The organism is Kitasatospora sp. NPDC127067 (assembly GCF_042724755.1).
GTDB classification, from domain to species: domain Bacteria; phylum Actinomycetota; class Actinomycetes; order Streptomycetales; family Streptomycetaceae; genus Kitasatospora; species Kitasatospora lactacystinica.
This window is the reverse complement of sequence record NZ_JBHXEM010000004.1, coordinates 66,012-116,040: the sequence shown is the minus strand read 5'-3', so window position 1 is coordinate 116,040 and position 50,029 is coordinate 66,012. Positions and strand designations below refer to the sequence as shown.

42 protein-coding genes and 4 tRNA genes are annotated in these 50,029 nt (G+C 71.5%); 39 read left to right on the top strand and 7 right to left on the bottom strand.

What is annotated here, in order from left to right; genetic code table 11:
• Positions 1–135: 135 nt before the first annotated feature.
• A complete protein-coding gene (locus ACFWJ4_RS03190) occupies positions 136–1,404 on the bottom strand; it encodes a hydrolase (protein WP_359897554.1) in 1,269 nt (422 codons plus the stop codon).
• A gap of 278 nt (positions 1,405–1,682) precedes the next feature.
• On the opposite strand from ACFWJ4_RS03190, the gene ACFWJ4_RS03185 reads away from it, so the two are divergent.
• From ACFWJ4_RS03185 to ACFWJ4_RS03150, 8 genes are all read left to right on the top strand, one after another.
• A tRNA-Thr gene (locus tag ACFWJ4_RS03185) sits at positions 1,683–1,755 on the top strand.
• Positions 1,756–1,797: 42 nt separating this feature from the next.
• Positions 1,798–1,870: transfer RNA gene (locus tag ACFWJ4_RS03180), tRNA-Met, on the top strand.
• Positions 1,871–1,953: 83 nt separating this feature from the next.
• The gene (rpmG, locus tag ACFWJ4_RS03175) at positions 1,954–2,118 is read left to right on the top strand and encodes a 50S ribosomal protein L33 (protein WP_006604855.1); all 165 of its coding nucleotides are present in this window, start codon (positions 1,954–1,956) and stop codon (positions 2,116–2,118) included.
• A 116-nt stretch (positions 2,119–2,234) separates the two neighbouring features.
• Entirely contained in the window at positions 2,235–2,693 is a 459-nt protein-coding gene (locus ACFWJ4_RS03170) for a MaoC family dehydratase N-terminal domain-containing protein (RefSeq protein ID WP_380538586.1), read from the top strand.
• A 5-nt stretch (positions 2,694–2,698) separates the two neighbouring features.
• Positions 2,699–3,121: a MaoC family dehydratase gene (locus tag ACFWJ4_RS03165; protein ID WP_359897552.1), complete on the top strand. Its 423-nt coding sequence runs from the start codon at positions 2,699–2,701 to the stop codon at positions 3,119–3,121.
• A 107-nt stretch (positions 3,122–3,228) separates the two neighbouring features.
• Complete coding sequence (locus tag ACFWJ4_RS03160) at positions 3,229–3,801, top strand: TetR/AcrR family transcriptional regulator (RefSeq protein WP_380538584.1); 573 nt, start codon at positions 3,229–3,231, stop codon at positions 3,799–3,801.
• 87 nt (positions 3,802–3,888) lie between these two features.
• On the top strand, positions 3,889–5,337 hold the full coding sequence (locus ACFWJ4_RS03155) for an MFS transporter (protein WP_380538582.1): 1,449 nt from the start codon (positions 3,889–3,891) through the stop codon (positions 5,335–5,337).
• A 168-nt stretch (positions 5,338–5,505) separates the two neighbouring features.
• Positions 5,506–6,555, top strand: a complete 1,050-nt coding sequence (locus ACFWJ4_RS03150) for a UDP-N-acetylmuramate dehydrogenase (RefSeq protein WP_380538635.1) — start codon at positions 5,506–5,508, stop codon at positions 6,553–6,555.
• A gap of 12 nt (positions 6,556–6,567) precedes the next feature.
• Here ACFWJ4_RS03150 and ACFWJ4_RS03145 read toward each other — a convergent pair whose 3' ends face one another.
• Complete coding sequence (locus tag ACFWJ4_RS03145; RefSeq protein WP_380538580.1) at positions 6,568–7,632, bottom strand: adenosine deaminase; 1,065 nt, start codon at positions 7,630–7,632, stop codon at positions 6,568–6,570.
• A 126-nt stretch (positions 7,633–7,758) separates the two neighbouring features.
• Positions 7,759–9,006 (bottom strand): pyridoxal phosphate-dependent aminotransferase, encoded by a 1,248-nt coding sequence (locus tag ACFWJ4_RS03140; RefSeq protein ID WP_359897548.1) that lies wholly within the window; start codon positions 9,004–9,006, stop codon positions 7,759–7,761.
• Positions 9,007–9,290: 284 nt separating this feature from the next.
• On the opposite strand from ACFWJ4_RS03140, the gene ACFWJ4_RS03135 reads away from it, so the two are divergent.
• The 22 genes from ACFWJ4_RS03135 (at position 9,291) to ACFWJ4_RS03030 (ending at position 34,205) form a co-directional block, all read left to right on the top strand.
• Positions 9,291–9,363 (top strand) — tRNA-Trp (locus ACFWJ4_RS03135).
• 147 nt (positions 9,364–9,510) lie between these two features.
• On the top strand, positions 9,511–9,834 hold the full coding sequence (secE, locus tag ACFWJ4_RS03130; RefSeq protein WP_359897547.1) for a preprotein translocase subunit SecE: 324 nt from the start codon (positions 9,511–9,513) through the stop codon (positions 9,832–9,834).
• A gap of 209 nt (positions 9,835–10,043) precedes the next feature.
• Complete coding sequence (gene nusG / locus ACFWJ4_RS03125; RefSeq protein WP_380357517.1) at positions 10,044–10,925, top strand: transcription termination/antitermination protein NusG; 882 nt, start codon at positions 10,044–10,046, stop codon at positions 10,923–10,925.
• A 165-nt stretch (positions 10,926–11,090) separates the two neighbouring features.
• A complete protein-coding gene (gene rplK / locus ACFWJ4_RS03120) occupies positions 11,091–11,525 on the top strand; it encodes a 50S ribosomal protein L11 (RefSeq protein WP_359897545.1) in 435 nt (144 codons plus the stop codon).
• A gap of 103 nt (positions 11,526–11,628) precedes the next feature.
• Positions 11,629–12,351, top strand: a complete 723-nt coding sequence (gene rplA, locus ACFWJ4_RS03115) for a 50S ribosomal protein L1 (protein WP_196951777.1) — start codon at positions 11,629–11,631, stop codon at positions 12,349–12,351.
• Positions 12,352–12,447: 96 nt separating this feature from the next.
• Positions 12,448–13,227, top strand: coding sequence for a hypothetical protein (locus ACFWJ4_RS03110; RefSeq protein ID WP_380538578.1), 780 nt, complete (start codon positions 12,448–12,450; stop codon positions 13,225–13,227).
• Between the two features lie 123 nt (positions 13,228–13,350).
• The gene (locus tag ACFWJ4_RS03105; protein ID WP_380538576.1) at positions 13,351–14,229 is read left to right on the top strand and encodes a hypothetical protein; all 879 of its coding nucleotides are present in this window, start codon (positions 13,351–13,353) and stop codon (positions 14,227–14,229) included.
• 89 nt (positions 14,230–14,318) lie between these two features.
• Positions 14,319–15,233 carry a hypothetical protein gene (locus ACFWJ4_RS03100; protein WP_380538574.1) on the top strand — a complete coding sequence of 305 codons (915 nt, stop codon included), beginning with the start codon at positions 14,319–14,321 and terminating at the stop codon, positions 15,231–15,233.
• 185 nt (positions 15,234–15,418) lie between these two features.
• Entirely contained in the window at positions 15,419–16,297 is an 879-nt protein-coding gene (locus ACFWJ4_RS03095; protein WP_380538573.1) for a hypothetical protein, read from the top strand.
• Between the two features lie 371 nt (positions 16,298–16,668).
• Positions 16,669–17,232 carry a 50S ribosomal protein L10 gene (gene rplJ, locus ACFWJ4_RS03090; RefSeq protein ID WP_045693068.1) on the top strand — a complete coding sequence of 188 codons (564 nt, stop codon included), beginning with the start codon at positions 16,669–16,671 and terminating at the stop codon, positions 17,230–17,232.
• A 91-nt stretch (positions 17,233–17,323) separates the two neighbouring features.
• A complete protein-coding gene (gene rplL / locus ACFWJ4_RS03085) occupies positions 17,324–17,707 on the top strand; it encodes a 50S ribosomal protein L7/L12 (RefSeq protein ID WP_359823749.1) in 384 nt (127 codons plus the stop codon).
• Positions 17,708–18,417: 710 nt separating this feature from the next.
• On the top strand, positions 18,418–21,894 hold the full coding sequence (gene rpoB / locus ACFWJ4_RS03080) for a DNA-directed RNA polymerase subunit beta (protein WP_359897540.1): 3,477 nt from the start codon (positions 18,418–18,420) through the stop codon (positions 21,892–21,894).
• Between the two features lie 98 nt (positions 21,895–21,992).
• Complete coding sequence (locus ACFWJ4_RS03075) at positions 21,993–25,886, top strand: DNA-directed RNA polymerase subunit beta' (RefSeq protein WP_380538571.1); 3,894 nt, start codon at positions 21,993–21,995, stop codon at positions 25,884–25,886.
• Between the two features lie 167 nt (positions 25,887–26,053).
• Positions 26,054–26,127 (top strand) — tRNA-Met (locus tag ACFWJ4_RS03070).
• A 171-nt stretch (positions 26,128–26,298) separates the two neighbouring features.
• Positions 26,299–26,973, top strand: a complete 675-nt coding sequence (locus ACFWJ4_RS03065; protein ID WP_380538569.1) for a DUF4097 family beta strand repeat-containing protein — start codon at positions 26,299–26,301, stop codon at positions 26,971–26,973.
• 82 nt (positions 26,974–27,055) lie between these two features.
• A complete protein-coding gene (locus tag ACFWJ4_RS03060) occupies positions 27,056–28,243 on the top strand; it encodes a sensor histidine kinase (RefSeq protein WP_380538567.1) in 1,188 nt (395 codons plus the stop codon).
• Entirely contained in the window at positions 28,240–28,920 is a 681-nt protein-coding gene (locus tag ACFWJ4_RS03055; RefSeq protein WP_380351773.1) for a response regulator, read from the top strand. Before ACFWJ4_RS03060 ends, ACFWJ4_RS03055 begins: the two co-directional genes overlap by 4 nt.
• A 116-nt stretch (positions 28,921–29,036) precedes the next feature.
• The gene (locus ACFWJ4_RS03050; RefSeq protein WP_380538565.1) at positions 29,037–29,672 is read left to right on the top strand and encodes a hypothetical protein; all 636 of its coding nucleotides are present in this window, start codon (positions 29,037–29,039) and stop codon (positions 29,670–29,672) included.
• Positions 29,673–29,763: 91 nt separating this feature from the next.
• Positions 29,764–30,504, top strand: a complete 741-nt coding sequence (locus ACFWJ4_RS03045; protein WP_380538563.1) for an NAD-dependent deacetylase — start codon at positions 29,764–29,766, stop codon at positions 30,502–30,504.
• A gap of 91 nt (positions 30,505–30,595) precedes the next feature.
• Complete coding sequence (locus tag ACFWJ4_RS03040; protein WP_380538561.1) at positions 30,596–31,810, top strand: cytochrome P450; 1,215 nt, start codon at positions 30,596–30,598, stop codon at positions 31,808–31,810.
• Positions 31,811–31,831: 21 nt separating this feature from the next.
• Positions 31,832–32,830: an ADP-ribosylglycohydrolase family protein gene (locus ACFWJ4_RS03035; protein WP_380538559.1), complete on the top strand. Its 999-nt coding sequence runs from the start codon at positions 31,832–31,834 to the stop codon at positions 32,828–32,830.
• A 55-nt stretch (positions 32,831–32,885) separates the two neighbouring features.
• Positions 32,886–34,205, top strand: a complete 1,320-nt coding sequence (locus ACFWJ4_RS03030; protein WP_380538557.1) for a serpin family protein — start codon at positions 32,886–32,888, stop codon at positions 34,203–34,205.
• A 16-nt stretch (positions 34,206–34,221) separates the two neighbouring features.
• Here ACFWJ4_RS03030 and ACFWJ4_RS03025 read toward each other — a convergent pair whose 3' ends face one another.
• The 4 genes from ACFWJ4_RS03025 to ACFWJ4_RS03010 all read right to left on the bottom strand — a co-directional run bounded on the left by ACFWJ4_RS03025 (position 34,222) and on the right by ACFWJ4_RS03010 (position 39,227).
• Complete coding sequence (locus ACFWJ4_RS03025; protein ID WP_380538555.1) at positions 34,222–35,334, bottom strand: ADP-ribosylglycohydrolase family protein; 1,113 nt, start codon at positions 35,332–35,334, stop codon at positions 34,222–34,224.
• A 71-nt stretch (positions 35,335–35,405) separates the two neighbouring features.
• Positions 35,406–36,677 (bottom strand): DUF2786 domain-containing protein, encoded by a 1,272-nt coding sequence (locus ACFWJ4_RS03020; RefSeq protein ID WP_380538554.1) that lies wholly within the window; start codon positions 36,675–36,677, stop codon positions 35,406–35,408.
• Between the two features lie 97 nt (positions 36,678–36,774).
• Complete coding sequence (locus tag ACFWJ4_RS03015) at positions 36,775–38,409, bottom strand: transporter (RefSeq protein ID WP_380538552.1); 1,635 nt, start codon at positions 38,407–38,409, stop codon at positions 36,775–36,777.
• The gene (locus ACFWJ4_RS03010; protein WP_380538550.1) at positions 38,406–39,227 is read right to left on the bottom strand and encodes an ABC transporter ATP-binding protein; all 822 of its coding nucleotides are present in this window, start codon (positions 39,225–39,227) and stop codon (positions 38,406–38,408) included. Before ACFWJ4_RS03010 ends, ACFWJ4_RS03015 begins: the two co-directional genes overlap by 4 nt.
• A 266-nt stretch (positions 39,228–39,493) precedes the next feature.
• On the opposite strand from ACFWJ4_RS03010, the gene ACFWJ4_RS03005 reads away from it, so the two are divergent.
• From ACFWJ4_RS03005 to ACFWJ4_RS02965, 9 genes are all read left to right on the top strand, one after another.
• Positions 39,494–40,048: a DUF1707 and DUF4190 domain-containing protein gene (locus ACFWJ4_RS03005; protein ID WP_380538548.1), complete on the top strand. Its 555-nt coding sequence runs from the start codon at positions 39,494–39,496 to the stop codon at positions 40,046–40,048.
• Between the two features lie 266 nt (positions 40,049–40,314).
• Positions 40,315–41,895 carry a hypothetical protein gene (locus tag ACFWJ4_RS03000; protein ID WP_380538546.1) on the top strand — a complete coding sequence of 527 codons (1,581 nt, stop codon included), beginning with the start codon at positions 40,315–40,317 and terminating at the stop codon, positions 41,893–41,895.
• Between the two features lie 47 nt (positions 41,896–41,942).
• A complete protein-coding gene (locus tag ACFWJ4_RS02995; RefSeq protein WP_380538544.1) occupies positions 41,943–43,544 on the top strand; it encodes a DUF2142 domain-containing protein in 1,602 nt (533 codons plus the stop codon).
• Positions 43,545–43,920: 376 nt separating this feature from the next.
• Positions 43,921–44,292, top strand: a complete 372-nt coding sequence (rpsL, locus tag ACFWJ4_RS02990) for a 30S ribosomal protein S12 (protein ID WP_014144289.1) — start codon at positions 43,921–43,923, stop codon at positions 44,290–44,292.
• Positions 44,293–44,294: 2 nt separating this feature from the next.
• A complete protein-coding gene (gene rpsG / locus ACFWJ4_RS02985; protein ID WP_030055803.1) occupies positions 44,295–44,765 on the top strand; it encodes a 30S ribosomal protein S7 in 471 nt (156 codons plus the stop codon).
• A 39-nt stretch (positions 44,766–44,804) separates the two neighbouring features.
• A complete protein-coding gene (gene fusA / locus ACFWJ4_RS02980; protein ID WP_359897523.1) occupies positions 44,805–46,910 on the top strand; it encodes an elongation factor G in 2,106 nt (701 codons plus the stop codon).
• A gap of 200 nt (positions 46,911–47,110) precedes the next feature.
• Entirely contained in the window at positions 47,111–48,304 is a 1,194-nt protein-coding gene (tuf, locus tag ACFWJ4_RS02975; protein ID WP_359897522.1) for an elongation factor Tu, read from the top strand.
• Between the two features lie 190 nt (positions 48,305–48,494).
• The gene (locus tag ACFWJ4_RS02970; protein WP_380538542.1) at positions 48,495–49,457 is read left to right on the top strand and encodes a glycosyltransferase family 2 protein; all 963 of its coding nucleotides are present in this window, start codon (positions 48,495–48,497) and stop codon (positions 49,455–49,457) included.
• Positions 49,454–49,903, top strand: coding sequence for a GtrA family protein (locus tag ACFWJ4_RS02965; RefSeq protein WP_359897520.1), 450 nt, complete (start codon positions 49,454–49,456; stop codon positions 49,901–49,903). Before ACFWJ4_RS02970 ends, ACFWJ4_RS02965 begins: the two co-directional genes overlap by 4 nt.
• Positions 49,904–50,029: the final 126 nt, after the last annotated feature.

Sequence of the window (50,029 nt, the reverse complement as noted above, 5' to 3'; positions counted from 1 at the left end):
GGCGGCCCGGGACGGGGGGGGGCCGCCCCGGGCCCGGACGGCCTCCCGCCCCGCCAGGGCCCGCTGGGGCGCGCGGGGCGCCCCACACCCCACGCCCGCCCCCATCTGTCGTCAGGGCCGGGTCCGTCCCCCGGATCAGCCGTCCGCGGCCCCGGACTGCCGGGGCAGCGCCAGCGCCACCGTGTCCGCGAACTCCCGGACCGCGCTGGTCCGGCTGACCACCCGGCCGCTGTGCACCACCAGCCGGCTGTGCCCGCCCGCGAGCGCCCCGGCCAGGCTGTCCCCGCGCACCGCCAACAGCTCCGCCGGGAACCCGGCGTCCACCCGGACCGGGGCCAGCCCGAGCGCCGCCCGGGCCTGGTTCGCCACCGCGTCGTACGCCGCCGCCGGGTCCAGCTCCCCACCGGCCGACAGCAGGTACGCCGACTCCAGCGGATCCGCCCGGCCGACCGGGTTGGACGGGTCGCGCAGCGCCCCGCTGCCCGCCGCCAGCGGCACCCGGGCGGCGGCCAACTCCCGCACCAGGCCCGGCCGCAGGCCCGTCGTCCGGCCCTCCAGCCCGGTGCAGCCGCCGTTCTGCGGCAGGCAGACGACCCGGATCCCGCTGGTCGCCAGCACCGTCGACCCGCCCCGGGCCAGCGCCCCGCACGGGCCGAGCGTCACCCGCGGCCGCAGCGGCGCCAACGCGCCCGCCATCCGGGCGAGTTGGGCGGCGTCGGCGGCACCGGTGTGCAGGTCCACCGGACAGTCCGCCTCCCGGGCGGCCTCCAGCAGCAGCTGCACGTACCCGGCCGGGTCCGGATCCAGGTCCGGGCAGCCGCCGGCCGCGGTGGCGCCCAGCTTGAGCGCCTCGCGCAGCTGCGCCCGGCCGTCCGCGCCGGCCCGCCCGGTGAGCAGCCGGGGCATCGCCACCGCCTGGAGCTCGGCCAGCCCGCGCAGCGCCTGCCGGGCGGTGAGCACCGCCTCCAGCCGGCGCAGTCCGTGCACGTCGCCGATCCGGACGTGGGTGCGCTGGGCGGTGGCGCCGTAGCCGAGCGAGGTCAGCGCGGCCTCGGTGACCCGGCGGGTGAGGTCGGCCGGGGTGTCCGGCGGCGGGGCGGCCAGCGCGGCGGAGAACGCGGTGTCGTAGTGGGCGTGCGCCTCGGCGGGGGCCGGGAGCAGCAGGTAGCCGCGCAGGTCGATCCGGGCGCCGGTGGTGACGGTGGGCGCGCCGGGCAGGGCGGGCAGTGGGCCGAGGCTGCCGACGGTGCCGACCGCCTGGATCCGGTCGCCGCTGATCCGGACGTCCACCACCCGCCCGTCGGCCAGCCGGGCGCCGGTGAGGAGCAGGACCGGTCCGTGCCCGAGCGGGTTGGCCGCCGGGCCGGGTCCGGAGTGCGGCCCGTCGGCGGCTGCGCTGTCCATCGCCGGCTCCTTCTCGCGTCGGCCCGTGCGGTCGGCCCCGGGCCGCCGGCCCGTACCGCCGGGCGGTCCTCCCGATCAATGAGCGTCGAGCCTATGGGCCCGGGGGGCGGGGCGCCGGGAGGCGGGCAATAGTCGTATCGGGTCGGGCCGCGGCGCTCGCGGCCCGATCGAACGCCCGGCCTTGGATCGTCCGCCCGTACCCCTCACCCACCTGCGGTCTTCGCCGCGGGATACGGATTTCACCTCCGGGCGCGAAACGTGTAATCTCTTCCTCGTTCGCCCCTATAGCTCAGTCGGTAGAGCGTCTCCATGGTAAGGAGAAGGTCTGCGGTTCGATTCCGCATGGGGGCTCGGTGAGAAGCAGTCAGCCTCGGCTGTGCTGTGGATCACTGTGGCGGTGTAGCTCAGTTGGTAGAGCAAGCGGCTCATAATCGCTGTGTCACCGGTTCAAGTCCGGTCACCGCTACCCCGCGTAGTCGGTCGGGAGATCGCACTCCCGGTCGGCTACTCTTGTTGTGTTCTTATTCGTTGTCCAAGGAAGGCACTCCCGTGGCTGCCACCGACGTCCGCCCGAAGATCACGCTGGCCTGCGTGGAGTGCAAGGAGCGGAACTACATCACCAAGAAGAACCGGCGTAATGACCCGGACCGTCTTGAGATGAAGAAGCACTGCCCCCGCTGCAACTCGCACACCGCGCACCGCGAGACCCGCTGACCCTGAAGTAGGGCGACGGGCCTGTGTGAATTCAGGTCTTCTACTCCGGGCCGCATCCCTCACAGGGGGTGCGGCCCGGAGTTTTTTCGTATCCACCCGCGTTCCGAGGAGCTGCCATGGCGCTCGACCCCTCCTTCATCGGGCGTAGTTACCCGCCCACCGAGCCGTACGAGGTCGGCCGGGAGAAGATCCGCGAGTTCGCGACCGCGGTCGGCGACGCCAACCCGGCGTACACCGACCCGGAGGCGGCGAAGGAGCTGGGCCACCCCGACGTGATCGCCCCGCCGACCTTCCCGTTCGTGATCACCTACCGTGCGGCCGGCCAGGTGGTCGAGGATCCGGAGCTGGGCCTGGACTTCAGCCGGGTGGTGCACGGCGACCAGAAGTTCGCCTACACCCGCCCGGTGCGGGCCGGTGACCGGCTGTCGGTCACGGTGACCATCGACAACATCAAGTCGCTGGCGGGCAACGACGTGCTCACCGTGCGCGGCGAGGTGACGGACGCGACCGGCGAGCACGTTGTGACGTCGGTCATGACCCTGGTGGCCCGGGCCGCCGACGAGGCGGGGGAGTGAGCACGATGGCGATCAGCTACGACGAGGTCGAGGTCGGCACCGAGCTGCCGGCGCAGTCCTTCCCGGTGACCCGCGACACACTGGTGCGGTACGCGGGCGCCTCGGGCGATTTCAACCCGATCCACTGGAACGAGAGGTTCGCCCTGGAGGTCGGCCTGCCGGACGTCATCGCGCACGGCATGTTCACCATGGCCGAGGCGATCCGGGTGGTCACCGACTGGGTCGGCGACCCGGCCGCGGTGGTCGAGTACGGCGTGCGCTTCACCCGCCCGGTGCCGGTGCCGAACGACGGGGTCGGCGCGGTGGTCGAGGTCTCGGCCAAGGTCGCCAAGAAGCTGGACGACCGCAGGGTGCAGGTCGACCTGCTGGCCACCGCGGGCGGTCAGAAGGTGCTCGGGATGTCCCGGGCCGTGGTCCGGCTCGGCTGAGCCGCCCCCTCGCGACGGCGGCCGCGGCCGGAGCCCCGTACTCACGGGATCTCCGGCCGCGGCCGCGGGCCTTGCCTTGATAGTGATTGGCCACTAACTTGGAACTCATGGCGAAGTCGAGCATCCGGATGAGCGCGGAGGAGCGGCGCGAGAGCGTCGTCCGGGCCGCCCTGATCGAGTTCGCCCGGGGTGGGTACCACGGCACCTCCACCGAGGCGATCGCCCGCCGGGTGGGCGTCTCGCAGCCGTACCTGTTCCGGCTGTTCCCGGGCAAGCAGGCGATCTTCGCCGCGGCTGCCGAGCGCTGCGTCGAGGAGACCTGGCGGGTGTTCGACGAGGCCTCGGCCGGGCTGTCCGGCGAGGAGGCCGCCGACGCGATGTCCGCCGCGTACATGAGCCTGGTCGAGGACCGCGACCAGCTCATGATGCAGATGCAGCTCTACGTCTCGGTCTTCGCGGCCCGGGCGGCCGGCGAGGAGGAGGTCGGCGAGACCGCCCGACGGCTGTGGGAGAACCTGTTCGACCGGGTCAGGATCCGGATCGGCGGCGACATGAAGGGCGCCACGCAGTTCTTCGCGTACGGGATGCTGATCAACACGATGGTGGCGCTGGGCTATCCGCCGGACCACCGGATGTGGAGCGGCTTCGACGGGTGCGAGGAGCCCGAGGAGCCCGAGTAGCCGGGCCGCACGGCGGTGTCCGTGCGGCCTTTTTTCGGCCCACGAAAGTTATTGAGCAATAACTACCTAGAGGAAACTGGGGGAGTCATGACGGAGAAACCGACCATGGGCAGAACCGCGATCTGGACGCTGGTGATCGTCAGCGCGGCCAGCTTCATGGCCGCCCTGGACAACCTGGTGGTCACCACCGCACTGCCGTCGATCCGCGAGGAACTCGGCGGCGGGCTGTCCGACCTCGAATGGACGGTCAGCGCCTACACCCTGAGCTTCGCCGTGCTGCTGATGTTCGGCGCCGCGCTCGGCGACCGCTTCGGCCGCCGACGGATCTTCCTGGTCGGCCTGACGGTCTTCACCGCAGGCTCCGCCGCGGCGGCGATGTCCCCGGGCATCGGCGACCTGATCGCCGCCCGGGCCGTCCAGGGCGTCGGGGCCGCGGCGATGATGCCGCTCACCCTGACCCTGCTCACCACCGCCGTGCCCGCGGCCAGGCGGGGGATGGCCTTCGGCATCTGGTCGGGCGTCAGCGGCCTCGCCGTCGCCGCCGGGCCGCTGATCGGCGGCTCGCTGACCGAGCACTTCTCCTGGCAGTGGATCTTCTGGGTGAACGTCCCGGTCGGCCTCGTCCTGCTGCCGCTGGCCTACCTGCGGCTCGGCGAGAGCCGGGGCGCGGGCCGGGCCCTGGACGTGCCCGGGACCCTGCTGGTCAGCCTGGGGATGTTCGGGGTCGTCCTCGGCCTGATCCGCGGCAACCCGGACGGCTGGACCAGCCCGCTGGTCCTCGGCGCCCTGGTCGCCGGCGTCCTGCTGCTGACCGCCTTCGTCTGGTACGAGCAGCGGGTGGCCGCCCATCCGATGCTGCCGATGCGGCTGTTCCGCAGCCGGGCCTTCTCCGCCGTCAACGCGGCCAGCCTGCTGATGTACCTGGGGATGTTCGGCTCGATCTTCCTGATCAGCCAGTACCTCCAGGGCGTCGGCGGCTTCAGCCCGCAGGAGTCGGGCATCCGGATGCTGCCGTGGACGGCGATGCCGCTTCTGGTCTCCCCGGTCGCGGGCATCGTCTCCGACCGGATCGGCGGCCGCCCGATCGTGGTCGCCGGGCTGGCCCTGCAGGCCGTGGGCCTGGTGCTGTTCGGCCTGGTCGCGGACGGGAGCACCGGCCTCGACTACCCCGCCCAGATCCCGGCCATCGTGATCTGCGGGATCGGCATGTCGCTGTACTTCGGCCCGACCGCCCAGCTGGTGATGGCCAGCGTCCGGCCGCAGGAGCAGGGGATCGCCTCCGGCGCCAACAACGCGCTGCGCGAGGTCGGCGGGGCGCTCGGGGTCGCCGTGCTCGCCGCGGTGTTCTCGGCGCGGGGCGGCTACCAGTCGACGCAGGCCTTCACGGACGGGCTGGTGCCCGCGCTGTACGTCGGCGGGGCCGCCGTCGGGCTCGGCGCGCTCGCCGCGGTGTTCATCCCCCGGCGGCGCGCGGCGGCGGCCGCGGGGTCGCGGGAGGAGCGGGCCGGGAAGCCGGCCGTGCCCGCGGGGGTCTGAGGCGCCGGCCCCGGGCGAGCGGCGTACGGGCGAGCGGGAGTACGGACGGCGGCGGGAGTACGGGCGAGCGGCGTACGGGCGGCGGCGGGAGTACGGGCGAGCGGCGTACGGGCGGCGGGAGTACGGGTGGCGGGCGTGCCGGGGGGCACCCCCGCCACCCGTACGCTGGTGGGCGTGCTGGTAGAAAACGACGCCCCCCTCGCCCCGCTGACCACGCTCCGGCTCGGTGGCCCGGCCCGCCGCCTGGTGACCGCCCACACCGATGACGAGGTGATCGCCGCCGTCCGCGAGGCCGACGCGGCCGGCGAGCCGCTGCTGGTCCTCGGCGGCGGCTCCAACCTGGTGATCGGCGACGCCGGCTTCCCCGGCACCGTGCTGCGGATCGCCACCGAGGGCTTCGCCCTGGACGGCACCGCGCTGGAGGTCGCGGCCGGCGAGACCTGGTCCGAGGTGGTCCGCCGGACCGTCGTGGACCACGAGCTGGCGGGCATCGAGTTCCTGGCCGGCATCCCCGGTTCGGCGGGTGCCACCCCGGTGCAGAACGTGGGCGCCTACGGCCAGGAGGTCGCGCAGTCGGTCACCGAGGTGGTCGCGTACGACCGCGCCGCCGACGAGGTGGTCGTGCTCTCGAACGCCGAGTGCGCGTTCTCCTACCGGCACAGCCGCTTCAAGGCCGAGCCGGAGCGCTACGTGGTGCTGCGGGTGCGGTTCCGCCTGGAGGACAACGGCGGCCTCTCCACCCCCGTCCGCTACGCCGAGACCGCCCGGCACCTGGGCGTCGAGCAGGGCGAGCGGGTGGCGGTCGGCACCGCCTGGAACGCGGTGCTGCTGCTGCGCGCCGGCAAGGGCATGGTGCTGGACCCGGCGGACCACGACACCTGGTCGGCCGGCTCCTTCTTCACCAACCCGGTACTCACGGCCGCGCAGTACGACTCCTTCCGCACCCGCCCGGGCGCCGAGGACGCCCCCGCCTACCCGGCCCCGGAGGGCCGCACCAAGACCTCGGCAGCCTGGCTGATCGACCGGTCCGGCTTCGGCAAGGGCTACGGCAGCGGCCCGGCGACGCTCTCCACCAAGCACACCCTGGCGCTCACCAACCGCGGCTCGGCCACCGCCGAGGACCTGCTGGCGCTGGCCCGGGAGATCCGGGACGGGGTCCGCGAGGCCTTCGGGGTGGAACTGGTGAACGAGCCGGTGATGGTGGGCGTCGAGCTCTGAGGTGGCGCCTCGTCAGGCGGGTACGGCGGCCGGCTCCGCGGGGGCGCGGCCGCCCGCCAGCCAGGCGTCGATGTCCGCCAGCAGCTCCTTGCGGACGGCCTCCGGCGCGACCGAACCGCGCACCGACTGCCGCGCCAGCTCGGCGAGTTCGGCGTCGGAGAAGCCCAGCACGTCCCGGACCAGCTCGTACTGGGCGGCCAGTCGGCTGCCGAACAGCAGCGGGTCGTCCGCGCCCAGCGCGAGCGGCACCCCGGCGTCGAAGAGCCGGCGCAGCGGGACCTCCTCGGGGTGCTCGTAGACGCCGAGCGAGACGTTGGAGGACGGGCAGACCTCGCAGGTGACCTGTCGGTCCGCCAGCCGCTCCATCAGCCTCGGGTCCTCGGCGGCGCGCACGCCGTGGCCGATCCGGCCGGCGCCCAGGTCGTCCAGGCAGTCCCGGACGGACTCCGGGCCGGAGAGCTCGCCGCCGTGCGGGGCCGCCAGCAGCCCGCCGTTGCGGGCGATCGCGAAGGCCCGGTCGAAGTCCCGGGCCAGGCCCCGGCGCTCGTCGTTGGAGAGGCCGAAGCCGACCACCCCGTGGTCGGCGTAGCGGACGGCCAGCCGGGCCAGCGTCCGGGCGTCCATCGGGGACTTCATCCGGTTGGCCGCGACCAGGACCCGGATGCCCACGCCGGTCGTCGCGGCGGCGTGCTCCACCGCGTCCAGGATCAGCTCCAGCGCGGGGATCAGCCCGCCCAGCCGGGGCGCGTACGAGGTCGGGTCGACCTGGATCTCCAGCCAGCGGGAGCCGTCCCGCCGCTCGTCCTCGGCGGTCTCCAGGACCAGCCGGCGGATGTCCTCCTCGTCCCGCAGCACCGAGCGGGCGGTGTCGTACAGCCGCTGGAAGCGGAACCAGCCCCGCTCGTCGGTGGCCCGCAGCCGGGGCGGCTCGCCGGAGCTGAGTGCCTCCGGCAGCCGGACGCCGTGCTTGTCGGCCAGCTCCAGGAGGGTGGCGGGCCGCATCGAGCCGGTGAAGTGCAGGTGCAGGTGGGCCTTCGGGAGGCCCCTGACGTCTCGCGGGTTCAACAGGCGTTCCATTCACCGATACTGCCGTATGCGGCCCCCGAACGGGAACCGCCTCCTTTCCATCCCCCGAAGGGGTGAAAGGAGGCGGCGTGCCGGGTGAATCCCGTATGTCGGATTGACGTCAGTGCTCGAAGCGCGTCAGTCGCGGGCCTCGCCGAGCAGCTTCTGCACCCGGCTGACGCCCTCGACCAGGTCGGCGTCGCCGAGCGCGTAGGAGAGCCGCAGGTAGCCGGGGGTGCCGAAGGCCTCGCCCGGGACGACCGCGACCTCGGCCTCGTCCAGGATCAGGGTGGCCAGCTCGCCGGAGGTCTGCGGGCGCTTGCCGCGGATCTCCTTGCCCAGCAGGCCCTTCACCGACGGGTAGGCGTAGAAGGCGCCCTCGGGCTCGGGGCAGAACACGCCGTCGATCTCGTTGAGCATCCGCACGATGGTCTTGCGGCGGCGGTCGAAGGCCTCGCGCATCTCGGAGACCGCGTCCAGGTCGCCGGCCACGGCGGCCAGGGCGGCGCGCTGGGCGACGTTGGAGACGTTCGAGGTGGCGTGCGACTGGAGGTTGGTCGCGGCCTTGATGACGTCCTTGGGGCCGATCACCCAGCCCACCCGCCAGCCGGTCATCGCGTAGGTCTTGGCGACACCGTTGACCACGACGCACTTGTCGGCCAGCTCGGGCAGCAGGGCCGGCAGCGAGGTGAAGGTGGCGTCGCCGTACACCAGGTGCTCGTAGATCTCGTCGGTGAGCACCCACAGGCCGTGCTCCAGCGCCCAGCGGCCGATCGCCTCGGCCTCGGCCTCGGTGTACACCGCGCCGGTCGGGTTGGACGGCGAGACGAACAGCACGACCTTGGTGTTCTCGGTGCGCGCGGCCTCCAGCTGCTCGACCGAGACCTTGTAGCCGGTGGTCTCGTCGGAGACGACCTCCACCGGGACACCGCCGGCCAGCTGCACCGACTCCGGGTAGGTGGTCCAGTACGGGGCCGGGATGATGACCTCGTCGCCCGGGTCCAGGATCGCCGCGAAGGCCTCGTAGATCGCCTGCTTGCCACCGTTGGTGACCAGCACCTGGGAGGCGTCCACCTGGTAGCCGGAGTCGCGCAGCGTCTTGGCGGCGATCGCGGTCTTCAGCTCGGGCAGGCCACCCGCCGGGGTGTACCGGTGGTTCTTCGGGTCGCGGCAGGCCTCGACGGCCGCCTCGACGATGTAGTCCGGGGTGGGGAAGTCGGGCTCACCGGCGCCGAAGCCGATGACCGGGCGGCCGGCGGCCTTGAGGGCCTTGGCCTTGGCGTCCACGGCGAGGGTCGCGGACTCGGCGATCGCACCGATCCGGGCGGAGACCCGGCGGTCGGCGGGGCGGATGGACTGGTCGGGCTGAGGGGTGGAAGCGCTCATGCCTGCATCGTCGCAGAACCCGGACCTACCGGGCATCGGGGTATCGGCATCCGTACGTTCCCGTCCGAATCGCGGCCCCGGCGATCCGTCGGCGGGCGCCCCGCCGGACCGGACGTCCGCCGGGTGACCGGCCGGTCCGGAAGAAGAGGTTCGACCAAACACCCCTCGACCACGTACACTCGCTGCTCGACGGCCCGCCGAGAAAAACCGGAGCTTTCACCGCCTGTACAGACAGCGGGGGGAGATGCGGTAGGTTGGTCGCCACCGGAGCCGCGAGGCACCGTAGGGCAATAGCTCAATTGGTAGAGCACCGGTCTCCAAAACCGGCGGTTGGGGGTTCGAGTCCCTCTTGCCCTGCTGCTAGATCCGTTTTCAGCCCGTTCGCTCCACAGGAGTGAGCGGGCTTGATGCGGAGATGGCACCGATCAGCACCGCTAGCCGACTGGCCGTGCCCCACCGGGAGCGCGGCGAAGCTCGGCAGGACCCGGATTCAGGTGAGGACGAGTGACGGAGACCACGGGCTCCACCGCAACGCCTGAGAGCGGCAACCCCGAGGGTGCCGATGGCGTTGCCGAGAACACGGCCGAGGGCGAGAACAAGTCCGGCAAGCAGAAGAAGTCCGGCAAGCGGGCCAAGAAGGGCCTGTTCGCCAGGATGGGCCTGTTCTACCGCCAGATCATCGCCGAGCTGCGCAAGGTCGTCTGGCCCACCCGCGGCGAGCTCACCAGCTACACCGCCGTCGTGGTCACCTTCGTCGTCGTCGTGATGGCCTTCGTGGCCGGCCTGGACTACGGCTTCTCCAAGCTGAGCCTCCTGGTCTTCGGCTGACCGGCCGCCTCACCTTTCGAACAGCTTCCCGACCCGGGCCGAATCCTCGGCCCGGGTCGAGCTGTCGGTGCCGGACGTACGCGCGGTTACCGTGGACTCGGTACTGTTGAAGTCTCCGAGACCTCGCCTGGCGCCCGCGCGAGCGGCCGTACGCCGGACCGGTCGAGGAGCGCGCCACCTTCACCATCTCCAGGAAAGAAGCCGCCACCGTGTCTGAGTCCCCCCTGTACGACGCCGACGAGACCGTCCGCGAGGCGGATGCGGATGTCGCCGCCGCGCCGGACGCGACCGAGCTGGCTGACGACGTCGAGTCCGCCGAGCAGATCGTGGACGCCGCGGACAGCGACGAGGACGAGGTCGAGGCGTACGACGAGGCCGAGGCCGGCGAGCCCGCCGAGGAGGCCGCGCTGCACGTGGAGGGCGAGGCCGAACTCGACGCCGAGCTCGCCGCCGAGGAGACCGTCGAGGAGGAGCCGGCCGACGAGGTCGACCCGGTCGCCAAGTTCCGCGAGGACCTGCGCTTCATGCCGGGCGAGTGGTACGTGATCCACACCTACGCCGGCTACGAGAACCGGGTGAAGCAGAACCTGGAGCAGCGCGCCGTCTCGCTGAACGTCGAGGAGTACATCTTCCAGGCCGAGGTGCCGCAGGAGGAGGTCGTCCAGATCAAGAACGGCGACCGCAAGACCATCCGCCAGAACAAGCTCCCCGGCTACGTCCTGGTGCGCATGGACCTCACCCCGGAGTCCTGGGGCGTCGTGCGCAACACCCCGGGTGTCACCGGCTTCGTCGGCAACGCCTACGACCCGTACCCGCTGACCCTGGACGAGGTCGTCAAGATGCTCGCCCCCGACGTCGAGCGCCAGGCCGCCAAGGAGGCGGGCAAGCCGTCGCCGATCAAGCCGAGCGAGATCCAGGTGCTGGACTTCGAGGTCGGCGACTCGGTCACCGTCACCGACGGTCCGTTCGCGACCCTCCAGGCGACCATCAACGAGATCAACCCGGACTCGAAGAAGGTCAAGGGCCTGGTCGAGATCTTCGGCCGGGAGACCCCGGTCGAGCTCTCCTTCGACCAGATCCAGAAGAACTAGTCCCACGGTCTTCGGATTCGGGGCGGGGCCGAGGGCCCTGCCCCGAATCCGTTTTGGTCCAGCGGCGCCGACGCGTTAGCCTGGTCCGATGTGTGTGCTGGCGGCCGGGTGTCGCCCCGGTTCCGCACGCACCAGCAATCACCTCTCGGAAGGACCCGGAGAGACATGCCTCCCAAGAAGAAGAAGATCACGGGGCTTATCAAGCTCCAGATCAACGCCGGTGCGGCCAACCCGGCGCCGCCGGTCGGCCCCGCGCTGGGTCAGCACGGCGTCAACATCATGGAGTTCTGCAAGGCCTACAACGCTGCGACCGAGTCGCAGCGCGGCATGATCGTGCCGGTGGAGATCACGGTCTACGAGGACCGTTCCTTCACCTTCATCACGAAGACGCCGCCGGCCGCGCGCCTCATCCTGAAGGCCGCCGGTGTGGACAAGGGCTCCAGCGAGCCGCACAAGACCAAGGTCGCCAAGCTCACCAGCGCCCAGGTCCGTGAGATCGCCACCACCAAGATGCCCGACCTGAACGCCAACGACCTGGACGCCGCGGAGAAGATCATCGCCGGCACCGCCCGGTCGATGGGCATCACCGTCGAGGGCTGAGAATCTCCCTTCCCGCCAGGGGAAAGTTGATTCAGCCGGTTCTTGTGGTAGGGCCCGCGCAGGCCCGTGACACCACACCTCCATTCACCATTCAGGAGCAGCTATGAAGCGCAGCAAGGCCCTGAAGGCCGCGGACGCCCAGGTCGACCGCGAGCGCCTTTACGCCCCCCTCGAGGCCGTCCGCCTCGCCAAGGCGACCAGCACCACCAAGTTCGACGGCACCGTCGAGGTCGCCATGCGTCTGGGTGTCGACCCGCGCAAGGCCGACCAGATGGTCCGCAGCACCGTGATCCTCCCGCACGGCACCGGTAAGACCGCTCGGGTCCTGGTCTTCGCGACCGGCGAGCGTGCCGAGGCCGCGCGTGCTGCGGGTGCCGACATCGTCGGTTCCGACGAGCTCATCGACGAGGTCGCCAAGGGCCGCCTCGACTTCGACGCCGTCGTCGCCACCCCGGACCTCATGGGCAAGGTCGGCCGCCTCGGCCGCGTGCTCGGTCCCCGTGGCCTGATGCCGAACCCGAAGACCGGCACCGTGACTCCGGACGTCGCCAAGGCGGTCAACGAGATCAAGGGCGGCAAGATCGAGTTCCGCGTCGACAAGCACTCGAACCTGCACTTCATCATCGGTAAGGCCTCCTTCACCGACGAGCAGCTGGTCGAGAACTACGCCGCCGCGCTGGACGAGGTGCTCCGCGCCAAGCCGTCCGCCGCCAAGGGCCGCTACATCAAGAAGACCGCGATCTCGACCACCATGGGCCCCGGCATCCAGGTGGACCCGAACCGCACCCGCAACCTCCTCGTCGAGGAGGACCCGGCCGCGGTCTGAGCCTCAGCGCTCTAGAGCAGTCCGTACGGCGGGCCGAACCGTCGTACGCTCTGCCGGTCAGACCACATGGAGCACCTGTGACCGCCGGAGTGTGCCGTGCCGCCCGCCCCTCGCCCCACCGTTCTCGCAGCGGCCCTGCTGCTCGCCACCACCACCGGGTGCAGCCTGCTGGCCGCTCCGACCACCGGCACCCCCGGGGGCCCCGCGCCGGTGCCGCCCAAGCAGGTGGTGCTCACCGCCGCGCAGGCGCTGGACGACGCCGGCAGTGCCCGGATCGACGTGGTGCGGGAGGGCCCGGGCGGCCGGCGCACCGCGAGCGGCTCCCTGGTCTGGGGCGCCTCGGACGAGGCCGGACTGACCGTCACCGACGAACGCGGCAGCGGCCGGCTGACCGTGAAGGACGGCGCCCTCGACCTCGTCTACCAGGACGGCGCGGCCAGGCACGCGGAGCGGAGCACCGCCGAGTCGGTCGACCCCGGGGCGGGCCCCGACCCGGAGGGCTTCGCGGGCGGCTGGACGACGGCGCTGATCTCCAGCCCGGGCGGCCGGGCGTACGAGGTCGCCCAGGGCGTCAAGCTCACCTCGCTCGGCGGCGAGCAGCTGGCCGGGGTGACCGTGGCGCACTACCAGGGCTCCGCGCCGGTGGCTGAACTGTTCGGCAAGGACGACGAGTTGAGCCCGCGACGGCGCGCCGCCACGCTGGACTGGTACCGGCAGCACGGGGTGACGGCGATCGGCTACGACATCTGGGTCGGGCCCGGCATGCAGCTGCTGCGGCTGCGCGAGACGGTCCGGGGGGACGCGGGAACCACGGTGACGACGACCGATGTCTCGGCTCCCGGGGCGGCGGACGCGACGCCCGCCGCGGGCGGGTGACGGGGAGGCGGATATCCGGTGCGTGGGGACATCGACGATCCGTTAGAGTCCGCATGAAAAGAACATGAGAAGAGCTGACGATCGGTTCTTCCATGGGGATCTGGATCTCACGGGGGTACCTCCATGCGCGCTCTGCGCCTCGCCTCGGCCGTCGCGACGGCGGCCGTCCTGCTCGGTGCCGCGACCGCCTGCGGCAGTGACGCCAAGAGCGGCGACGCCAAGGGCGGCACCAAGACCGGTGAGGCCAAGCCCGGTGACGCCAAGAGCGCCGACGCCAAGGGCGCCGACCCGCTCGCGGCGGCCCTGGCCGCGGACCCGAAGGCCGCGCTGGCCGCGTCCGCCGTGGTGATGCAGAAGGCCGGCAACGGCAAGGTCACCATGATCCCGGCCGATCCCACCGACCCCGCCGGCACCGGCGACGCGGACTGGAAGGACCCGGCCAAGGCGGCCGTGGACCTGGCCAGCGACATCGAGGGCAAGAAGCTCCGGATCCGGGTGCTCGGAACGGACGCCTACCTCGGCGGCGGCGACGACGTCGCACCGGCCCTCGGCGGCAAGCACTGGGTCAAGATGCCCGCCGACGCGACGGGCGACAGCTTCCGGGCGGTCGGCCAGATGACGAACCCGGTCGTCCTGCTCACCGTCGCGGCCCAGAGCGGCAAGCTCTCCAAGGTCGGCCAGGAGGCCGTGGACGGCGTCCAGACCACCCACCTGCGGGCGGAGCAGGACACCGCCGCGCTGGTGGCCGGGATGACGGCGCTCTCGGCGGGCCAGCGCACGGCCGTCCAGAAGACGCTGGAGGAGGACGGCAAGACCCTCACCATCGACTTCTGGCTGAACGGCAACCAGGAGCTCGTCCAGTACAAGGAGTACGGCGACACCAACGGCGAGAAGCAGGCCGTCACGATCAAGTACTCCAACCTCGGCAAGGCCGCCGCGATCGCGGCGCCGGCCGCCGGCGACCTCGGCAACGAGGCCGACCTGCTCAAGCTGCTCGGCTGATCCGGCCGGACCGGACACCGGGCCCACCCGCAACAACCGGCTACCACCCCGGGCGCACCACGCGTCCGGGGGTCCTCAAGGGGGGAATCATGGCTGGAACCCGCAAGACCGCAGTCGCCGTCGTCCTCGCCGCCCTGGCGCTGACCGCGACCGCGTGCAACAACAACGACGACAAGAGTGCCGCCCCGGCCGCGCCGACCACGGCGGCCACCTCGGCCGCCCCGTCGGCCGCCGCCCCGACCACCGCCGCGAAGCCGGAGAAGGTCAGCCCGGCGGTCTTCCTGGAGCAGGTCACCCAGAAGACCGGCGCGGCCAAGTCGGCGAAGGTCGACGAGGTGATCCAGGTCGGCGAGGTCGTCATGAAGGGCCAGGGGGCGGTGTCCTGGGCCGACGGCCTGGAGGCCGACCTCACGATGGACCTGTCGGGCTCCCCGATGGCCAAGCTCCTGGAGCCGCTGACCGGCGGGCCGAAGGTGCACTACCTGTACGCCAAGGACGCCATGTACATGGGCCTGGGCGGGCAACTGGTGGAGAGCGGCAGCCCGAAGTGGGTGCGCTACAGCAAGGCCGACATGGCCAAGGCGTCCGGCGGCACGACCGACCAGCTGCAGAGCGCGGACCCGGTGCAGGGCGTCCGGACGCTGATCGCCAGCGGCAAGGTCACCGAGGTCGGCCAGGAGACGGTGAACGGCAAGGCCACCACCCACTACTCCGGTGTGCTCAGCGCGGCCGACGTGGTCAAGGCCACCGGCCAGGGCATGACCCAGGCGCAGGTCGACAAGATCAAGCAGAACCTGGACACGGCCGGCATCACCACCGACCAGATCGACGTCTGGGTCGACGCCGACAAGCTCGTGGTCAAGCGGAGCGAGGTGGCCGAGACCAAGGCCGGCGCGCTGAACGTCACCGTCAGCTACTCGGACTACGGCACCCCGGTGATCGCCTCCACCCCGGCGGACTTCATCGACCTCGCCGACCTCCAGAAGGCCGCGGCCGGCAGCTGATCCGCGCGGCCGGGGAGGCGGGGCACCGGCAGCCGGTCCCCGCCTCCCCGGCCCCGGGCCCGGCTGGGCCGACCCGGTGGATCCGCCCGGCGGAGGGGGCCGCCACCGGGCGGACCGGGGACGGGTGGCAAGGTGGCCGGGACGGGGCCGCCGCGGGACGGGGCCGGGCGAGAGGGGAACGGGCGATGGCGGCACGGCAGCGGTTGGCGGCAGTGGCCGCCGTCGCCCTGCTGGCGAGCGGGCTGAGCGGGTGCGGCGGGGACGGCGGCGCGCCCGCCACGCCGTCCGGCAGCCCGAGCCCGGTCGGCGCCCCGCTCTCCACCGCCTCCCCGAGCGCGCAGGCCAAGCCCACCGACCGCTCGCCGCACGGGGTGCTGCTCTCCGCCCAGCTGGCCATGCAGACCGCCCGCCGGGCCAAGGTCAGCTACCGGCTCGGTTCGGACGCCGGGTCCGGCCCGCTGTTCTGGCAGCCCAAGACCGCGCTCCAGATCAAGCGCTCCACCCCGGCCGAGGCCGAGCAGCTGATCGTCGTGGACACCGTCGCCTACCAGGGCGGGGACGCGGCCACCGCGGCCCGGCAGGGCGGCCGGCACTGGGAGCGCTTCACCGTCCCGCCGGACGCGGACGGCCACAAGGAGATCCCGTACGCCGGGCTGATCGACCTGCTGAACCCGGTCGAGGCGCTGACCGCGGCCAACGCCGAGGGGACGGACCCGGTCTTCGTCGGCGAGGAGAAGTTCGAGGACTCCACCGTCGAGCACTACCGGGTCACCACCACCGCCGAGAAGTACGCAGCCGCCCAGACCCAGCTGACCCAGTCCCGCCGGGACGGCCTGCGGGCCGCGCTCGCGCCCGGCGGCTCGATCTCCCTCACCCTGGACCTCTGGCTCAACGACAAGGACCAGCTGGTCCGGCTCCAGCGCACCGGCAGCGGGGACAGCGGGCGGGCGGACGACTCGGTGCTCTACACCGACCTCGCCGGCGCGCTGCTCTCGGCGCAGGCGCCGGCCGAGACGGACACCGCGGACACCGGCGTCCGGACGGTCTCCCCGCTGGCCCGCTGAGCGGGCGCCCGGGATGCTCCGGGAGGGCCCGGGCCCTCACCGCCCGAGGGCGATTTGCACCTCGCGGAGGGCTCCGGCTACGCTGGCCGAAGCCAAAGACCGCTGGTTGTCGCCGCGCCCGTCAGGGAGCAGGTGACCGAAGGATCTGCGCTTCGTCGCAGGCAGCCCGCGCAGGTGCGTCTGGAGCTTCGACTTCCGGGTCCCGCGTTCGCGTGGAGGTCCGTCGAGGTCGTTCCGAGCCCCGTGCCCCTGCGCACCGGGGCTCATTGCATTTCTGCAAGGGCTTTCCTTCCGTCCGGTCGGTCCACGGCGACCTAGGTCGACTTTCGCGGTCGGCCCGAATTCGACATCACGGAAGGAGGCGTAAGCCTATGGCCAGGCCCGACAAGGCTGCCGCCGTCGCCGAGATCACGGACAAGTTCCGTGGCTCCTCTGCGGCGCTGCTGACCGAGTACCGCGGTCTCTCGGTGAAGCAGGTCAAGACCCTGCGTCGCTCGCTCGGCGACAACGCCGAGTACGCCGTGGTGAAGAACACGCTGACCAAGATCGCGGCCAATGAGGTCGGGATCACGGAGCTCGACGACCTGTTCAACGGTCCGACGGCTGTCGCCTTCGTCACCGGTGACCCGGTGGAGTCGGCGAAGGCTCTGCGTGACTTCGCCAAGGAGAACCCCGCTCTCATCATCAAGGGCGGTGTCCTTGACGGTAAGGCGCTGTCCGCCGATGAGATCAAGAAGCTCGCGGACCTCGAGTCCCGCGAGGTGCTGCTCGCCAAGCTGGCGGGTGCCCTGAAGGCCAAGCAGTCCCAGGCTGCCGCGCTCTTCCAGGCCCTGCCGTCGAAGCTCGTCCGCACTGTGGACGCGCTGCGCGACAAGGTCGAGCAGGGCGGTGCCGGTACGCCGGCTCCCGCCGCCGAGGACGCCGCCGCCGAGTAATTCGGCAGGCTCACGCCTCGCTGCGGGCCCGTACGCCCGCCCCACCCGTACATCCGGCACCAACCTGCCGATTTAGTGGAAGGACGCCATCATGGCGAAGCTGTCCCAGGACGAGCTGCTCGCGCAGTTCGAGGAGCTCACCCTCATCGAGCTGGCCGCCTTCGTGAAGGCCTTCGAGGAGAAGTTCGACGTCACCGCCGCCGCGCCGGTCGCCGTTGCCGCCGCCGGCGTTGCCGGCCCGGCCGCCGAGGCCGCTGAGGAGCAGGACGAGTTCGACGTCATCCTCGAGGCCGCTGGCGACAAGAAGATCCAGGTCATCAAGGAGGTGCGCACCCTGACCTCCCTCGGCCTGAAGGAGGCCAAGGACCTCGTTGACACCGCTGGTGCCAAGGTCCTGGAGAAGGTTGCCAAGGACGTTGCCGAGAAGGCCAAGGCTGCCCTCGAGGGCGCCGGCGCCAAGGTCACCGTCAAGTGATCTCGCGCCCCCTCTGAGGGGGCGTAGGGCCGGGCCGATCACCCTTGCGGGTGGTCGGCCCGGCTTTTTCGCGTTTCCGGGCCGGGCCCGGGCCCCGCCGGGGCCGCCCCCGGTCCCGTTCCCCCGACCGGCCGGTACGGCCCGCCGGCGTGGCCGACGGCCCACTCGGCACCGTCGGTGCCGGGGGGTATGGTGATCAACGTCGTCGAGGGCGGCGCCACCACGGCTTCTGTAACGCCGGGGGGCTCCGGATCGATAGACAGGTCGAGGCCCGCGCCGCCGGCGGGCCCTTGACGAACCTGGCGCGGCGCGCGATTCTCAAGGCGCGAGTCCGCCGGGTTGGTTCGCCACTGGATGCATAACCAGTGGCTCCGGCGGGAAATGACTCCACGTGAGTTAGAGCAGTACCCGGTGGGCGCCCGCGCCCGCCGGCTACCGGGAGGAGTCTCCGATTCGGTCTCCGAATCAGAGCTGGACAGCAGTGTCGCCATTGGCTACACTGTCCCTTTGCGCTGCCTGTTAGCTTCTCCGTGACTCGTCGCCCGGAGTTTGCGTTGCCCTGATGGGGTCTGGCACCGCCTCCGCAAAGCGGCTCTGACCTGGGGTTTCGACCCCGGCGGAGGCCAGTGGCGAGGGAGGCGGCACCAAGCCCAAGCAGGCCCGGCTGGTACGCGCGTAGTGAGCTCCGAGCCCTCGGAAGGACCCCCCTCTTGGCCGCGCCGCGCAACGCCTCGAACAATTCCGCCGCATCCACCGCCCCGCTCCGCGTCTCGTTCGCGAAGATCAAGGAGCCCCTCGAGGTCCCGAACCTCCTGGCCCTGCAGACCGAGAGCTTTGACTGGCTGCTCGGCAACGCGGCCTGGAAGTCCCGGGTCGAGGCGGCCCTGGAGAGTGGTCAGGACGTCCCCACGAAGTCCGGTCTGGAGGAGATCTTCGAGGAGATCTCCCCGATCGAGGACTTCAGCGGGTCGATGTCGCTGACCTTCCGCGACCACCGTTTCGAGCCGCCGAAGAACTCCATTGACGAGTGCAAGGACCGCGACTTCACGTTCGCGGCCCCGCTCTTCGTCACGGCCGAGTTCACCAACAACGAGACCGGTGAGATCAAGTCTCAGACGGTCTTCATGGGCGACTTCCCGCTCATGACCCACAAGGGCACGTTCGTGATCAACGGCACCGAGCGTGTCGTCGTGTCGCAGCTCGTCCGCTCCCCGGGTGTGTACTTCGACTCCACCCTGGACAAGGTGTCCGACAAGGACATCTACTCCTGCAAGGTCATCCCCTCGCGTGGTGCCTGGCTGGAGATGGAGATCGACAAGCGCGACATGGTCGGCGTCCGCATCGACCGCAAGCGCAAGCAGTCCGTCACCGTGCTGCTCAAGGCGCTCGGCTGGACCAACGAGATGATTCTCGAGGAGTTCGGCGAGTACGAGTCGATGCGCGCCACCCTGGAGAAGGACCACACCCAGGGCCAGGACGACGCGCTGCTGGACATCTACCGCAAGCTGCGTCCGGGCGAGCCGCCCACGCGCGAGGCCGCGCAGACGCTTCTGGAGAACCTGTACTTCAACCCGAAGCGCTACGACCTCGCGAAGGTCGGCCGTTACAAGGTCAACCGCAAGCTGGGCAACGCCGAGTCGCTGGACTCCGGCGTGCTCACCGAGCCCGACATCATCGGTGCGATCAAGTACCTGGTGAAGCTGCACGCGGGCGAGACCGAGTGGCGTGACGACGAAGGCCGCGACATCGTGGTCGAGGTCGACGACATCGACCACTTCGGCAACCGTCGCCTGCGCAACGTCGGCGAGCTCATCCAGAACCAGGTCCGTACGGGTCTCGCCCGTATGGAGCGCGTCGTGCGCGAGCGCATGACCACCCAGGACGTCGAGGCGATCACGCCGCAGACCCTGATCAACATCCGGCCGGTCGTCGCCTCCATCAAGGAGTTCTTCGGCACCAGCCAGCTGTCGCAGTTCATGGACCAGACGAACCCGCTGTCGGGCCTGACCCACAAGCGTCGTCTGTCCGCGCTGGGCCCCGGTGGTCTGTCCCGTGAGCGGGCCGGCTTCGAGGTCCGTGACGTGCACCCCTCGCACTACGGCCGCATGTGTCCGATCGAGACCCCCGAAGGCCCGAACATCGGTCTGATCGGCTCGCTCGCCTCGTACGGCCGGGTCAACGCGTTCGGCTTCATCGAGACCCCGTACCGCAAGGTCATCGAGGGTGTCGTCACGGAGCAGGTCGACTACCTGACCGCCGACGAGGAGGACCGCTACGTCATCGCCCAGGCGAACGCGCCGCTGACCGCGGACCTGCACTTCGCCGAGCCGCGTGTCCTGGTCCGCCGCCGTGGCGGCGAGATCGACTACATCCCGGGCACCGAGATCGACTACATGGACGTCTCGCCGCGCCAGATGGTGTCGGTCGCGACCGCCATGATCCCGTTCCTCGAGCACGACGACGCCAACCGCGCGCTCATGGGCTCGAACATGATGCGCCAGGCGGTGCCGCTGCTGAAGAGCGAGGCTCCGCTGGTCGGTACCGGCATGGAGTACCGCTGCGCCGTCGACGCCGCGGACGTCATCACCGCCGAGAAGGCCGGTGTCGTCCAGGAGGTCTCGGCCGACTACGTCACCGTGGCCAACGACGACGGCACGTACACCACGTACCGCGCCGCCAAGTTCACCCGCTCGAACCAGGGCACCGCCTTCAACCAGAAGGTGCTCGTGGACGAGGGCGCCCGGGTCGAGGTCAACCAGGTGCTGGCCGACGGCCCGTGCACCGACGAGGGCGAGATGGCCCTCGGCAAGAACCTGCTCGTGGCGTTCATGTCGTGGGAGGGTCACAACTACGAGGACGCGATCATCCTGTCGCAGCGCCTCGTGCAGGACGACGTCCTCTCCTCGATCCACATCGAGGAGCACGAGGTCGACGCCCGTGACACCAAGCTCGGCCCCGAGGAGATCACCCGGGACATCCCGAACGTCTCCGAGGAGGTCCTCGCGGACCTCGACGAGCGCGGCATCATCCGCATCGGCGCCGACGTCGTCACCGGCGACATCCTGGTCGGCAAGGTCACGCCCAAGGGCGAGACCGAGCTGACCCCGGAGGAGCGCCTGCTCCGCGCGATCTTCGGTGAGAAGGCCCGTGAGGTCCGCGACACCTCGCTGAAGGTCCCGCACGGTGAGTCCGGCAAGGTCATCGGCGTCCGCGTCTTCGACCGCGAAGAGGGCGACGAGCTGCCCCCGGGCGTCAACCAGCTGGTCCGCGTCTACGTGGCCCAGAAGCGCAAGATCACCAACGGTGACAAGCTCGCCGGCCGTCACGGCAACAAGGGCGTCATCTCGAAGATCCTGCCGGTCGAGGACATGCCGTTCCTGGAGGACGGCACCCCGGTCGACATCATCCTCAACCCGCTGGGTGTCCCGTCCCGAATGAACCCGGGACAGGTTCTGGAGATCCACCTCGGGTGGCTCGCCAAGCAGGGCTGGGACGTCTCCGGGCTGGCCGACGAGTGGGCCCAGCGCCTGCAGGCGATCGGCGCCGACACCGTCGAGGGCGGCACCAACCTCGCCACCCCGGTCTTCGACGGCGCCCGCGAGGACGAGATCACCGGCCTGCTGGACAACACCACCCTCACCCGTGACGGTGAGCGCCTGGTGAACTCCACCGGCAAGGCCCGACTGTTCGACGGCCGCTCCGGCGAGCCGTTCCCGATGCCGGTCTCGGTCGGCTACATGTACATCCTCAAGCTGCACCACCTGGTCGACGACAAGCTGCACGCCCGTTCGACCGGTCCGTACTCGATGATCACCCAGCAGCCGCTCGGTGGTAAGGCGCAGTTCGGTGGTCAGCGCTTCGGTGAGATGGAGGTGTGGGCCCTCGAGGCGTACGGCGCGGCCTACGCGCTCCAGGAGCTCCTCACCATCAAGTCCGACGACGTCCTCGGCCGAGTCAAGGTCTACGAGGCCATCGTCAAGGGCGAGAACATCCCCGAGCCCGGCATTCCCGAGTCCTTCAAGGTTCTCATCAAGGAAATGCAGTCGCTCTGCCTCAACGTGGAGGTGCTGTCCTCGGACGGCCAGTCCATCGAGATGCGGGACTCCGACGAGGACGTGTTCCGCGCCGCCGAGGAGCTCGGCATCGACCTGTCCCGGCGCGAGCCGAGCAGCGTCGAAGAGGTCTGACGGAGGCCGGGCCGGCCGCAGCAGCGGCCGGCCCGCCCCCAGGCCCCCCTCAGACCACATGAACGACTCTCGACTTACGAAAGAGGGCTTGACGACCAGTGCTTGACGTCAACTTCTTCGACGAGCTCCGCATCGGCCTGGCCACCGCCGACGACATCCGCCAGTGGTCGCACGGCGAGGTCAAGAAGCCGGAGACCATCAACTACCGCACCCTGAAGCCGGAAAAGGACGGGCTCTTCTGCGAGAAGATCTTCGGCCCCACCCGGGACTGGGAGTGCTACTGCGGTAAGTACAAGCGCGTCCGCTTCAAGGGCATCATCTGCGAGCGCTGCGGCGTCGAGGTGACCCGCGCCAAGGTGCGCCGCGAGCGGATGGGCCACATCGAGCTGGCCGCCCCGGTCACCCACATCTGGTACTTCAAGGGCGTGCCTTCCCGCCTGGGCTACCTGCTCGACCTGGCGCCGAAGGACCTCGAGAAGGTCATCTACTTCGCCGCCTACATGATCACCTGGGTGGACGACGAGCGCCGTCAGCGCGACCTGCCGTCCCTGGAGGCGCACGTCTCGGTCGAGCGCCAGCAGATCGAGAACCGCCGCGACTCGGACCTCGAGGCCCGCGCCAAGAAGGCCGAGACCGACCTGGCCGAGCTGGAGGCCGAGGGCGCCAAGGCCGACGTGCGCCGCAAGGTGCGCGAGGGCGCCGAGCGCGAGATGAAGCAGCTGCGCGACCGCGCGCAGCGCGAGCTCGACCGCCTCGACGAGGTGTGGGCCCGCTTCAAGAACCTCAAGGTCCAGGACCTCGAGGGCGACGAGCTGCTCTACCGCGAGCTGCGCGACCGCTTCGGCACCTACTTCTCCGGCTCGATGGGCGCGGCGGCCCTCAAGGACCGCCTGGAGACCTTCGACCTGGCGGAGGAGTCCGAGCGCCTGCGCGAGATCATCCGCACCGGCAAGGGCCAGAAGAAGACCCGCGCGCTCAAGCGCCTCAAGGTCGTCTCCGCGTTCCTGCAGACCACCAACAAGCCCAACGGCATGGTGCTGGACTGCGTCCCGGTCATCCCGCCGGACCTGCGTCCGATGGTGCAGCTGGACGGTGGCCGCTTCGCGACCTCCGACCTGAACGACCTGTACCGCCGCGTGATCAACCGCAACAACCGCCTGAAGCGCCTTCTCGACCTCGGTGCCCCCGAGATCATCGTGAACAACGAGAAGCGCATGCTCCAGGAGGCCGTCGACGCGCTGTTCGACAACGGCCGTCGTGGTCGCCCGGTCACGGGCCCCGGCAACCGCCCGCTGAAGTCCCTCAGCGACATGCTGAAGGGCAAGCAGGGTCGATTCCGTCAGAACCTGCTCGGCAAGCGAGTCGACTACTCGGCCCGTTCGGTCATCGTCGTCGGCCCGCAGCTCAAGCTGCACCAGTGCGGTCTGCCGAAGGCCATGGCGCTGGAGCTCTTCAAGCCGTTCGTGATGAAGCGCCTGGTCGACCTGAACCACGCGCAGAACATCAAGTCGGCCAAGCGCATGGTCGAGCGCGCCCGTCCGGTCGTGTGGGACGTGCTCGAAGAGGTCATCGCCGAGCACCCGGTCCTGCTGAACCGTGCGCCCACCCTGCACCGCCTCGGCATCCAGGCCTTCGAGCCGCAGCTGGTCGAGGGCAAGGCCATCCAGATCCACCCGCTCGTCTGCACCGCGTTCAACGCGGACTTCGACGGTGACCAGATGGCCGTCCACCTGCCGCTCTCCGCGGAGGCGCAGGCCGAGGCCCGCATCCTGATGCTGTCCTCGAACAACATCCTGAAGCCGGCCGACGGTCGCCCCGTCACCATGCCGACCCAGGACATGGTGCTCGGTCTGTTCTTCCTGACCTCGGACCGCGACAACGTGAAGGGCGCCGGCCGCACCTTCTCGTCGACCGCCGAGGCGATCATGGCCTTCGACGCCCGCGACCTGGACGTCCAGGCCCCGATCGAGCTGCGCCTGCCGGCCGGCACCGTCCCGCCGCGCGGCTGGACCGCCCCGGTGGACGAGGACGGCCAGTCGAGCTGGTTCGACGGCGAGCCCTTCCGCCTGACCACCACCCTGGGCCGCGCGCTCTTCAACGAGCTGCTGCCCGAGGACTACCCGTTCGTCGACTACGAGGTGGGCAAGAAGCAGCTCTCCGCGATCGTCAACGACCTGGCGGAGCGCTACCCCAAGGTCGTCGTCGCGGCGACCCTGGACAACCTGAAGGCGTCCGGCTTCCACTGGTCGACCCGCTCGGGTGTCACCGTCTCGATCTCCGACGTCGTCGTCCCGCCGAACAAGCCCCAGATCCTCGAGGGCTACGAGGCGAAGGCGGAGAAGGTCCAGCGTCAGTACGAGCGCGGCCTGATCACCAACGACGAGCGCAAGCAGGAGCTCATCGGCATCTGGACCCAGGCGACCAACGAGGTCGCCGAGGCCATGAACGAGAACTTCCCGAAGACGAACCCCATCTTCATGATGGTCGACTCGGGTGCTCGTGGAAACATGATGCAGATGCGCCAGATCGCCGGTATGCGTGGTCTGGTGTCGAACGCCAAGAACGAGACCATCCCGCGACCCATCAAGGCGTCGTTCCGTGAGGGTCTGTCCGTGCTGGAGTACTTCATCTCCACCCACGGTGCCCGTAAGGGTCTGGCCGACACCGCCCTCCGTACCGCCGACTCCGGTTACCTCACCCGTCGTCTGGTCGACGTCTCCCAGGACGTCATCATTCGCGAGGAGGACTGCGGCACCGAGCGCGGCCTGAAGCTGGCGATCGGCTCCGTGGGTGCGGACGGCGTGCTGCGCAAGGCCGACGACGTCGAGACCAGCGTCTACGCCCGCATGCTCGCCGAGGACATCACGGTGGACGGCAAGCTCCTTGCCACCGCCAACACCGACCTCGGCGACGTCCTGATCGACGAGCTGATCCGCCACGGCATCGGCGAGGTCAAGACCCGCTCGATCCTGACCTGTGAGTCGGCCGTCGGCACCTGTGCCATGTGCTACGGGCGCTCGCTGGCCACCGGCAAGCTGGTCGACATCGGTGAGGCGGTCGGCATCATCGCCGCCCAGTCCATCGGTGAGCCCGGTACCCAGCTGACCATGCGTACCTTCCACACCGGTGGTGTGGCCGGTGACGACATCACCCAGGGTCTGCCGCGTGTCGTCGAGCTCTTCGAGGCCCGTACCCCGAAGGGTGTGGCTCCGATCTCGGAGGCGCAGGGCCGGGTCCGGATCGAGGACACCGAGAAGACCCGCAAGCTGGTCGTCACGCCGGACGACGGCACCGACGAGATCGCCTACCCGGTCTCGAAGCGTGTGAAGCTGCTCGTCAGCGAGGGCGAGGCGGTCGAGGTCGGCCAGAAGCTGACCATGGGTGCCACCAACCCGCACGACGTCCTGCGCATCATGGGCCAGCGTGCCGTCCAGGTCCACCTGGTCGCCGAGGTCCAGAAGGTCTACAACTCGCAGGGTGTGTCGATCCACGACAAGCACATCGAGATCATCATCCGGCAGATGCTCCGCCGCGTGACGATCATCGAGTCGGGCGACGCCGAGCTGCTGCCCGGCGAGCTGGTCGAGCGCGGCCGCTTCGAGCAGGAGAACCGCCGCGTCGTCGCCGAGGGCGGTCACCCCGCCTCCGGCCGTCCGCAGCTGATGGGTATCACCAAGGCCTCGCTGGCCACCGAGTCCTGGCTGTCGGCCGCCTCCTTCCAGGAGACGACCCGGGTCCTCACCGACGCGGCGATCCACGCCAAGTCGGACCCGCTGCTGGGTCTCAAGGAGAACGTCATCCTCGGTAAGCTCATCCCGGCCGGTACGGGCCTGCCCCGTTACCGCAACATCCGGGTCGAGCCGACCGAGGAGGCCAAGGCCGCGATGTACTCGGCCGTCGGCTACGACGACTACGACCTGTCGCCCTTCGGCGCCGGCTCCGGCCAGGCGGTTCCGCTGGACGACTACGACTACGGCCCGTACACCGGCTGAGTCGCGCAGCACCGATCGCAGGGCGGTCACCCCACGGGGTGGCCGCCCTGCGGCGTTCCCGGGGGCCGCCGGGGGCGTGGGGGAGGCCGGTCGGCGGGGCCACCCGGGGCGCGGACGGAAGCCGATTAGGTCATTCGGCCGAAGTCGCGTAGAGTCATGTTTACCGACGCGGGGTGGAGCAGCTCGGTAGCTCGCTGGGCTCATAACCCAGAGGTCGCAGGTTCAAATCCTGTCCCCGCTACAAAGGAAGGGCCCGGAGGCATCAAGCCTCCGGGCCCTTCGGCATTCCCGGGGCCGGACGGCTCCGTCGTACGGGGGAGGGGCGGGAACCGCTCCGGCGGGGGAGGCGGTCGGGGCGGCCGCCGAGGGAGGGTTCCCGGTGTCGGTCGACGGGCTTTCGAAGGAGCCGGGGATGAAGCGGGTGCTGGGCGCGGTGGCGATCACGGCGGGGGTACTGGTCGGGATGTCGGCCTGCCTGCCGTTCGGGGACGACTCGGAGCACCGGACGGTGAGCTACGGGGTGGCGGGGCCGGTCCGGGAGCTCGTCGTGGAGGGGGCCGACGGCGGGGTGGAGGTGCACGGGGGCGGTGACGCCGTGCACGTGGTCGAGAAGCAGGACTACCGGGGGGACGCGCCGAAGAGCACCCACGAGGTGACGGACGGCGTGCTGAGGCTGACGTACGACTGCGGCTCCTGCGGGATCGGGTACACCGTGCGGGTACCCGCCGGGACCAGGGTGCGGGTGAAGGAGGGCAACGGCGGCGTCAAGCTGTCCGGGCTGGCCGGCGAGGTGGACGCCGAGGTGACCAACGGCGGGGTCGAGGCCGACGGGCTGCGGGCCCCGCGGGTGCGGCTGACCACGGTGAACGGTGGGGTGCGGGCCGACTTCGCCGCGGCGCCGTCGAAGGTCGAGGCGAGCACCACCAACGGCGGGGTGCAGCTGCGGGTGCCGGCCGGGGAGGCGTACGCGGTGGACGCCCGGGCCTCGGCCGGCGCGGTGGACCTGGGCATTCCCTCGCAGCCGGGCGCGGCGCGCAGCATCAGCGCCCGGGCGGAGACCGGCGGTGTGACGGTCAGCGGTGTCTGACCTGGGCGTTCCGCAGGCGCTGCCGGTAGGGCATGATCTCCTCCGCGGGGGCGGCGTCCCCGGCTACGGGGGAGGGACCGGGGTGGAGCGTGCGGTGCGCCTGCGCGGCCGGGTGGACGGGTTCGGCCCGTACCTGCCGGACTCGCTGCTGGCGGTGGCGGCGGCCGGGGTCGCGCTCTGGGCGGTGTCCCAGGACACCACGGTGCGCCCGTGGTGGATCCACCTGCTCGCGGTGGCGACCGCGCTGCCGCTGCCCTGGCGGCGCCTGAGGCCGCTGACGGTGCTGGCGCTGGCGACGGCGCCGTCGCTGGTGATCTCGGTGGTGGCGCACTCGGCCAACCCCCAGGTACCGCTGTCCGGGGTGGTCGCCCTCTACACGGTGGCGGAACGGTCCTCGGAGCGGGTGCGGTGGAGCGTGCTGGCGGTGGTGGTGGCCGGCAACGTGCTGGGCACCCACTCGCCGAACGGCGCGCTGTTCAGCCTGGTCACCTCTGTCGGCACCTTCGTGTTCGGCTCGCTGGTGCGCGCCCAGCGGCAGCTGGCCCGGGTGCAGGCGGAGCGGGCCCGGGACGCCGGCGAACGGGCGGCGAGCGACGCGGCCCGGGCGGTGGCGGAGGAGCGGGCCCGGATCGCCCGGGAGATGCACGACATCCTGGCCCACGCCGTCTCGCTGATGGTCATCCAGGCCGAGGCCGGGCCGGTGGTGGTGCGCAGCGATCCGGACCGGGCGGTCCGCGCGTTCGACACCATCGCCGACGCGGGCCGGGACGCGATGGTCCAGCTGCGGCGCGTGCTGGGGGTGCTGAAGGACCCGGAGGCGGGCCGGCAGCTGGCGCCGCAGCCCCGGCTGGCCGAACTCGCCGGGGTGGCCGACCGGGTGCGCGCGGCGGGGCTGCGGGTGGATCTCGAACTTCCCGGGCAGGAGGGTCCGCTGCCGGCCGACGTGGAGACGGCGGCGTACCGGATCGTGCAGGAGGCGCTGACCAACACGGTCAAGCACGCCGGGGCGGACCGGGTCGCGGTCCGGGTGCGGCGGGCCGGGGAGGTGCTGGAGGTGGTGGTCTCGGACAACGGACGCGGGGTGCCGGCCGCGGCCGGCCGTGCGGTGGTCGGCTGGTCCGGCGGCCGCGGGCTGGTCGGCATCCGGGAGCGGGCGGCGGCCTGCGGCGGGCGGGCCGAGGCCGGGCCGGGGCCGGAGGGCAGGGGTTTCCTGGTGAGGGCCCGGCTGCCGCTGGGCACCGGCGGGGTGGTGGAGAGGGTGGACGAATGACGCCGATCCGGGTGGTCGTCGCGGACGACCAGGAGCTGGTGCGGGCCGGGTTCGGGATGATCCTGGACGCGCAGCCGGACATCGAGGTGGTGGCCGAGGCGTGCGACGGTGCCGAGGCGATCGAGGCGGTGCGCGCGCACGGCCCGGACGTGCTGCTGCTGGACGTCCGGATGCCGGTGATGGACGGGCTGGAGGCGGCCCGCCGGGTGTGCGCCGAGTTCCCGTCGACCAAGGTGATCATGCTGACCACCTTCGACATCGACGACTACGTCTTCGACGCGCTGTACGCGGGTGCCAGCGGCTTCCTGCTCAAGGACGTCCGGCGGGACGACCTGGCGCACGGGGTGCGGATGGTCGCCTCGGGGGAGGCGCTGCTCGCGCCGTCGGTGACCAGGCGGTTGATCGGCGAGTTCGCCGCCCGTCGGCCGGGGGCGCCGGAGCGGGCGGTGCGACCGCCGTCGCGGCTGCTGGAGCAGCTGACCCTGCGCGAGCGGGAGACGCTGCGGCTGATCGCGCGCGGGCTGTCCAACGCCGAGATCGCGGCCGAGCTGGTGGTCAGCGAGCACACGGTGAAGACGCACGTCAGCAATGTGCTGAGCAAGCTCGGGCTGCGGGACCGGGTGCACGCGGTGGTGTTCGCGTACGAGGCCGGGGCGGTGGTGGCGGGGGAGTCCTGACGGGCTCCCCCGTGCGGGGGAGGCGGCCGGTTCGCCGGTGCGGGGGATCCGGGACGAGGGCCCCGGCCGGGAGGCTCTGCGGTGTCGGAACGGACCACACCGCTGGAGACCATCGGATGAACACCGCCCTGGATGCCCGGAACACCCGCCCTACCCGCCTCAGCGGCCTCACGCCGTACGCCGTCGTCGGCGCCCCCGCCCTGATGGCCCTCTACGGCGGCATCCGCCTGGTGCCGGGCTCCCGGGCGCCCGGCCCCGGCTGGACGGCGGGGCACACCGCGATGCTCGCCGGGCTGCTGCTGTTCGCCCCCGTCCTCCTCGCCCTGCACCGGCGGCTCGCCCCGCGCGGCACGGCCGGGCGGACCGCGGCCGGGGCGGCGCTGGGGACGGCCTTCGCGGGGCTGCTCTGCTCGCTGGCGCAGATCGGCATCGACCTGGTGGTGGGGCTGGCGGCGGCGGACAAGGCCGAGCAGTCGCGGCTGTTCGACCGGGTCCAGGACGTCCCGGGCGTGCTGCCGCTCGTCTACCAGGTCGGCCCGCTGCTCTTCTACGTCGGCCTGCTGGCGCTGCTGACCGCCGCCGCGGCGGGCCGCTCCCGGGCGCTGCGCTGGTGGAGCCCGGTGCTGGCGCTGCTCGGCACCCTGGCCTCGGGCGTCGACCTGGCCCTCGTCCCGCTCGCCGCCGCCTGCTATCTGCTCGCGCTCGCCCCGCTGGCCCGCCCGGCCGCCGTGCCGCGCGCCGCCCTGGCCTGAAACGCGCGTCCTGGCCCGAAGCGGGCCCCGGCCCGGCGCCCCCCGGATTTTCGGTGGCCGGTCGTGGGCCGCGGGCCGTACGGTCCGGGGTATGAACGCGAAGCGCCCCCTGATCGCCGTGCTCACCGGCGCGGGCATCTCGACGGACTCCGGCATCCCCGACTACCGCGGCCCGCAGGGGCTGTGGCAGAAGGACCCGTCGGCGCAGGAGCTGGTCACCATCGGGCCGTACCTGGAGGACCCGGAGGTCCGGCGGCGGGCCTGGCGGATGCGGCTGGAGACGGGCGCGCTGGGCGCCGAGCCGAACGCCGGGCACCGGGCGCTGGTCGACCTGGAGCGCTCCGGGCTGCCGCTGCGGGTGCTCACCCAGAACATCGACGGGCTGCACCAGAGGTCCGGGCTGACCGCCCGCAAGGTGCTCGAACTGCACGGCAACGTGCGGGAGACGCAGTGCCTGCGCTGCCGGGTGGTCGGTTCGATGGCGGACGCGCTGGAGCGGGTCGGGGCGGGCGAGCCGGACCCGGCGTGCCGGGAGTGCGGGGGGATCCTCAAGCCGCGCATCGTGATGTTCGGCGAGAACCTGGACCCGGAGGTGCTCGGGCAGGCCGACGCGGTCGCCCGGGCCTGCGACGTCTTCATCGCGGTCGGCACCAGCCTCCAGGTGTTCCCGGTGGCGGGGCTGCCGTACAACGCGGTGCGGACCGGGGCGAAGCTGATCATCGTGAACGGTGAGCCGACGCCCTACGACGAGGCCGCGGCCGAGGTGATCCGGGAGCCGATCTCGCAGGCGCTGCCGAAGCTGGTGCGCCGACTTGTCCTGGAACGGGCCTGAGCGGGCGCCGGAAGGGTCATGTTCCCGGATGTACCGCGTGCGTACGATGATCTTTCCGGCTTCCCCCCTCCTGGCCTGGAGTGATCGACCGATGACGACGACGGCGAAGTTCGACCCCTGGTCGGCGGCCTTCGTGGCCCACCCGTACGACGCGTACGCCGAACTGCGCGAGCACGCGCCGGTGACGTACTTCGAGCCCACGAACCAGTGGCTCGTCTCGGGCCACGAGGACGTCAGCGCCCTGCTGCGCGACCGGCGGCTCGGCCGCACCTACACCCACCGCTTCAGCCACCAGGAGTTCGGCCGCCCCGAGCCCGACCCGGCGCACGAGCCCTTCCACACCCTCAACGACCACGGGCTGCTCGACCTGGAGGCGCCCGACCACACCCGGCTGCGCCGCCTGGTCTCCAAGGCCTTCACCCCGCGCATGGTCGAGGGCCTGCGCCCCACCGTGCAGCGGCTGGCCGGCGAACTGGTCGACGGGCTGCTCGCGGCCGGCGGCGGCGACCTGATCTCCGCCGTCGCCGAGCCGCTGCCGGTCGCCGTGATCGCCGAGATGCTCGGCGTGCCGGAGGCCGACCGCCACCTGCTGCGGCCGTGGTCCGCCGACATCACCGGGATGTTCGAGCTCAACCCCACCGAGGAGACCGCCCGCCGGGCCGTCACCGCGAGCATCGAGTTCTCCGACTACCTGCGCACCCTGATCCGCGAGCGCCGGGGCAACCCGGGGACGGACCTGATCAGCGCGCTCATCCAGGCCCAGGAGGGCTCCGACGCGCTCAGCGAGCAGGAGATGATCTCCACCTGCGTGCTGCTGCTCAACGCCGGCCACGAGGCGACCGTCAACACCACCGGCAACGGCTGGTGGGCGCTGTTCCGCAACCCCGGGGAGCTCGCCCGGCTGCGCGGCTCGGTGGACGCACTGCTGCCCACCGCGATCGAGGAGCTGATGCGCTGGGACACCCCGCTGCAGATGTTCGAGCGCTGGGTGCTGGAGGACATCGAGGTCCGCGGCGTCACCATCCCGCGCGGCGCCGAGATCGCCCTGCTCTTCGGCTCCGCCAACCGCGACCCCGAGCGCTTCGCCGACCCGGACCGCCTCGACCTCGGCCGCACCGACAACCCGCACATCACCTTCGGCGCCGGAATCCACTTCTGTCTGGGCGCCCCGCTCGCCAGACTGGAGCTCACCGAGTCCTACGGCACGCTGCTGCGCCGGGCCCCGGGCCTGCGGCTGGTCCGCGAGCCCGAGTGGAACCCGGGCTACGTGATCCGCGGGCTCAAGGAGCTGTTGGTCGAGGTGTGACGGGAAGAGGGGGGAGCTGCCGTGGGCAAGGCGACGGGGGCACTGCTGGGGCTGGCGATCGGCGACGCGATGGGCCGGCCGACCGAGTTCCAGGACATCGAGCGGATCGCCGCCGACCATCCGGACTGGCGGCGGCTCCCGCTGCCGAAGAAGGCGCTGGTCACCGACGACACCCAGATGACGCTCGCCCTCGCCCGCGGCCTGCGCACCGCCCTGGCGCGCGGGACCCTGACGCCCCTGCGGCTGGAACGGCCGGTCCGCGAGGAGTTCGTCGACTGGTGGCGCTCCCCGCAGAACAACCGCGCCCCCGGCATGACCTGCCTGCGGGCCTGCCAGCGGCTCAGCCACGACGAGTACCGCTGGCAGCAGGCCAGCGACGTCGGCTCCAAGGGCTGCGGCGCCAACATGCGGGTCGCCCCGGTCGGGCTGATCCGCGACCTGGACGCCCGGCAGCTCTCCGGCGCCGCCCAGCTGCAGTCCGCGCTCACCCACGGCCACCCGACCGCGCTCGCCGCCAGTGACCTCACCGCGTACGCCGTGCGCAAGCTCGCCGAGGGCGTCCCGCCCGCCGCACTGCCCGCGGTGCTGCGGGCGTACGCGCTGGCGAGCCGCGAGCGGTACGACGCGTTCTGGCTCGGCGACCTCGCCGCGCGCTGGTACGGGGCCTCCCCGCAGGCCGTCATCGCCCGCGGCTGGGACGAGTGCCTCCAGGTGCTCGACCGGCTGGACGCGGCGCTCGCCGCCCCCGACGTCGAGGCCGACCCGTGCCTGGCCACCGGCGAGGGCTGGGTCGCCGAGGAGGCCTTCGGTACCGGCCTGCTCTGCTTCCTGCTGCTGCCCGACGACCCGGTGGCGGCCGTCCGCCGGGCCGCCTGCTCCAGCGGCGACTCCGACTCGCTGGCCTGCCTGACCGGCGCCTTCGCCGGCGCCCACCACGGCGAGGCGGCCTGGCCGGCCGACTGGGTGGAGCGGATCGAGCACCGGGACGAACTGCTGGAGTTCGGAGCGCTCTGGGACTGATCCGGGGCACGCCGGCCGGGCGGAACCGGTGGGCGGGGCGGCGCGTCGAAGGGCCATGACGAACCGCAGCACCGCAACCCGTCGCACCCTCCGCCGCCCGGCGGCGCTGCTCCTCGCGGCCGCGCTCGCCACGCCGCTGCTCGCCGGCTGCGGCAGCACCGGGGCCGCCGCGCCCGTGGAGCTCCGGGCGTCCGCGCCCGTGAGCCGGCCGGCCGTCGACCCGGCCCAGGTGGCCGCCACCGCGAGCGCCACCGACGCCTTCGGCCTGGACCTGCTGCACGCCCTGACCAGCGAGCCGGACGCCGCCGGGAGCAACCTCGTGGTCTCCCCGTCCGGCCTGGCCACCCTGCTCGCCATGCTGCTGCCCGGAGCCCGCGGCGCCACCGCCGGGGAACTGGCCGAGGCCCTGCACACCGGGCTCGACCCGCGGCAGTACGCGCTCGCCACCGGCGCGCTGAACCGGCCGGTCCCGGCCACCGACAAGCTGACCCTGCGCCGCAGCGACGACGTCTGGACCCAGCAGGGCCTGGCCGTCGAGCCGGACTACCTCGCCACCCTCGCCGCCGCCTTCGACGCCGGGGTCCACCAGGCCGACTTCGCCAAGGACCCGGACGGGGCCCGCAAGACCGTCAACGCGGCCGTGGAGAAGGCCACCGACGGCCGGATCAAGGAGCTGTTCGGCTCGAACGGGATCACGTCGAGCACCCGGCTGGTGCTCACCGACGCGCTGTACCTCAAGGCGAAGTGGGCCTCCGCCTTCAAGCCCTTGCTCACCGCCGACCGCCCGTTCCACAAGCTCGACGGCTCCGCCCCGGCCGTCCCCACGATGGGGCAGACCGGGGAGTTCAAGTACGCCGACGGCTCCGGCGGGATCGTCGGCGAGCCCTGGCAGGCCGTCGAACTGCCCTACGCGGAGGGCGGGCTGGTGATGGACCTGATCGTCCCCGCGCAGGGCGGCTTCGCCGCGTTCGCCAAGGGCCTGGACCAGCCCCAGCTCGACCGCGTCCTCGGGGCCCTCGCCGAGCGGCCGGTCGACCTCCGGCTGCCGCGCTTCCACTTCGGCACCTCGAAGGAGCTCACCCCCGCGCTGCGCTCGCTCGGTGTGCGGGCGGCCTTCGACGCGGCCGACTTCGGCGGCATCGCCAAGGACCCGCTGGCCGTCGGCACGGTGGTGCAGAAGGCCACGATCGAGGTCGGCGAGGACGGCACGGTCGCGGCGGCCGGCAGCGGTGTCGGGATGGAGGTGATGGCGGCGCCGAACGTCGAACGGCCGGTCCAGGTGCACATCGACCGGCCGTTCCTGTTCCTGATCCGGGACGCCCGGGGCGGCGCGCCGCTGTTCCTCGGCCAGGTCACCGACCCGCAGGCGGGGTAGTCACCGGGCCGGGTGGTCACCAGGCGGGGTAGCGCCCGCCGAGCCCGGGGTGCAGCGGGTCGCGGCTGCCGAACAGCACCAGCAGGTCGTCGGCGACCTGCCGCAGCTCGGCCCGGCCCTCGACCGCCCCGGCCCACTCGGGGGGCAGTGCCGCGGCGCCGTACGCGGCCCCGACCAGGTTGCCGCAGACCGCGCCGGTCGAGTCGCTGTCCCCCGAGTGGTTCACCGACAGCAGCAGCGCGGTGCGCACCGGGTCGGGGTCCAGAGTGGCCGCCAGCAGCGAGTACACCGCGATGGCCAGGCACTCCTCGGCGGTCCAGCCGAGCCCGACCCGCTCCACCGTCTCCGCGGCCGGCTCGGCCTCCTGGGCCAGCCGCACCGCTCGGGCCAGCGCCTGGACGGTCTCCTTGGAACTCGGCAGTTCGCGGATCTGCTCCACCGTCTCGCCGACCGCCGCCCACGGCTCGGTGCCGTCCGCGAGCCGCTCGACCAGGGCCGCGAAGGCGCCGGCCGCGAGGTAGCCGGTCGGGTGTCCGTGGGTGAGCTGGGCGCACTGCACCGCCAGCCCGAAGGACTGCTCGACACCGAGCCGGGCCAGCCCGAACGGCGCCGAGCGCATCACCGTGCCGCAGCCCTTGGAACCCGGGTTGATCGGCCCCAGCAGCCCGATCGCGGACGGCGCCTCGAACACCGGATGCTCGGCCACCCCGCTCAGGCAGGCGTTGCCGGGCGCCCGCCGCGCGTACAGGAAGGGCCGGCTCAGCAGCCAGCCGTCGTACGGGCGGGGCTGCGGCTCGGTGTCCGGTGCGCCCTGGTACTGGGTCCGCAGCCAGCGCCGGTAGGCGCCGTGGACGGCCTCCGGCACCGAGCCGCCGCCGCCCGTCCAGCCGCGGACGAAGCCGCGGATCAGGCCCTCGGCGGTGAACAGCGTCATCTGGGTGTCGTCGGTGACCTCGACCGGCTCGGGCCCGGCCGGCAGCGTGGTCACGCCCTGCGGCCCGAACCGGTCCCGGATCTGGTGGAGTTGCTGGAACTCCACCGGCCAGCCCAGCGCATCGCCGATCGCTCCGCCGAGCAGCGCTCCGCGCACCCGGTCCCGGTACCCCGACTCCGCCGCCGGATCCGTCACGTCGCGTCCCCCTTCGTTCGTGGCGGACTACGTTCTATCAGGTCCCCGGGGAATGATCGGCGGGACGGGCCCTACCGCCGGATCGCACCGGCGCGTCCGTGCAGCGCGGCCCGGTCGGCGGCGGCGCGTCCGGCCGCCCAGCCCACGCCGTCGCTGACCCGCACCCGCTGCGAGACCAGCTTCGGGAACAGCCGGTCGACCTGCTCGTCCACCGCCTCGGAGCGGGCGGCGAGCGCGGGCAGCAGCCGCTCGTCCGGCAGCAGCTGCTCCTCGGTGCCGTCCTCGCGCAGGTGCCGGCCGGCCGCGGCGGCGCTGGTGGCGCGCTCGGTCGCGGCGGTCAGCCGCTCGCGGATCCGCGCCGCGTACGCGACCAGGAAGGACTGCCGGAACGCCTTGCTGCGCGAGTCCTTGCGGGAGCCGGCCTTGTTGAGCGCGTGGGTGGCCTGCACCAGCAGCGAGGTGTAGAGCAGCTCGACGCCGTCCAGGTCGCCGTCGAAGCCGACCACGGTGCAGAAGCCGAACTCCTTCGCCCACACCACCCGACACCGGTTGGCCGCCGCGACCGCGTCCAGCAGCATCGTCTTGGGACCCTCGTACGGGTTGTCCACCCCGATCCGCAGTGCCGCCGGGGTGTCGCGGTCGGCGCCGGCCGCGGCCAGCAGCGCGTCGTCGATGCTGTGCTGGGCCATCAGCTGCTGGGCCTTGGCGGTCAGCGCCTCGGCCTCCTCCGGGTACTCGGTGGACTCGGCCTTGGCCAGCAGCGCCCGGATCCGCGCCAGCATCCGCGGCTCGCCGGTCACCGGCGCCGAGTGCCGCCCCCGGACGGCCTGCCCGGGGGCGGGCCCCACCGGGGCGATCGGCGGCAGCCGGCCCCAGGTGCGCAGCAGCTCCAGGACGGCGGTGGCGAGCGCGAAGCGGTCCAGCCGGTGCCGGTGGGCGAAGGCGCCGAGGTACTCCTCGTCGCCGGACCACCACACCTCGGCCTCCAGCTCGCGCAGCTGCTCCCGCCAGCGCCGGTCCAGGCCGGCCGCGGGGTGGCGGCGGTCCTCGGCGGCGATCAGGTCCACCGCGAGGGCCAGGTGGACGGGCTGCAGCTCGCGCCGCACCACCCGGGCCAGGTCGGCCGGCCGCCATCCGGCGGACCAGCAGCGGCCGACGGCGGTGTCCGCGTGGCCGAGCACCGCCCGGCTCACCTCGGGCCACTGCCCGGCCGAGGCGGCCAGCAGCGAGGCCCCGGTGTCCAGGGCGAGGTCCAGTGCGTCCTCCGGTGCCGTCAGCACCGACCGCACCGCCTGCTCCAGCAGCGGCCCGGCGGTCCCGGCCTGCTGCGCGCGCTCGCCCACGGTGTGTCCCTGCTCTCCTCGACGGTCCGGCCTCCTGCCCATGATGCCGGAGCCGCGGCGAAGACCGTCCGGCGCTCGGGCCGGCGGGGCCCGCGGCTCAGCGCTCGATGGCCTTGGCCAGGATCTCCGGCGTGCGCTCCAGCAGCCGGCCCGCGGCCATCCGCACGCCCAGCGTCGCGACCAGGGCGCCGTACAGCGGGCCGATCAGCAGCACCGGCCAGCTCGGCCCGTCCGAGACCAGCGCCCAGGCGAGGTAGCCGCCGACCGGCAGTGCCAGCACCGTGACGCCGAGCATCGAGCCGAACTGGTTGAGCAGGATCAGCCCGCCCTGTCCGGGGGCGGCGTTGCGCATCGGGTTGCTGTCGGCCGGCATGGTGTAGGGCGCCAGCACGCTGAACATCGAGCCCAGCGCGATCCCGCAGCCGAGGAGGGTCAGCGCCAGGCCGAGCGCGGACGCCAGCTCGCCCCACCGGCCGGTGACGGCCGCCAGCACCAGCCCCAGCACCACCGTCACCGGGACGGCGTACGACAGCACCGCGTACGCCCGGCCGCGCAGCTCGGACCGGGCGTCGGCCGGGGTGCGCAGGGTGGCGGCGACCATCCAGAACGCCGAGCCGTCCATGCCGAACAGGTTGAGCATCTGCAGCCCGAGGAACACCCCGGTCATCGCCAGCAGGTAGACGCTCGCCCAGCCCTGGACCATCGACAGCACGCAGATCACCAGCGTCATCCCGATGCTGGTGAACAGCGCGGCCTTGGCCCGCGGCTCGCGCCAGGCGTACCGCAGGTGGCGCTGCATCACCGCGCCGGTGCGGCCCTGGGGCAGGAAGCGCCAGCCGCGCGAGTTCTGCACCCCCCGGGCCACCTCCAGGGTGGAGGAGTCGGCGGTGACCATCAGCTCCTGCAGGCTCCGCCGCCACCAGCGCAGCAGCAGTGCCAGCAGCGCGGCGGCCGCGGCGAGCTGGAGCAGCGCGAGCCCGTACCGGCCCTCGCCGGCGGTGCGCGGCGCGTCCGCCGCGCTGATCGGCGGGATCCAGCGCAGCACCGAGGCGATCGGCTTCAGCGGGGTGAGGTCGATCGGTCCGCCCCGACGGCCGAGGATGCTCTGCGAGCCGACGTTGGCGACCTGCACCAGGAGCGCGAAGGCCAGCCCGCCGAAGATCGCGAAGTCCTTGCCGCGCCGACTGGAGAGCATCCGGGCGTTGCCCGCCGCGACCGCCCGGGAGAGCGTGACCAGGCAGAGCACCGCGAGCGGCACGGCGGGCACCGCGACCGCGGCCGAGGCGCCGCCGGCCGCGCCGGCCAGCACCGCGCCGGTCACCAGCACCAGGCTGATCAGCGGCCCCGGTCCGATCAGCGCGGCCAGCAGCGAGCCGCGCAGCAGCGGGCCGGGCCGCAGCGGCAGCATGGTCAGCCGGGTCGGGTCGGCGCTCTCGTCGCTGGAGAAGAGGAACAGCGGCAGGGCGGCCCAGCCCAGGGCCAGCACGCCGAGCAGCATCACCCCGGCGTCCCCGGAGCCCGCGTAGCGCCCGTTCAGCGCGCTCATGGCGACGGCGACGCCGGCCGCGAGGGCCAGGCCCGCGACGCCGCCGATCACGTAGACGGTGGTCCGGCCGGGGCTGCGCCGCAGCCCGTTGCGCAGCAGCCGCAGCTTGAGCGCGACCAGGGCGCGCACCACCGTCCGCCCGTCGGGCACCGAGGCCGTGCGCGTGGCCTCGCTCCGCTCGGTCACAGGGCACCCCCGGGCTGCCCGCCGCCGAGCCAGCCGAGCGCCTGCCCGTCGTCCTCGCGCACGCCGATCAGGTCCAGGAAGGCCTCGTGCAGGCTGCGCCCGCCCCGTACGGCGTCCAGCGGCCCCTGGGCGATCACCTGGCCGGCGTTGACCACGGCGACCCAGTCGCAGAGCTGTTCGACCAGTTCCATCACGTGGCTGGAGAAGACCACCGTGGAGCCGGCCGCCGCGTACCGCTTGAGCACGCCGCGGATGGTCTGGGCGGAGACCGGGTCGACGCCCTCGAAGGGCTCGTCCAGGAACAGCACGTCCGGGTTGTGCAGCAGCGCCGCGGCCAGGCCGATCTTCTTGCGCATGCCGGTGGAGTAGTCGGCGACCAGCTTGTCGGAGTCGCGGCCGAGGTCCAGGACGGCCAGCAGCTCCTCGGCCCGCCGGTCCACCTCGGCGCCGGGCAGGCCGCGCAGCCGCCCGGTGTACTGGAGCAGCTCGCGCCCGCTGAGCCGCTCGAACATCCGCAGGCCCTCGGGCAGGATGCCGATCCGCGCCTTGACCGTGACCGGGTCCGCCCACACGTCGGTGCCGTGCACCAGGACGGTGCCCTGGTCGGGCCGGAGCAGCCCGGTGACCATCGACAGCGTGGTGGTCTTGCCGGCACCGTTCGGTCCGACCAGGCCGATGAACGCCCCGGCCGGCAGTTCCAGACTCAGCCCGGCCACCGCGGCCTGGGTGCCGAAGTGCTTCCAGAGCCCCTGGATGCTGACGGCGGACGGGGTTCCCGGCCCGGAGAGGTCGGAGGACGGCGGCGCTGACGCCTGCATGGCGGCCTTCTCTGCTCGTGGTGGTGGAGTGGTGGGCATCGTGCTGGTGGAAGCCCTCGGGGCTCAGCCTGTCACTGCTCGAACAGGCTGTCGCCCGAGTTGAGCATCCCCTGAGCACATCCGCCGAACGGGTGAGGCACGCCGACCAATATCCTCTTCTCGGCGGCTACTGGGCCGATTTGGCAACTACTCAGTTCGGCCGTTCGTCCTGCACTATGAGGAAGCAGTGACGTGCGCGGGGGTGCCGCGCTACCGGGAGGTGGCGGATGTCCGTACAACCATGGGGCGAGCCCGGTTCCGGCTATCCGCCCGGCAAGCGGTCGGCGGGGGGCTGGCAGCCGGTGCCCGCGCCCGCGGTGTCGTCGCAGGCGGCGATGCGGGCGGGCCACGCGGACCGGGACCGGACGCTCGACGTGCTCAAGGCCGCGTTCGCCGAGGGGCGGCTCTCCGTCCAGGAGTACGAGCAGCGCCACGAGGCCGTGGCCGCGGCGCAGACCTACGGTCAGCTGGCCGTGCTGGTGGCCGACCTGCCCTCCGGGCCGATGACGGCGCCGCCGGCCGCCGCCGCCACGCCGGTTCCGGCCACCTTCATGGCCGTCCCGCCGCCGGTGCAGGCCCGCCCCACCAACGTGCTCGCCGTGGTCTCCCTGGTGGCCAGTCTGGTCGGCCTCTCCGCGCCCGCCGTGATCACCGGCCACATCGCCCGCTCGGAGATCCGCCGCCGCAACATGGACGGCGACTGGGCGGCCGTCCTCGGCCTGGTCATCGGCTACCTGGGGTGCGCGTTCTGGACCCTGATGATCCTCCTCGGCTTCGCCTGAGGCCCACCCGGTCGGGTGATCCCACGGCGGTCGGCCGTTCTTCCCGATGGGGCCTTCCTCAGACGGAGGACCTATGATGCCCGGGGCTGCCGCCGCGCACCCGGAAGCAGTACGTTCTCCGTCACCGGCCGACGCCGAAGGGCCGGGCGGGCCGAGCGAGCGACCACGAGCTGAGGACCGTGCCAGTGACAGTCAGTGCCCAAGAGGCCTCCAGGATCCCGCCGAGCGGAGGGCGTTCGCTGGTCGGTGGATCCGCGGGCCGCTCCGTGGCCCGGCTCCGGACGTCGGCTCCGGCACTGCTCGCGGGCGAGGCCGTGGTCTCCTTCCTGGCCGCCCTGGTGCTCCCGCTGATGGCGCGCGGCTTCCAGATGGACCCGCTGAACCGGATCGCCCAGGTGAGCGGTCTCGCCGCGGTGCAGCTGCGGTTCGCGGTCATCGGCTTCCTCCTGCTCGGCGCGGTCGTGCTCGCGATGCGCTTCCGCTCGGGCCGGCACTTCGGCCTGGCGTCCCGTTTCTCCTCGGCCGCCATCGCCGGTCTCGCCAGCGGCTTCGTGGCGGCCGGCGCGGTCATCGCGCTGCTCGGCACGCCCTGGCCGATGTTCGGCATGAACGGCGACAGCCAGCGCATCGTCGAGTGGGCCCACGCGGTGGTGAACGGTCAGCCCTCGGGCTCGCCGGTCTACCCGCCGGCGCCGCTCTACACCCTGGGCTTCTACGCGGAGCTGTTCCGCGGCGGCAACACCGCGTACGCCTTCAAGGACCTGCAGATCTTCGGTGCCGCCGCGTTCGGCCCGCTGGTCTACCTCTCGTGGCGCATGCTGCTCAGCCCGGTCCGCGCACTGGCCTTCGGCGTGCTGCCGGCCTTCGCCCTGATCGACGCCTACAAGCCGTACAGCCAGACCGTGCTGGTGGTCCTGGTGCCCGTGCTGGTCGCCGTGGTGGTGCACCTGCGCCGGAGCGGGACGGACGGCTGGCGGCTGCTGCTGCTGAAGGCGGGCGGCTTCGGGGCGTTGCTGGGCCTGATGTTCCTCACGTACTCCGGCTGGTTCCTGTGGAGCGCCCTCGGCGTGCTGGTCGCGGCGCTGATGTACTTCCCCTGGCACGAAGACCGGCGCAAGGGCCTGGCGTACCTCGGCACCACCGGGGCCGCCTTCCTGCTGGTCTGCGGCAGCTACCTGGTGACCATGCTGACGGAGGCCCCGGACACCAAGGACTCCAACTTCCGCTTCGACAACTTCACCGATCCGGCGTACTTCCTGATGTGGCGTACGGACATGCCGGGCAAGGTGGGGGACTGGCCGATCCCCGGCGAGTTCGGCGGCATGGACCTGTTCGCGGTGGTGATGTTCGTCGCACTGGGCGCGGCCCTCTGGCTGGGCATCCGCAAGCCGGTGATCGTCACCATCAGCTGCATGTTCGCGAGCGCCTGGGTGATGCGGATGTTCATCGCCTCGCACATGTACGAGACGCAGACGGTCCAGCTCTACACCCGGACCAACAACCAGCTGCTCTACTGCGGCCTGCTGCTCTGCGCCCTGCTCGCCCACCTGGTCTCGCTCCGGCTGGCCGAGCGCCGCCGGGCCGCGGAGGCCGCCGGTACCGCCGGAACGGCCCTGCCGGGCCCGCAGGCGGCCGTGATCGGTACGCTGTTCGCTCTTCTCTTCCTGTTCGGTACGGTCTCCTCGTCGATGGCGGACCGCTACATGCCGGCGAAGGAGGACACCTACCGCATCCTGCCGTGGGTGTCGCACACCATGCAGAACCTCGACGGCACCTGCCCGAAGTTCGCGCCGGGTGGGCAGTGCTCCAAGACCGGTGACCAGTCATGGCTCAGCATGATCAAGTAACCAGTTCCCGCCCATGAGCCCGAACTGACCCCGAAGGCCCAATCCTGATGATGATCACCGCCGTCAAGAGCCTCGCCGACCGGCTCGTCTCCTCACCGAGGCGTCTGTGGGTCGTGGCGTTCGCGATCCTGTTCGCACTGAGTGGGGCCTGGGCGTTCGCTTCGCCGACCGGTGCCTCGCCGGACGAGCACGCACACCTGATCCGGGCGGCGGCCGTCGCCCGAGGCCAGGTCGAGGGACGGGAGGTCATGGTCCCGCACCTGGTGGGCGGCATCGAGGGCCAGTTCGCCGAGACCGGGGTCGAGCTCCCGCGCATCTACCAGGACCTCAAGGACGTCAACAGCTGCTACGTCTTCAAGCCCGAGCAGCCGGCCTCCTGCGCGCCCCGGCTCGTGGACCGTCCGGGGGAGACCCTGGTGACCACCGCGGCGGGCCGCTACCACCCGGCGTACTACTTCGCGGTGGGCTGGCCCAGCCTCCTGGTCCACGGGGCCAAGGCCTTCTACCTGATGCGCCTGATGTCGGCGCTGATCTGCTCCGCCCTGGTGGCGAGCGCGGTGGTCTCGGCGGCGGAGTGGCGGCGGCGCTCCTTCACCCTGCTCGGCGTGATCACCGCGGCCACGCCGATGGCGCTGTTCCTGTTCGGCGTGGTCAACCCGAGCGGTCCGGAGATCGCGGCGGGCATCCTGGTCTGGAGCGCCGGGCTGCCGATGCTGATGAGCCCGGACCCGCTCCTGCTGAACCGCCGGCTGGCGCGGTTGGGCATCGGCGCGCTGGTGCTGATCAGCATCCGCCCGCTGGGCCTGATCTGGTTCGCCGGGGCCCTGTTCTTCGCGCTGCTGCTGGGCCAGAAGGGGGCGGTGCGCGAAGTGCTCCGCCGCAAGGTGACCTGGCTCTGGGGCGGCCTGGCGGCGGCGGGGGCCGTCGCGGCCCTGGCCTGGTCGTCGAGCCACCCGGACAACTCGATCATCAACACCCCGAGCGACCTCACCCCGCTCGCCGCGGCCCGGAAGACCTTCGACTTCGGCCTGCTCTACATGAAGCAGATGATCGGCTACTTCGGCTGGCTGGACGCCGAGGCGCCGGCCGCGACGCTGCTGGTCTGGTGCGGTGTGGCGCTCGCCCTGGCGATGTTCGCGCTCTGCTACGCCCGGTTCCGCGACGCCCTGGCGATCGTCGGCGTGATGGCCGGCATCGTGGTGATACCGATAGCGGCACAGGCCATGCAGGCGCGCCAGCTGGGCATGATCTGGCAGGGCCGCTACCTGCTGCCGTTCGCCGTCGGACTGCCGATCCTGTGCGCCGCGATCTGCCACGAGCGGCTGCCCTGGGGCGGCTTCGCCTGGCGCCGGCTGCTGGTGATCGCCGGCTTCTCGCTGTCCCTGGTCAACGCCGCGGCCTTCCTCTGGGCGCTGCGCCGCAACACCGTCGGCAGCACCGGCCCGCTGCTGATCAACCCGGCCCACTGGTCCCCGCCCGGCACCTGGATGCTCTGGCTGGCCGTGTACACGCTGGCCGCGCTCGCGCTGGGGCTGTTCACGGCGGTGTCGGACAACCGGGAGCGCCCGATGCCGCAGTCGGCCGGGGCGGCCGGCGGCAGCGCCAGCCAGGACCCGCCCCGGCTCGCCGGGGCCCACGCGGAGGCGTAGGGTCGCGGTGCGGGGGCTGCCCGGTTGTGGTAGGGAGCCCCGCCCCGGCCCGGTTCCCGGCCCGCTTTCGGTGCAAGCCCCGCGACCTGCGGCGTTGCATTTGTTTTGACCGAGCCCGATGCGCTAGGTACGCTCTGACCTTGTGCCTGGGGTGTCCCCGGGTCCTTGTGCGTGCATGCACACCGGTCGCCGCGCCGAGCCGGAGCGCTTCCCAGCGCGCCGCGCGTAGAGCGCCGTCGCTGTACAGCAGCCATGGGATTCCGTGTCGTAACAAGCCCAACACACCCGACCGCGTGGGTCGACCACGGGGCCGTGTGCGAGGGAGACATCGCAGGTTAGTTCCACCAAGCCTTGGCACACAGAAAACGGAGAAACGGTGCCTACGATCCAGCAGCTGGTCCGAAAGGGCCGGCAGGACAAGGTCGAGAAGAACAAGACTCCCGCGCTGAAGGGTTCCCCGCAGCGCCGTGGGGTCTGCACGCGTGTGTACACGACCACCCCGAAGAAGCCGAACTCGGCTCTCCGCAAGGTCGCCCGTGTGCGCCTCACCAGCGGGATCGAGGTCACCGCTTACATCCCGGGCGAGGGCCACAACCTGCAGGAGCACTCCATCGTGCTGGTGCGCGGTGGTCGTGTGAAGGACCTTCCTGGTGTCCGCTACAAGATCATCCGCGGTTCGCTCGACACCCAGGGTGTCAAGAACCGCAAGCAGGCCCGCAGCCGCTACGGCGCCAAGAAGGAGAAGTAAGAATGCCTCGTAAGGGCCCCGCCCCGAAGCGCCCGGTCATCATCGACCCGGTTTACGGCTCCCCGGTCGTCACCCAGCTGGTCAACAAGATCCTGCTGCACGGCAAGCGCTCCACCGCCGAGCGGATCGTCTACGGCGCCCTCGAGGGCGTCCGTGAGAAGACCGGCTCGGACCCGGTCGTCACGCTGAAGCGCGCGCTGGAGAACGTCAAGCCGGCCCTCGAGGTCAAGTCCCGCCGTGTCGGTGGCGCGACCTACCAGGTTCCGGTCGAGGTCCGTCCGGGCCGCGCCAGCACCCTGGCGCTGCGCTGGATGGTCGGTTACTCCCGCGCCCGTCGCGAGAAGACCATGACCGAGCGCCTGATGAACGAGATCCTCGACGCCAGCAACGGCCTGGGCGCTTCCGTGAAGCGTCGTGAGGACACCCACAAGATGGCCGAGTCCAACAAGGCCTTCGCGCACTACCGCTGGTAGTCCCTACCCCGTCACTAGACAGAGAGAGAACGAGCCACCATGGCTGCAACCTCCCTTGACCTCGCCAGGGTCCGCAACATCGGGATCATGGCGCACATCGACGCGGGCAAGACCACCACCACCGAGCGGATCCTGTTCTACACCGGTGTCTCGTACAAGATCGGTGAGGTCCACGATGGCGCTGCCACCATGGACTGGATGGAGCAGGAGCAGGAGCGCGGCATCACGATCACGTCGGCCGCGACGACCTGTCACTGGACCGTTGACGACGTCGACAACACCATCAACATCATCGACACCCCGGGCCACGTCGACTTCACCGTCGAGGTGGAGCGTTCGCTGCGCGTCCTCGACGGTGCCGTGACGGTGTTCGACGGTGTCGCCGGTGTCGAGCCCCAGTCCGAGACCGTGTGGCGGCAGGCTGACCGCTACGGCGTCCCGCGCATCTGCTTCATCAACAAGCTGGACCGCACGGGCGCGAACTTCTTCTTCTGCGTCAAGACCATCGTGGACCGCCTCGGCGCCACCCCGCTGGTCATGCAGCTGCCGATCGGTGCCGAGTCGGACTTCCAGGGCGTTGTCGACCTGGTCCGCATGAAGGCGCTGGTCTGGTCCGCCGAGGCCGCCAAGGGCGAGATGTACGACGTCGTCGACATCCCGGCCGACCTGCAGGAGCAGGCCGAGGAGTACCGCGAGGCGCTCATCGACACGGTCTCGAACGTCAGCGACGAGATCATGGAGCTCGCCCTGGAGGGCGAGGAGATCCCGGTCGAGCTGCTGCAGGACGCGATCCGCAAGGGCACCCTGAACTCGGACTTCACCCCGATCTTCTGCGGTACCGCCTTCAAGAACAAGGGCGTTCAGCCCCTGCTCGACGCGGTCGTCAAGTACCTGCCGTCGCCGCTGGACATCGAGTCCATCGAGGGCACCAAGCCCGGCGACGACACGGTCAAGATCTCCCGCAAGGCCTCGGACGACGAGCCGCTCGCCGCGCTCGCGTTCAAGATCATGTCGGACCCGCACCTCGGCAAGCTCACCTTCGTCCGGGTCTACTCGGGCCGCCTGGAGTCCGGCACCTCGGTGCTGAACGCCGTCAAGGGCAAGAAGGAGCGCATCGGCAAGATCTACCGCATGCACGCGAACAAGCGTGAGGAGATCGACTCGGTGGGCGCCGGCGACATCATCGCCGTCATGGGCCTGAAGCAGACCACCACCGGTGAGACGCTGTCCGACGAGAAGAACCCGGTCATCCTGGAGTCCATGGACTTCCCGGCCCCGGTCATCCGCGTCGCGATCGAGCCCAAGTCCAAGGGTGACCAGGAGAAGCTGGGTGTTGCCATCCAGCGTCTCGCCGAGGAGGACCCGTCCTTCCAGGTCAACACGGACGAGGAGACCGGCCAGACCATCATCGCGGGTATGGGCGAGCTGCACCTCGAGGTGCTGGTCGACCGTATGCGCCGTGAGTTCAAGGTCGAGGCCAACGTCGGCAAGCCGCAGGTCGCGTACCGCGAGACCATCCGCCAGGCGGTCGAGCGCATCGACTACACCCACAAGAAGCAGACCGGTGGTTCCGGTCAGTTCGCCAAGGTGCAGATCGCGATCGAGCCGCTCGAGCAGGCCGAGGGCTACGAGTTCGTCAACAAGGTCACCGGTGGCCGTGTTCCGCGCGAGTACATCCCGTCGGTCGACGCCGGTTGCCAGGAGGCCATGGAGTTCGGCATCCTCGCCGGCTACCCGCTGCAGGGTGTCCGCGTGAGCCTGCTCGACGGTCAGGCGCACGACGTCGACTCCTCCGAGCTCGCGTTCAAGATCGCCGGTTCGATGGCGTTCAAGGAAGGCGCGCGGAAGGCCAAGCCGGTCCTCCTCGAGCCGATGATGGCCGTCGAGGTCACCACGCCCGAGGACTACATGGGCGACGTGATCGGCGACATCAACTCTCGCCGTGGCCAGATCCGGTCCATGGACGAGCGTCACGGTGCCCGCGTCGTCACGGCGCTGGTGCCCCTCTCCGAGATGTTCGGCTACGTCGGTGACCTGCGCAGCAAGACCTCTGGTCGCGCGAGCTACTCGATGCAGTTCGACTCGTACGCCGAGGTTCCGAAGAACGTGGCGGACGACATCATCGCCAAGGCCAAGGGCGAGTGACGTCCCGATAATCGGGACGATAGCGAAGCCTTAGGCTATTCGGAGGCAACCCGGGAGGATCCGGTCGGATCCTCCCGGGAGCCTCCGGCCCCCCCACCAGCGGGACGGCACGGGATGTCCTCCGGACAACCCGCACCAAAACCGATCAAAGACCAACTGGCGTCAGCACGGCGTACAGGAACTGTCCTCAGGAGGACTCAGTGGCGAAGGCGAAGTTCGAGCGGACGAAGCCCCACGTCAACATCGGCACCATCGGTCACATCGACCACGGTAAGACCACGCTGACCGCGGCCATCACCAAGGTGCTGCACGACGCGTACCCGGAGATCAACCCCTTCACGCCGTTCGACCAGATCGACAAGGCGCCGGAGGAGCGGCAGCGCGGTATCACCATCTCCATCGCGCACGTCGAGTACCAGACCGAGGCGCGCCACTACGCCCACGTCGACTGCCCGGGTCACGCCGACTACATCAAGAACATGATCACCGGTGCTGCCCAGATGGACGGCGCCATCCTCGTGGTCGCCGCCACCGACGGCCCGATGCCGCAGACCAAGGAGCACGTCCTCCTGGCCCGCCAGGTCGGCGTTCCGTACATCGTCGTCGCCCTGAACAAGGCCGACATGGTGGACGACGAGGAGATCCTGGAGCTCGTCGAGCTCGAGGTCCGCGAGCTGCTCTCCGAGTACGAGTTCCCGGGCGACGACCTGCCGGTCGTCCGCGTCTCCGCGCTGAAGGCGCTGGAGGGCGACAAGGAGTGGGGCGAGAAGCTCCTCGGCCTGATGCACGCGGTCGACGAGGCCATCCCGACCCCGGCCCGCGCCGTGGACCAGCCGTTCCTGATGCCGATCGAGGACGTCTTCACGATCACCGGTCGTGGCACCGTCGTCACCGGCCGTATCGAGCGTGGCATCCTCAAGGTCAACGAGACTGTCGACATCATCGGCATCAAGGAGACCAAGACCACCACCACGGTCACCGGCATCGAGATGTTCCGCAAGCTGCTCGACGAGGGCCAGGCCGGTGAGAACGTCGGCCTGCTGCTCCGTGGCATCAAGCGCGAGGACGTCGAGCGCGGCCAGGTCATCATCAAGCCGGGTTCGGTTACCCCGCACACCGACTTCGAGGCCCAGTCCTACATCCTGTCGAAGGACGAGGGTGGCCGCCACACCCCGTTCTTCAACAACTACCGCCCGCAGTTCTACTTCCGTACCACGGACGTGACCGGCGTCGTGACCCTCCCCGAGGGCACCGAGATGGTCATGCCGGGCGACAACACCGCCATGACCGTCGCGCTGATCCAGCCGATCGCCATGGAGGAGGGCCTGAAGTTCGCCATCCGTGAGGGTGGCCGCACCGTCGGCGCCGGCCAGGTCACCAAGATCATCAAGTAATCTGATGGTCTGATCTGCCTGCCTCGTACAGGCTCAGTCCGAAGGGCCCCGCGCACCGCACGGTGCGCGGGGCCCTTCGGCGTCTCATCAGCGGTTCACCGGAGCGCGCCGCCCTTCACCGGCCGCTCATCGCAGACTGTTAAGGTCGGGCGACATCCAGCCCGGCCGTCGTGGAAAGTGGGACCAACGCATGTCAACGGCACCGCTGTTGTCGGTCGTGATGCCTATCTACAACGAGCAGGAGGCGCTCCCGCTGACCGTCGAACGGCTGCGGCCGATCCTCGACGGGCTCGACGTGAGCTACGAGGTGGTCGGCGTCGACGACGGCAGCACCGATGTCACCCCGGTGCTGATGCAGAAGATCCGCCAGGACTGGCCGGAGTTCCGCATCGTCCGCTTCGCCCGCAACTCCGGGCACCAGGCCGCCCTCACCGCCGGCCTCCACCGCGCCTTCGGCGACTACGTGGTCTCCATCGACGCCGACCTCCAGGACCCGCCGGAGAAGATCCCCGAGATGCTGGCGCTCGCCCGCGAGCAGAACCTGGACATCGTCTACGGCGTGCGCGGCGACCGCGGCACCGACACCTTCTTCAAGCGGCACACCGCCGGCGGGTACTACCGGCTGATGCGCCGACTGGTCGGCAAGCGGATGCCCAACCAGGCCGGCGACTTCCGGCTGCTCAGCCGGGCGGCCGTGGACGCGCTCAAGGCGATGCCCGAGCACCAGCCGGTCTACCGGCTGCTGGTGCCCTGGCTGGGCTTCCCCAGCGGCGAGGTGGTCTACGTGCGCGAGGAGCGGATCGCGGGGAGCAGCCACTACCCGCTGTCCAAGATGGTCCGGCTCGCGTTCGACAGCGTCACCAACTTCTCCGCCGCCCCGCTGCGACTGGCCACCTGGCTCGGGCTGTTCAGCTTCCTGGTCTGCATCCTGCTGGCGCTCTACACCACGATCGCGTACGCCGTCGGCTCCACCGTGCCCGGCTGGTCCTCGCTGTTCATAGGGATGCTCTTCATCGGCGCCGTGCAGCTGGTCTGCGTCGGCCTGCTGGGCGAGTACGTCGGCCGGATCTACTCGGCGGTCCAGGCGCGGCCCGCGTACTTCGTCGGCTACGACTCGGCCGAGGAGCCGGACCGGTACGGTGCGGGCGCGTGAACGAGAGCCTCCCCACGGCCCGGGACGAGCGCGAGGAGCCCGCCGAGGCACCCCGGCCGGTCCGTCGGCTGCTGCCGTCCTTCCTGGTGATCGGGGTGCTGAGCACCGTCTTCTGCCTGGCGCTGTTCGTGCTGCTGCGGCTGGTGACCTCGCCGCAGGTGGCCAACCTGATCGCGCTGGCGGTCAGCGCGGTGGCCAACACCGCGGCCAACCGCCGCTTCACCTTCGGCATCACCGGCTCGGACGGCGCGGTGCGCCACCAACTACAGGGCGCGGTCGCGTTCCTGATCGGGCTGGGCCTGTCCAGCGGCGCCCTGGCGCTGCTGGACGTGGCGGTGCCGCACGCCTCCCGGACGGTCGAGGTGGCCGGGCTGGTGGTGGCCAACGGCCTCGCCACGGTGGTCCGGTTCGTGCTGGCCAAGGTGTGGGTCTTCCGGACGCCCTGAGCCGGCGCGGGGGAGACGACGACGGAGGGGGCGCGTGCCGTGGCACGCGCCCCCACCGTGTGGGCCGGGCTGCGCTACAGCTGCTTAAGGCAGTCCGGGTTGGGCGTGCAGGCCTTGGAGTGCGGC

What these genes read in the sequence shown, in the direction of transcription:
- ACFWJ4_RS03190 (WP_359897554.1), bottom strand. Translation starts at nt 1,404, where the DNA reads ATGGACAGCGCAGCCGCCGACGGGCCGCACTCCGGACCCGGCCCGGCG.
- ACFWJ4_RS03170 (WP_380538586.1), top strand. Translation starts at nt 2,235, where the DNA reads ATGGCGCTCGACCCCTCCTTCATCGGGCGTAGTTACCCGCCCACCGAG.
- ACFWJ4_RS03165 (WP_359897552.1), top strand. Translation starts at nt 2,699, where the DNA reads ATGGCGATCAGCTACGACGAGGTCGAGGTCGGCACCGAGCTGCCGGCG.
- ACFWJ4_RS03160 (WP_380538584.1), top strand. Translation starts at nt 3,229, where the DNA reads ATGGCGAAGTCGAGCATCCGGATGAGCGCGGAGGAGCGGCGCGAGAGC.
- ACFWJ4_RS03155 (WP_380538582.1), top strand. Translation starts at nt 3,889, where the DNA reads ATGACGGAGAAACCGACCATGGGCAGAACCGCGATCTGGACGCTGGTG.
- ACFWJ4_RS03145 (WP_380538580.1), bottom strand. Translation starts at nt 7,632, where the DNA reads ATGGAACGCCTGTTGAACCCGCGAGACGTCAGGGGCCTCCCGAAGGCC.
- ACFWJ4_RS03140 (WP_359897548.1), bottom strand. Translation starts at nt 9,006, where the DNA reads ATGAGCGCTTCCACCCCTCAGCCCGACCAGTCCATCCGCCCCGCCGAC.
- rplK (WP_359897545.1), top strand. Translation starts at nt 11,091, where the DNA reads ATGCCTCCCAAGAAGAAGAAGATCACGGGGCTTATCAAGCTCCAGATC.
- rplA (WP_196951777.1), top strand. Translation starts at nt 11,629, where the DNA reads ATGAAGCGCAGCAAGGCCCTGAAGGCCGCGGACGCCCAGGTCGACCGC.
- ACFWJ4_RS03105 (WP_380538576.1), top strand. Translation starts at nt 13,351, where the DNA reads ATGCGCGCTCTGCGCCTCGCCTCGGCCGTCGCGACGGCGGCCGTCCTG.
- ACFWJ4_RS03100 (WP_380538574.1), top strand. Translation starts at nt 14,319, where the DNA reads ATGGCTGGAACCCGCAAGACCGCAGTCGCCGTCGTCCTCGCCGCCCTG.
- ACFWJ4_RS03095 (WP_380538573.1), top strand. Translation starts at nt 15,419, where the DNA reads ATGGCGGCACGGCAGCGGTTGGCGGCAGTGGCCGCCGTCGCCCTGCTG.
- rplJ (WP_045693068.1), top strand. Translation starts at nt 16,669, where the DNA reads ATGGCCAGGCCCGACAAGGCTGCCGCCGTCGCCGAGATCACGGACAAG.
- rplL (WP_359823749.1), top strand. Translation starts at nt 17,324, where the DNA reads ATGGCGAAGCTGTCCCAGGACGAGCTGCTCGCGCAGTTCGAGGAGCTC.
- ACFWJ4_RS03065 (WP_380538569.1), top strand. Translation starts at nt 26,299, where the DNA reads ATGAAGCGGGTGCTGGGCGCGGTGGCGATCACGGCGGGGGTACTGGTC.
- ACFWJ4_RS03055 (WP_380351773.1), top strand. Translation starts at nt 28,240, where the DNA reads ATGACGCCGATCCGGGTGGTCGTCGCGGACGACCAGGAGCTGGTGCGG.
- ACFWJ4_RS03050 (WP_380538565.1), top strand. Translation starts at nt 29,037, where the DNA reads ATGAACACCGCCCTGGATGCCCGGAACACCCGCCCTACCCGCCTCAGC.
- ACFWJ4_RS03045 (WP_380538563.1), top strand. Translation starts at nt 29,764, where the DNA reads ATGAACGCGAAGCGCCCCCTGATCGCCGTGCTCACCGGCGCGGGCATC.
- ACFWJ4_RS03040 (WP_380538561.1), top strand. Translation starts at nt 30,596, where the DNA reads ATGACGACGACGGCGAAGTTCGACCCCTGGTCGGCGGCCTTCGTGGCC.
- ACFWJ4_RS03030 (WP_380538557.1), top strand. Translation starts at nt 32,886, where the DNA reads ATGACGAACCGCAGCACCGCAACCCGTCGCACCCTCCGCCGCCCGGCG.
- ACFWJ4_RS03010 (WP_380538550.1), bottom strand. Translation starts at nt 39,227, where the DNA reads ATGCAGGCGTCAGCGCCGCCGTCCTCCGACCTCTCCGGGCCGGGAACC.
- ACFWJ4_RS03005 (WP_380538548.1), top strand. Translation starts at nt 39,494, where the DNA reads ATGTCCGTACAACCATGGGGCGAGCCCGGTTCCGGCTATCCGCCCGGC.
- ACFWJ4_RS02995 (WP_380538544.1), top strand. Translation starts at nt 41,943, where the DNA reads ATGATGATCACCGCCGTCAAGAGCCTCGCCGACCGGCTCGTCTCCTCA.
- rpsG (WP_030055803.1), top strand. Translation starts at nt 44,295, where the DNA reads ATGCCTCGTAAGGGCCCCGCCCCGAAGCGCCCGGTCATCATCGACCCG.
- fusA (WP_359897523.1), top strand. Translation starts at nt 44,805, where the DNA reads ATGGCTGCAACCTCCCTTGACCTCGCCAGGGTCCGCAACATCGGGATC.
- ACFWJ4_RS02970 (WP_380538542.1), top strand. Translation starts at nt 48,495, where the DNA reads ATGTCAACGGCACCGCTGTTGTCGGTCGTGATGCCTATCTACAACGAG.